This window comes from Serratia sp. CY43202, assembly GCF_052168755.1.
Classification (GTDB): domain Bacteria; phylum Pseudomonadota; class Gammaproteobacteria; order Enterobacterales; family Enterobacteriaceae; genus Serratia; species Serratia bockelmannii.
On sequence record NZ_JBJNMB010000010.1, the window covers coordinates 57,672 to 115,342 of the forward strand.

48 protein-coding genes and 3 tRNA genes (2 of these 51 cut by a window edge) are annotated in these 57,671 nt (G+C 59.5%); 25 read left to right on the top strand and 26 right to left on the bottom strand.

Annotation, left to right across the window (positions count from 1 at the left end; translation table 11 throughout):
• Positions 1-486 carry the 3' portion of an MFS transporter gene (locus ACJ8J5_RS20135; protein WP_025304044.1) on the top strand. 753 nt of this gene lie to the left of the window's left edge, so only the last 486 of its 1,239 coding nucleotides appear in the window; the start codon falls outside the window, past its left edge; the stop codon is at positions 484-486.
• A gap of 608 nt (positions 487-1,094) precedes the next feature.
• Here the strand turns inward: ACJ8J5_RS20135 and syd are convergent.
• Positions 1,095-1,643 (bottom strand): SecY-interacting protein, encoded by a 549-nt coding sequence (gene syd / locus ACJ8J5_RS20140; protein WP_089196212.1) that lies wholly within the window; start codon positions 1,641-1,643, stop codon positions 1,095-1,097.
• A gap of 63 nt (positions 1,644-1,706) precedes the next feature.
• On the opposite strand from syd, the gene queF reads away from it, so the two are divergent.
• The 3 genes from queF to xni all read left to right on the top strand — a co-directional run bounded on the left by queF (position 1,707) and on the right by xni (position 4,922).
• Positions 1,707-2,552, top strand: a complete 846-nt coding sequence (gene queF, locus ACJ8J5_RS20145) for an NADPH-dependent 7-cyano-7-deazaguanine reductase QueF (RefSeq protein ID WP_049296155.1) — start codon at positions 1,707-1,709, stop codon at positions 2,550-2,552.
• 192 nt (positions 2,553-2,744) lie between these two features.
• Positions 2,745-4,109 carry a nucleotide 5'-monophosphate nucleosidase PpnN gene (gene ppnN, locus ACJ8J5_RS20150; RefSeq protein ID WP_414104926.1) on the top strand — a complete coding sequence of 455 codons (1,365 nt, stop codon included), beginning with the start codon at positions 2,745-2,747 and terminating at the stop codon, positions 4,107-4,109.
• A gap of 54 nt (positions 4,110-4,163) precedes the next feature.
• Positions 4,164-4,922, top strand: a complete 759-nt coding sequence (xni, locus tag ACJ8J5_RS20155; RefSeq protein WP_414104927.1) for a flap endonuclease Xni — start codon at positions 4,164-4,166, stop codon at positions 4,920-4,922.
• Between the two features lie 39 nt (positions 4,923-4,961).
• Here xni and rlmM read toward each other — a convergent pair whose 3' ends face one another.
• The 4 genes from rlmM to ACJ8J5_RS20175 form a co-directional block, all read right to left on the bottom strand.
• Positions 4,962-6,065, bottom strand: coding sequence for a 23S rRNA (cytidine(2498)-2'-O)-methyltransferase RlmM (rlmM, locus tag ACJ8J5_RS20160; protein WP_019455735.1), 1,104 nt, complete (start codon positions 6,063-6,065; stop codon positions 4,962-4,964).
• The gene (locus ACJ8J5_RS20165; protein WP_004931896.1) at positions 6,058-6,453 is read right to left on the bottom strand and encodes a DUF423 domain-containing protein; all 396 of its coding nucleotides are present in this window, start codon (positions 6,451-6,453) and stop codon (positions 6,058-6,060) included. The genes rlmM and ACJ8J5_RS20165 overlap by 8 nt, the downstream gene beginning before the upstream one ends.
• A gap of 51 nt (positions 6,454-6,504) precedes the next feature.
• Positions 6,505-7,422, bottom strand: a complete 918-nt coding sequence (locus ACJ8J5_RS20170) for a transcriptional regulator GcvA (RefSeq protein WP_025304049.1) — start codon at positions 7,420-7,422, stop codon at positions 6,505-6,507.
• A 385-nt stretch (positions 7,423-7,807) separates the two neighbouring features.
• Positions 7,808-8,032, bottom strand: a complete 225-nt coding sequence (locus ACJ8J5_RS20175; RefSeq protein WP_025304050.1) for a YgdI/YgdR family lipoprotein — start codon at positions 8,030-8,032, stop codon at positions 7,808-7,810.
• Positions 8,033-8,228: 196 nt separating this feature from the next.
• Here ACJ8J5_RS20175 and csdA point away from each other — a divergent pair, with 196 nt between their 5' ends.
• Positions 8,229-9,434, top strand: coding sequence for a cysteine desulfurase CsdA (gene csdA / locus ACJ8J5_RS20180; protein ID WP_141998858.1), 1,206 nt, complete (start codon positions 8,229-8,231; stop codon positions 9,432-9,434).
• A gap of 19 nt (positions 9,435-9,453) precedes the next feature.
• Positions 9,454-9,888: a cysteine desulfurase sulfur acceptor subunit CsdE gene (gene csdE / locus ACJ8J5_RS20185; protein WP_049206161.1), complete on the top strand. Its 435-nt coding sequence runs from the start codon at positions 9,454-9,456 to the stop codon at positions 9,886-9,888.
• Here the strand turns inward: csdE and tcdA are convergent.
• Together tcdA and mltA are read right to left on the bottom strand one after the other, a co-directional pair.
• The gene (tcdA, locus tag ACJ8J5_RS20190) at positions 9,879-10,685 is read right to left on the bottom strand and encodes a tRNA cyclic N6-threonylcarbamoyladenosine(37) synthase TcdA (RefSeq protein WP_025304053.1); all 807 of its coding nucleotides are present in this window, start codon (positions 10,683-10,685) and stop codon (positions 9,879-9,881) included. The genes csdE and tcdA overlap by 10 nt on opposite strands.
• Before the next feature lie 84 nt (positions 10,686-10,769).
• Complete coding sequence (gene mltA, locus ACJ8J5_RS20195) at positions 10,770-11,906, bottom strand: murein transglycosylase A (protein WP_060435082.1); 1,137 nt, start codon at positions 11,904-11,906, stop codon at positions 10,770-10,772.
• A gap of 216 nt (positions 11,907-12,122) precedes the next feature.
• On the opposite strand from mltA, the gene ACJ8J5_RS20200 reads away from it, so the two are divergent.
• The 3 genes from ACJ8J5_RS20200 to ACJ8J5_RS20210 all read left to right on the top strand — a co-directional run bounded on the left by ACJ8J5_RS20200 (position 12,123) and on the right by ACJ8J5_RS20210 (position 12,475).
• A tRNA-Met gene (locus ACJ8J5_RS20200) sits at positions 12,123-12,199 on the top strand.
• 57 nt (positions 12,200-12,256) lie between these two features.
• Positions 12,257-12,333: transfer RNA gene (locus ACJ8J5_RS20205), tRNA-Met, on the top strand.
• 65 nt (positions 12,334-12,398) lie between these two features.
• A tRNA-Met gene (locus ACJ8J5_RS20210) sits at positions 12,399-12,475 on the top strand.
• A gap of 90 nt (positions 12,476-12,565) precedes the next feature.
• Here the strand turns inward: ACJ8J5_RS20210 and amiC are convergent.
• Positions 12,566-13,819 carry an N-acetylmuramoyl-L-alanine amidase AmiC gene (amiC, locus tag ACJ8J5_RS20215; RefSeq protein ID WP_004931882.1) on the bottom strand — a complete coding sequence of 418 codons (1,254 nt, stop codon included), beginning with the start codon at positions 13,817-13,819 and terminating at the stop codon, positions 12,566-12,568.
• Between the two features lie 241 nt (positions 13,820-14,060).
• Here amiC and argA point away from each other — a divergent pair, with 241 nt between their 5' ends.
• On the top strand, positions 14,061-15,386 hold the full coding sequence (gene argA, locus ACJ8J5_RS20220; RefSeq protein ID WP_025304056.1) for an amino-acid N-acetyltransferase: 1,326 nt from the start codon (positions 14,061-14,063) through the stop codon (positions 15,384-15,386).
• Positions 15,387-15,424: 38 nt separating this feature from the next.
• Here the strand turns inward: argA and recD are convergent, their stop codons facing one another.
• The 12 genes from recD to rppH form a co-directional block, all read right to left on the bottom strand.
• Entirely contained in the window at positions 15,425-17,275 is a 1,851-nt protein-coding gene (recD, locus tag ACJ8J5_RS20225; protein WP_414104928.1) for an exodeoxyribonuclease V subunit alpha, read from the bottom strand.
• On the bottom strand, positions 17,272-20,823 hold the full coding sequence (recB, locus tag ACJ8J5_RS20230; protein ID WP_414104929.1) for an exodeoxyribonuclease V subunit beta: 3,552 nt from the start codon (positions 20,821-20,823) through the stop codon (positions 17,272-17,274). Before recB ends, recD begins: the two co-directional genes overlap by 4 nt.
• Positions 20,820-23,708 (bottom strand): pitrilysin, encoded by a 2,889-nt coding sequence (gene ptrA, locus ACJ8J5_RS20235; protein ID WP_414104930.1) that lies wholly within the window; start codon positions 23,706-23,708, stop codon positions 20,820-20,822. Before ptrA ends, recB begins: the two co-directional genes overlap by 4 nt.
• 232 nt (positions 23,709-23,940) lie before the next feature.
• A complete protein-coding gene (gene recC / locus ACJ8J5_RS20240) occupies positions 23,941-27,312 on the bottom strand; it encodes an exodeoxyribonuclease V subunit gamma (RefSeq protein WP_406903676.1) in 3,372 nt (1,123 codons plus the stop codon).
• Between the two features lie 32 nt (positions 27,313-27,344).
• A complete protein-coding gene (locus ACJ8J5_RS20245; protein ID WP_060435075.1) occupies positions 27,345-27,698 on the bottom strand; it encodes a prepilin-type N-terminal cleavage/methylation domain-containing protein in 354 nt (117 codons plus the stop codon).
• Positions 27,691-28,137 (bottom strand): YgdB family protein, encoded by a 447-nt coding sequence (locus tag ACJ8J5_RS20250; protein WP_197781381.1) that lies wholly within the window; start codon positions 28,135-28,137, stop codon positions 27,691-27,693. Before ACJ8J5_RS20250 ends, ACJ8J5_RS20245 begins: the two co-directional genes overlap by 8 nt.
• The gene (locus ACJ8J5_RS20255; protein WP_197781382.1) at positions 28,134-28,712 is read right to left on the bottom strand and encodes a prepilin peptidase-dependent protein; all 579 of its coding nucleotides are present in this window, start codon (positions 28,710-28,712) and stop codon (positions 28,134-28,136) included. Before ACJ8J5_RS20255 ends, ACJ8J5_RS20250 begins: the two co-directional genes overlap by 4 nt.
• Positions 28,706-29,209 (bottom strand): prepilin peptidase-dependent protein, encoded by a 504-nt coding sequence (locus ACJ8J5_RS20260; RefSeq protein ID WP_197781384.1) that lies wholly within the window; start codon positions 29,207-29,209, stop codon positions 28,706-28,708. The genes ACJ8J5_RS20255 and ACJ8J5_RS20260 overlap by 7 nt, the downstream gene beginning before the upstream one ends.
• 174 nt (positions 29,210-29,383) lie before the next feature.
• Positions 29,384-30,178, bottom strand: coding sequence for a thymidylate synthase (gene thyA, locus ACJ8J5_RS20265; protein ID WP_025304065.1), 795 nt, complete (start codon positions 30,176-30,178; stop codon positions 29,384-29,386).
• A gap of 7 nt (positions 30,179-30,185) precedes the next feature.
• Positions 30,186-31,058 carry a prolipoprotein diacylglyceryl transferase gene (gene lgt, locus ACJ8J5_RS20270; RefSeq protein ID WP_016929919.1) on the bottom strand — a complete coding sequence of 291 codons (873 nt, stop codon included), beginning with the start codon at positions 31,056-31,058 and terminating at the stop codon, positions 30,186-30,188.
• 222 nt (positions 31,059-31,280) lie between these two features.
• The gene (ptsP, locus tag ACJ8J5_RS20275; protein ID WP_043139841.1) at positions 31,281-33,527 is read right to left on the bottom strand and encodes a phosphoenolpyruvate--protein phosphotransferase; all 2,247 of its coding nucleotides are present in this window, start codon (positions 33,525-33,527) and stop codon (positions 31,281-31,283) included.
• A 12-nt stretch (positions 33,528-33,539) separates the two neighbouring features.
• Positions 33,540-34,067 (bottom strand): RNA pyrophosphohydrolase, encoded by a 528-nt coding sequence (gene rppH / locus ACJ8J5_RS20280; RefSeq protein ID WP_275095129.1) that lies wholly within the window; start codon positions 34,065-34,067, stop codon positions 33,540-33,542.
• Between the two features lie 696 nt (positions 34,068-34,763).
• Here rppH and mutH point away from each other — a divergent pair.
• From mutH to ACJ8J5_RS20300, 4 genes are all read left to right on the top strand, one after another.
• Positions 34,764-35,450 (top strand): DNA mismatch repair endonuclease MutH, encoded by a 687-nt coding sequence (gene mutH / locus ACJ8J5_RS20285; RefSeq protein ID WP_149570136.1) that lies wholly within the window; start codon positions 34,764-34,766, stop codon positions 35,448-35,450.
• A gap of 100 nt (positions 35,451-35,550) precedes the next feature.
• Entirely contained in the window at positions 35,551-36,267 is a 717-nt protein-coding gene (locus ACJ8J5_RS20290; protein WP_025304068.1) for a TerC family protein, read from the top strand.
• Between the two features lie 155 nt (positions 36,268-36,422).
• The gene (locus ACJ8J5_RS20295) at positions 36,423-36,641 is read left to right on the top strand and encodes a YgdI/YgdR family lipoprotein (protein ID WP_016929923.1); all 219 of its coding nucleotides are present in this window, start codon (positions 36,423-36,425) and stop codon (positions 36,639-36,641) included.
• A gap of 205 nt (positions 36,642-36,846) precedes the next feature.
• Positions 36,847-37,887, top strand: coding sequence for an NADP(H)-dependent aldo-keto reductase (locus ACJ8J5_RS20300; RefSeq protein WP_060435062.1), 1,041 nt, complete (start codon positions 36,847-36,849; stop codon positions 37,885-37,887).
• A gap of 33 nt (positions 37,888-37,920) precedes the next feature.
• On the opposite strand, the gene lplT is transcribed toward ACJ8J5_RS20300, so the two are convergent.
• Both lplT and aas read right to left on the bottom strand, forming a co-directional pair.
• Positions 37,921-39,105 carry a lysophospholipid transporter LplT gene (gene lplT, locus ACJ8J5_RS20305; RefSeq protein WP_043139832.1) on the bottom strand — a complete coding sequence of 395 codons (1,185 nt, stop codon included), beginning with the start codon at positions 39,103-39,105 and terminating at the stop codon, positions 37,921-37,923.
• Positions 39,105-41,258 carry a bifunctional acyl-ACP--phospholipid O-acyltransferase/long-chain-fatty-acid--ACP ligase gene (aas, locus tag ACJ8J5_RS20310; RefSeq protein ID WP_049208164.1) on the bottom strand — a complete coding sequence of 718 codons (2,154 nt, stop codon included), beginning with the start codon at positions 41,256-41,258 and terminating at the stop codon, positions 39,105-39,107. The genes lplT and aas overlap by 1 nt, the downstream gene beginning before the upstream one ends.
• A gap of 929 nt (positions 41,259-42,187) precedes the next feature.
• On the opposite strand from aas, the gene ACJ8J5_RS20315 reads away from it, so the two are divergent.
• The 4 genes from ACJ8J5_RS20315 to ACJ8J5_RS20330 all read left to right on the top strand — a co-directional run bounded on the left by ACJ8J5_RS20315 (position 42,188) and on the right by ACJ8J5_RS20330 (position 46,700).
• Positions 42,188-42,877, top strand: coding sequence for a hypothetical protein (locus ACJ8J5_RS20315; RefSeq protein WP_141998876.1), 690 nt, complete (start codon positions 42,188-42,190; stop codon positions 42,875-42,877).
• 112 nt (positions 42,878-42,989) lie between these two features.
• Complete coding sequence (locus ACJ8J5_RS20320; RefSeq protein ID WP_025304073.1) at positions 42,990-43,700, top strand: fimbria/pilus periplasmic chaperone; 711 nt, start codon at positions 42,990-42,992, stop codon at positions 43,698-43,700.
• A gap of 8 nt (positions 43,701-43,708) precedes the next feature.
• Positions 43,709-46,120 carry a fimbria/pilus outer membrane usher protein gene (locus ACJ8J5_RS20325; protein WP_414104931.1) on the top strand — a complete coding sequence of 804 codons (2,412 nt, stop codon included), beginning with the start codon at positions 43,709-43,711 and terminating at the stop codon, positions 46,118-46,120.
• Positions 46,121-46,145: 25 nt separating this feature from the next.
• The gene (locus ACJ8J5_RS20330; RefSeq protein ID WP_025304075.1) at positions 46,146-46,700 is read left to right on the top strand and encodes a hypothetical protein; all 555 of its coding nucleotides are present in this window, start codon (positions 46,146-46,148) and stop codon (positions 46,698-46,700) included.
• Here ACJ8J5_RS20330 and ACJ8J5_RS20335 read toward each other — a convergent pair.
• Positions 46,672-48,954: a molybdopterin guanine dinucleotide-containing S/N-oxide reductase gene (locus ACJ8J5_RS20335; protein ID WP_404758736.1), complete on the bottom strand. Its 2,283-nt coding sequence runs from the start codon at positions 48,952-48,954 to the stop codon at positions 46,672-46,674. The genes ACJ8J5_RS20330 and ACJ8J5_RS20335 overlap by 29 nt on opposite strands.
• A 220-nt stretch (positions 48,955-49,174) precedes the next feature.
• On the opposite strand from ACJ8J5_RS20335, the gene galR reads away from it, so the two are divergent.
• The 3 genes from galR to ACJ8J5_RS20350 all read left to right on the top strand — a co-directional run bounded on the left by galR (position 49,175) and on the right by ACJ8J5_RS20350 (position 51,005).
• On the top strand, positions 49,175-50,194 hold the full coding sequence (galR, locus tag ACJ8J5_RS20340; RefSeq protein WP_028127674.1) for an HTH-type transcriptional regulator GalR: 1,020 nt from the start codon (positions 49,175-49,177) through the stop codon (positions 50,192-50,194).
• 158 nt (positions 50,195-50,352) lie between these two features.
• On the top strand, positions 50,353-50,697 hold the full coding sequence (locus ACJ8J5_RS20345; protein ID WP_147823276.1) for a type II toxin-antitoxin system RelE/ParE family toxin: 345 nt from the start codon (positions 50,353-50,355) through the stop codon (positions 50,695-50,697).
• Positions 50,698-50,702: 5 nt separating this feature from the next.
• Entirely contained in the window at positions 50,703-51,005 is a 303-nt protein-coding gene (locus ACJ8J5_RS20350) for a helix-turn-helix domain-containing protein (RefSeq protein ID WP_025304078.1), read from the top strand.
• Between the two features lie 27 nt (positions 51,006-51,032).
• Here the strand turns inward: ACJ8J5_RS20350 and lysA are convergent, their stop codons facing one another.
• Complete coding sequence (lysA, locus tag ACJ8J5_RS20355) at positions 51,033-52,295, bottom strand: diaminopimelate decarboxylase (RefSeq protein WP_141998881.1); 1,263 nt, start codon at positions 52,293-52,295, stop codon at positions 51,033-51,035.
• Positions 52,296-52,428: 133 nt separating this feature from the next.
• Between lysA and ACJ8J5_RS20360 the strand changes: the two genes are divergently transcribed.
• Positions 52,429-53,352 carry a LysR family transcriptional regulator gene (locus ACJ8J5_RS20360; RefSeq protein ID WP_060422988.1) on the top strand — a complete coding sequence of 308 codons (924 nt, stop codon included), beginning with the start codon at positions 52,429-52,431 and terminating at the stop codon, positions 53,350-53,352.
• Positions 53,353-53,379: 27 nt separating this feature from the next.
• Here the strand turns inward: ACJ8J5_RS20360 and ACJ8J5_RS20365 are convergent, their stop codons facing one another.
• Entirely contained in the window at positions 53,380-54,288 is a 909-nt protein-coding gene (locus ACJ8J5_RS20365; RefSeq protein WP_049206124.1) for a LysR family transcriptional regulator, read from the bottom strand.
• A 108-nt stretch (positions 54,289-54,396) separates the two neighbouring features.
• On the opposite strand from ACJ8J5_RS20365, the gene ACJ8J5_RS20370 reads away from it, so the two are divergent.
• Together ACJ8J5_RS20370 and ACJ8J5_RS20375 are read left to right on the top strand one after the other, a co-directional pair.
• Complete coding sequence (locus tag ACJ8J5_RS20370; protein ID WP_049296175.1) at positions 54,397-55,281, top strand: MBL fold metallo-hydrolase; 885 nt, start codon at positions 54,397-54,399, stop codon at positions 55,279-55,281.
• A 68-nt stretch (positions 55,282-55,349) separates the two neighbouring features.
• Positions 55,350-55,997, top strand: coding sequence for a DsbA family protein (locus ACJ8J5_RS20375; protein WP_025304083.1), 648 nt, complete (start codon positions 55,350-55,352; stop codon positions 55,995-55,997).
• A 28-nt stretch (positions 55,998-56,025) separates the two neighbouring features.
• On the opposite strand, the gene ACJ8J5_RS20380 is transcribed toward ACJ8J5_RS20375, so the two are convergent.
• Positions 56,026-56,733, bottom strand: coding sequence for a hypothetical protein (locus ACJ8J5_RS20380; RefSeq protein WP_060435046.1), 708 nt, complete (start codon positions 56,731-56,733; stop codon positions 56,026-56,028).
• Between the two features lie 205 nt (positions 56,734-56,938).
• Between ACJ8J5_RS20380 and ACJ8J5_RS20385 the strand changes: the two genes are divergently transcribed.
• Positions 56,939-57,671 carry the start of an ABC transporter ATP-binding protein/permease gene (locus ACJ8J5_RS20385; RefSeq protein ID WP_025304085.1) on the top strand. It continues 995 nt past the right edge of the window, so only the first 733 of its 1,728 coding nucleotides appear in the window; the start codon lies at positions 56,939-56,941; the stop codon falls past the right edge of the window.

Genomic DNA, 57,671 nt, shown 5'->3' on the forward strand with positions numbered 1-57,671 from the left:
AACTTCGGCTTCTCACTCACCAAGTCCGGCCTGTGGACGGCGGTGACGGTGGTCGGCATGACGTTCGGTATCTGGCTGTTTGGCGTGCTGGCCGATCGCTTCGCCCGCTGGAAGATTTTCGTGTTGTATCAGGTAGGCGCGGTAGTGATGGTGATCGGTTACGCTCAGTTGAGCGATCCGATGCTGATGCTGTTCGCCGGCGCCGTGATGGGCATGTTCGTCAACGGCATGATCGGCGGCTACGGCGCATTGATTTCCGATACCTACCCGGTACAGGCGCGCGCCACCGCGCAAAACATCCTGTTCAATCTGGGGCGCGGCGTCGGCGGCCTGGGGCCATTGGTAATCGGTGCGCTGGTGACGCAGGTGTCATTTACCGCCGCCATCAGCCTGCTGGCGGCGATTTACCTGCTGGATATCTACGCCACGCTGTTCCTGCTGCCGAAAAAACAGGGCGCAGGCGATACGCTGGGCGCGATTGGTTAACGCTGGCGATGGATTAAGCAGAGGAGCACGCACGGCGGGAGAGAACAAAAAGTTGGGGGCACTGCGTTAACAGTGCCCCCGGTTCGTTTTATAGCTATCCCGCTACACAGTGTGCTCCCTGCTCAATCCTTGAAAACTTTTCCTGCGGCCATCCTGACCAAGTGATCCTTGCATCATCCTGCAGCATCGTCCTGACGCGGTTCCTCAGCCTTCCTGACCCGCCGACAGTCCTGTGTCGGCTCTCAATCTCCGTCCTGGAGGTGTCCCTGGTTTCTATCCTGAAACATCCTGGGCATCTCCTGACGCCATCCTTCGCTCTACCTGAGCGCATCCCTTTCTTCTTCCTGAAGCTGCATCATCCTGATGCTTTCCTGCTCCGCCGGTTCCGTTCCGGTAACGATAAGATCGCTTAAATTCCCCGGAATCACAAGGGTTTGGGAGGTGTCTCACACTAAATTAAGACTAAGAGTTATCCTAAAGAAATTCTAACCAATTGATCTGGATAACAATAATCTCATAGCCTGGAAAAAGGTGGGAAAAATTAAGAGCGATATCTCACAGCCCGTGTGAGAGATCTCTCACACGGGCGACGGCGAATCCGCCGCGCTTCAGTCCAGCATAGGGCGCAGCGCATCGAGGAAATTCCCGAGCGTCGCCGCCAACAAGGTGCGCTTATCGCTGCCGAACTGCTCCAGTACCACGTTGCCGCTGACGTTGCACAGCGACACCATCGTCATCTCGGATTCGGTGGTCGCCAGGAAGAGGGTCGGCGACAATTTGAGGCGCTTTTGCGTCACTAAATGGCCGATGAGGTTTTCCTGCAGGCGGATAAAATCCTCTTCGCTCCAGACCTGCAGCAGGCTCAGGCGATGCTCGCCGAACTGCGCGCTCATGTCGCCGGCGTATTGCTGCGTGTAGAAGCGATGCGCATCCGGCTGCAAACGCAGCTCCAGCGCGGCCTCTACCTTCTCCAGCGTCGCCGCCGGTTCAAAAGGCTGCGGCAACCACAGCACGTCATCCTCGCGATTCTCCACGATGCAGGGCGACGGCACGCCGTACAGCGCCTCGCTGGCCGGCGCGTGGCCGCGCTCTTGCTGCCACAACTCGACATAGCGTTGAGTGAATTCACGCAGGGCGTGCGATACATCATGGTCCATATTCTTTCTCGCATACGTTAAACTGACGGCCATTGTACCTATCTCTGACCGAGGTGACAGCAGATGTCCTCATATCAAGACCACCAGGCCCTGTCGGGGCTGACGCTGGGCAAACCCACCGCCTACCGCGATCGCTACGACGCCACGCTGCTGCAGGCGGTGCCGCGCAGCATGAACCGCGAGCCGCTGGGGCTGTATCCCGACAACCTGCCCTTCCACGGCGCGGACATCTGGACGCTGTACGAACTCTCCTGGCTGAACGCCAACGGGCTGCCGCAGGTGGCGGTCGGCGAGATCAGCCTCAATGCCGACAGCCTGAACCTGATCGAATCGAAAAGCTTCAAGCTGTATCTCAACAGCTTCAACCAAACGCCGTTCGCCGATGGGGAAACGGTGCGCAGCACCCTGCAGCGCGATCTGTCCGCCTGCGCCCAGGGCGAAGTCAGCGTCACCCTGTTCAGCGTCGAGCAGTTGGAAGGCACGCCGATCGCCCGTCTGGCCGGCGACTGCATCGACCAACAGGATATCCGCATCGACAATTATGAGTTCAACGCCGACTACCTGTTAAACGCCGTCGGTGAAGAGGCAGTGGAAGAGCAATTGGTCAGCCACCTGCTGAAGTCCAACTGCCTGATCACCCATCAACCGGACTGGGGCTCGGTGCAGATAAGCTATCGCGGCGGCAAGATCGATCGCGAAGCGCTCCTGCGCTACCTGGTCTCCTTCCGCCACCACAACGAATTCCACGAACAGTGCGTCGAGCGCATCTTCAATGATTTGATGCGCTACTGCCGGCCGCAGAGCCTGACGGTTTACGCCCGCTACACCCGTCGCGGCGGGCTGGACATCAACCCGTGGCGCAGCAACGTCGCGTTCACTCCCGAGCACGGCCGCCTGGCGCGCCAATAAGTGCGAAACATTGCTCAACAACTGAGCTAACGAGCGGTTTGTGTTGGTAAAAGCGCAGGGACGGCGGTAAGGTTAAAACGAGGCTGCAGCCGGGCAGAACGCCCGTTGCACCGCAGTACACCAACCATAACGAGATGCTGTTTTGCTGCGTATGGATTACTACCGCCCCGCACCGGGTGCAAAGGAGTTACCTTGATTACACACATCAGCCCGCTTGGCTCTATGGATTTATTGTCGCAGCTGGAAGTAGACATGCTGAAACGCACTGCCAGCAGCGACCTGTACCGCCTGTTCCGCAACTGTTCGCTGGCCGTGTTGAACTCCGGCAGCCAAACCGACAACAGCAAACAGCTGCTGTCGCGCTATGAAACCTTCGATATCAACGTGCTGCGCCGCGAGCGTGGCGTGAAACTGGAGCTGGTCAACCCGCCGGAAGAGGCGTTCGTCGACGGCCGCATCATCCGTTCATTGCAGGCCAACCTGTTCGCCGTGTTGCGCGACATCCTGTTCGTGCACGGCCAAATCGCCAGCGCCGGCCGTTTCCAGCATCTGAACCTGGAAAACTCGGCCCACATCACCAACCTGGTGTTCTCGATCCTGCGCAATGCACGCACGCTGCATCTGGATGAAGATCCCAACATGGTGGTGTGCTGGGGCGGCCACTCAATCAACGAGAACGAATACCTGTACTCGCGCAAGGTCGGCAGCCAGCTGGGCCTGCGCGAGTTGAACATCTGCACCGGCTGCGGGCCGGGCGCCATGGAAGCGCCGATGAAAGGCGCAGCGGTCGGTCACGCACAGCAGCGTTACCACAACAGCCGCTTCATCGGCATGACCGAGCCGTCGATCATCGCCGCCGAGCCGCCTAACCCGCTGGTGAACGAGCTGGTGATCATGCCGGATATCGAAAAACGTCTGGAAGCGTTCGTGCGCATCGCGCATGGCATCATCATCTTCCCTGGCGGCGTCGGCACCGCCGAAGAGCTGCTGTACCTGCTGGGTATCCTGATGAATCCGGAGAACAGCGAACAGGTGCTGCCGCTGATCCTGACCGGGCCGAAAGAGAGCGCCGACTACTTCCGCGTGCTGGACGAGTTCATCATGAACACGCTGGGCGACGCGGCGCGCCGTCACTACACCATCATCATCGACGATCCGGCGGAAGTGGCGCGGCAGATGAAGAAAGCCATGCCGCTGGTGAAGGAAAACCGCCGCAACACCGGCGACGCCTACAGCTTTAACTGGTCGATCCGCATCGCGCCGGATCTGCAGCTGCCGTTCGAGCCGACCCACGAGAACATGGCGAACCTCAATCTGTATCCGAACCAGCCGCCGGAGCAATTGGCCGCCGCGCTGCGCCGCGCCTTCTCCGGCATCGTGGCCGGTAACGTGAAGGAAAACGGCATCCACGCCATTGAACAGTTCGGCCCGTACAAGCTGCACGGCGAACCGCAGATGATGAAGCAGATGGACAGCCTGCTGCAGGGCTTTGTCGCCCAGCACCGCATGAAGCTGCCGGGCAGCGCCTATGTGCCCTGCTACGAAATCGTCGCCTGATCCTCAATCCTGGGCGGCGTAACGGCCGCCCTGTTTTTTCTGACCTTGCCGCCCATGATGATACACCTACTGATTGTCGACGCCCTGAACCTCATCCGCCGCATTCACGCCGTACAGGGCTCTCCTTGCGTCAACGCCTGCCGCCACGCGCTGCAGCAGCTTCTCCAGCACAGCCGCCCGACCCACGCGGTAGCGGTATTCGACGAGGACGATCGCAGCGATAGCTGGCGTCACCAAATTCTGCCGGACTACAAGGCCGGGCGTTCGCCGATGCCGGAAAACCTGCAGCAGGAGATGCCGCAGTTGCGTGAGGCCTTCGCCGAGCTGAGCGTCGCCAGCTGGCATTCGCCCGGCAACGAAGCGGACGATCTGGCGGCCACGCTGGCGGCGAAGGTCGCCGGCGGCGGCCACCAGGTGACCATCGTCTCCACCGACAAAGGCTATTGCCAGCTGCTGGCGCCGAACGTACAGATCCGCGATTACTTCCAGAAACGCTGGTTGGATATGCCTTTCGTGCAGCAGGAATTCGGCGTGCAGCCGCAGCAACTGCCGGACTACTGGGGGTTAGCGGGGATCGGCAGCAGCAAGATCCCCGGCGTGGCCGGCATCGGGCCGAAAACCGCCGTGCTGCTGTTGCAGCAGTCGGGCAGTCTGGACGGGATCTATCAGCACCTGGAGCAGGTGCCGGAGAAATGGCGCGGCAAGCTGGAGCAGCACCGCGAGCTGGCCTACGTCAGCAAACACGTCGCCACGCTGCGCACCGATCTGTCGCTGGACGGCAACCTGCAGCAGCTGCGACTGCCGATACAATAAGGGCGCTGCAAGCAGCGCCCTTCATCAGGTTTAACGCGATTAATCGCGCTCGTCGCGCCGACCCGGCACCGCCGACCACATGCGGCGCACGTGTACGGTGATCTCTTCGCGGTCGTGATACAGCTGTTTGGCGTGCACTTCGACGCTGATGCCGGCAGCGCCCAGCGCTTCGCGGATGCTCATCAGGTTTTGCGACACTTCCTCATAGCGCTTTTTCATCGGCAGCTTGAGGTTAAAGATCGCTTCGCGGCACCAACCTTTCACCAGCCACTGAATCATCAGGCTGGTCACTTTCGCCGGTTTCTCCACCATGTCGCACACCAGCCAGTAGATTTTGCTGCTGTTCGGCTCGAACTTGAAGCCGTCGGCGCGGTGGTGCGTCACCTGGCCGGTTTCCATCAGGCTCGGCGCCATCGGGCCGTTATCCACCGAATGCACCATCATGCTGCGTTTCACCAGCTGATAGGTCCAGCCGCCCGGGCAGGCGCCCAGATCGACCGCGTGCATGCCGCTGGCCAGGCGTTCGTCCCACTCGTCGGCGGGGATGAACACGTGGAACGCTTCTTCCAGCTTCAGCGTCGAACGGCTCGGCGCATCGGCTGGGAAGCGCAGACGCGGAATGCCCATGTAGAACGGCGAGTTGTTGTTGCTGTAGGAGTAACCGACGTAGCAGCAGCCCGGCGCGATGAAGAACACGTGCACCACCGGGCGAGTCGGGTTCTCGCGCGCCATCAGCACCTTCTGCTCGCGCATCGCGGCGCGCAGCGGCACCGTCAATTTGCGGCAGAATTTCATCAGCTCTTTGCTTTCGTTGGTGTCCGGCACTTCCACCCGCAGCTCGCCGCCGCGATCAACCACGCCGATCAGCATGCCGACAATCGGCGATACCCGATCTTCCGGCGGCAGATCGCGCAGCAGCTCACCTACCACGATCATCTGGCGGGCGAAAATCAGTTCGCGGAACGGAATCTCCCGCGCCAGGCGATCGGCATCGTCCGGCTGATAGCATTCGAACAGCACGTAACCGCTGTGCTCTTTTACTCGTGCAAAGCCGTAAATCTCCAGCTGGGCGGCTTTGTCGGTGATCTCTGCCGCACACTCTTTTTCAAAGCCTGGGCGGCAGTACAACGCAATCTTATTCATGGCGCTCGGCCTTTTTCCTCAGACGCAAAGCGCCAATCAACATCAATATCCAGCCGATCAGGAAGCACACGCCGCCAACCGGCGTGATATATACCCAGACCTTCAGGTGCGACAGCGCCAGGCAATAGAGGCTGCCGCTGAACAACACGGTGCCGAACGCCAACAGCGCTCCGCTCCAGTAAAACCACAGGCTCACGCGGCGCTGCATCGCGACCGCCAGCGCCAGGATGGCCAGGGTGTGGAACCCCTGATACTCCAGCCCGGTACGGATCCAGGCCATTTCATTGGCGCCGAGCGTACCGCTTAACACATGCGCGCCGAATGCGCCCAACGCGACAAACACAAAGCCGCTGATAGCGGCGAAAACCAGCATGGAACGGCTGCTCATCGTGATCTATCCCATTAAAAATTACCGGCCGCGGCAAGGCGGCGGCCGGCCTTATTGTTCGTAGCGGAAGCGGAACTTCTCTTGTTCGCTGGCGGCGCGCGCCAGGATCCACTGCCGGAAGGCGGCTATTTTACCCAGTTCTGCCTGGCTGTCATGACATACCAGATAAAAAGCGTTTTTACTGACCAGCACATCGTTGAACGGGCACACCAGGCGACCGGCTTCAATCTCGGTTTGCGCCATCACGTTGTTCACCAGCGCCACGCCCTGACCGTGCACTGCCGCCTGCACCACCATGGCGCTGTGGCTGAAGATCGGCCCCTGCTGCACGTTGATGTGCTGCAACCCCAGCTGGCGCGTATAGGCCAGCCAGTCGCGGCGTGAAACGTCATGCAGCAACGTATGATAAGCCAGATCCTCTGCGGTTTTCAGCGGATGATCGCCGGTCAGCAGGCTCGGCGAACACACCGGCAGCAAATATTCCGCATACAGGCGCTCGGCGCGCAGTCCCGGCCAGTTGCCGCGGCCGTAGAAAATCGCCACGTCGACGTCGTCCGCCAGCTTGTCCTCTTCGCGGTCCACCGCCTGGATGCGCACGTCGATGCCCGGATAAGCTGAGTTAAAGCCGGACAGGCGCGGCACCAGCCACTGAATGGCGAAGCTCGGGGGTAGACTGACGGTCAATGCCCCCTTGGCGCTACGCGCCTGTAGCTTGCGCGTCGCCTCGTTGATCGAAGAGAAAATCTCCTTGATATCGAGGTAGTAACTTTGGCCCTCTTCGGTCAGCAGCAGCGAGCGATTGCGCCGGCGAAACAGCTTCAGTCCGAGAAAGTCCTCCAGCGACTTGATCTGGTGGCTCACCGCGGCCTGGGTCACGAACAACTCTTCCGCCGCCTTGGTGAAACTCAGGTGGCGAGCGGCCGCATCGAACACGCGCAGCGCATTGAGGGGAGGTAAGCGTTTAGACATTAAATTAGCTACTTTTGTGTAACATTAATCCGAATGATTCGGCGCCGAAAATCGGGCGGCTTTGTGTGGCAAGCCATCGGTAAACGCTAACGGCGTATTGCCATTAGTTTTTTTAATCCGAGCCATTATAATTTGTCCGTTGAGGATGCGCCAGCAAATACCTATAGTGGCGGCACTTCCCGGGCCGGAACGAAAAGGGAGTGGGTGTCGAGGACGCCGATGAACTTTTGGCTTGTGGTTGTGATGTTGTGTTTGCAAATTGTCCGGCGATTCCGGACATGGTAGCTAGGCTACTGTTTTTTCACTTCCTGTACATTTACCCTGTCTGTCCATAGTGATTTTATGCAGCACCGCAAAACTTGCGGTGCTTTTTTTTGCCTGACGGTTACTGGTTGCTTTCAACCATCTCTTTCACATCGGCGCGGTTGATCTGCTGCTCGACGCCGTTAGCGTCTTTATAGCTGATCATGCCGGTATCGTTGTCCACTTTTGGCTTGCCGTCAGCGACAATGGTGCGTCCGTCATTGGTATGCATCACGTAGTTGCTGGAACAGGCGGCCAGGGTGAACGTAAGCATCAGGGCAGAGAGAACTGCGGCTGTTTTCTTCATTGAGGACTCCTTTTTAGTTTTAAATGCTGATAAATACCTTTTATGTGTATAGATGCGATTAATAAGCGCACATTTAATAGCATAACAAACTTTTCCAATTTTGCCAGGCGATAAGTCCTAATAGGCAGGATCGCTTGTCTCCGGCGGCAAAATAGGACAGGATCACCCATCGACTCAAGCCAGTGACAATCAGGGTATGACGCCTTTTAACCCCAGCCTTTTTCGCCAACAGTTTCCCGCGCTCGCGCAGGATGGTATCTATCTGGACAGCGCCGCCACCGCGTTGAAACCGCAGGCGGTCATCGACGCCACGCAGCAATTTTATCGCGATGACGCCGCCACCGTGCACCGCAGCCAGCATCGGGCGGCGCAGGATCTGACTGCCCGCTTCGAGCAGGCACGCGGCCAGGTGGCGAAATTGATCAATGCGCCGTCGGCCGACGACATCGTCTGGACGCGCGGCACCACCGAGGCGATCAACCTGGTGGCGCAGAGCTACCTGCGCCCGCGTCTGCTGCCGGGCGATGAAATCCTGGTGAGCGAAGCGGAACACCACGCTAACCTGATCCCCTGGCTGATGGTGGCGGAACAAACCGGCGCGCGGGTGGTGAAACTGCCCATCGGCGCCGATCGGTTGCCGGATTTGACGCAGCTGCCCGCCCTGCTCAACGACAAAACCCGCCTTTTGGCGCTGGGGCAAATGTCCAACGTCACCGGCGGCTGCCCGGATCTGGCACCGGCAATCGCCATGGCGCATGCCGCCGGCGCGCACGTGATGATTGACGGCGCTCAGGGCGTGGTTCACGGCCCGGCCGACGTACAGCGGCTCGATATCGATTTCTACGCCTTCTCCGGCCACAAGCTGTATGGCCCGACCGGCATCGGCGCGCTGTACGGCAAAGCCGAGCTGCTGGCGCAGATGGCCCCCTGGCAAGGCGGCGGCAAGATGCTGACCCAGGCGTCGTTCGACGGTTTTACCCCACAAAAGCCGCCGCACTGTTTCGAAGCCGGCACGCCAAACATCGCCGGCGTGCTGGGGTTGGCCGCCGCACTCACCTGGCTCAGCGAACAGGACATGGCGGCGGCGGAGCGCTACAGCCGCGAGCTGGCGGATCAGGCCGAACAGCGGTTGGCGCAGCTGCCGGGCTTTCGCAGCTTCCGCAGCTCCGGCTCCAGCCTGCTGGCGTTCGATGTCGCCGGCATACACCACAGCGACATCGTCACGCTGCTGGCGGAGCAAGGCATTGCGCTGCGCGCCGGCCAGCACTGCGCGCAGCCGCTGATGGCGGCATTAGGCGTCAGCGGCACGCTGCGCGCGTCGTTCGCCCCCTACAATACACAACAGGATGTCGATACGCTGGTCAGCGCGTTGACTCACGCCCTCGATCTGCTGGCCGACTGACGTGATTTCCGGAGACACTATGCTCGCCCCCCATCCTTTTGGCCGAGAGATCACCGCCGAAGCCTTGATCGCCACCTTCAGCGCGCTGAAACAGTGGGAAGACCGCTACCGCCAGCTGATCATGCTCGCAAAACGGCTACCGCCGCTGCCGGAGGCCTTGCGCAGTGAAGAAATGGCGTTGAGCGGGTGTGAAAACCGTGTCTGGTTAGGGCACCAATTGCTGGAAGACGGCACGCTGCACTTCTATGGCGACAGCGAGGGCCGCATCGTGCGCGGCCTGCTGGCGGTGCTGCTGACCGAAGTGGAAGGAAAAACGCCGCAGCAGATCGCCGCATTGGATCCGCTGGCGCTGTTCGACCGTCTGGCATTGCGCGCGCAGCTGAGCGCCACCCGCGCCAGCGGCCTGGCGGCCTTGGGCTCCGCCGTCAAGGCGATCGCCGCCCGTTACGCCTGACGCGCCGCCTTCGCCACCATCTTTTTCAGCGCGTGCGATACGGCGACGAAACCGAAGGTGGCGGTAACCATGGTCGCCGCACCGAACCCCGCGCTGCAATCCATTCTTTTTGGCCCTTCCGCCGTGCTGCGCGAAGCGCACACCGAACCGTCCGGCTGCGGGTAAACCAGCGGTTCGCTGGAGAAGACGCAGTCGATGCCCAGCTTACCCTTACCGTTTTTCACCACGTTGAAATCGTGCTTCAACCGCTCGCGCAGCTTGGCGGCCAGCGGATCCTGGATGGTTTTGGCCAGATCGGCCACTTCGATTTTGGTCGGATCGACCTGACCGCCGGCGCCGCCGGTGGTCACCACCGGGATCTTGAAGCGGCGGCAGTATGACAGCAACGCCGCCTTCGGCCGCACGCTGTCGATCGCGTCGATGACGTAGCTGAAGTTATGGTCCAGCAGCTCGGCGACGTTGTCCGGGGTGATGAAATCGTCGATGCAGGTCACCCGGCATTCCGGGTTGATCGCCAGGATACGCTCCGCCATCACCTCGGTTTTCGATTGCCCGACATGCTGGCGCAACGCGTGGATCTGGCGGTTGGTATTGGTAACGCAGACATCATCCATGTCGATCAGGGTGATGGCGCCGATGCCGGTGCGCGCCAGCGCCTCAGCCGCCCAGGAACCCACGCCGCCGATACCGATCACGCAGACGTGCGCCTGCGCGAACACCGCCAGCGCCTGCTGGCCGTACAATCGCGCCGTGCCGCCGAAACGCTGCAGATAGGCTTCCGAATAAGCTGTGCTCATAACGCTTTAATTACCTTCGTAATGCAAATGATAAGGGCCGGAAAATCCGGCCCTTGCGGGTCAATCTTTTCACGTCGTATGCGTTTACCGAGTGGCCAGCAACGAACCGCCGCCAGTTGACTGATTGGCGCTGAACAACTGACCGCCACCGTTGTTCTTCAGCACCCAGACGCGGCCATAGTGGTTGTAGTATCCCGCCGAGTGGCCGGCATCCGGCCCGATGCCCTGATACATGTCAAAATGCTGGCCCTTGATGGCCCCGCCCACGTCGAGTGCGACCATCAGACGCATCTCGTATTTTCCCGTGAATTTACCCTTGTTGTCCAGCAGCGGCACTTCGGCCAGCAGCGTAGTGCCCGCCGGGATCAGCGAACGGTCGGAGGCCACCGAGGCTTTGGCGATCAGCGGCACCGCACTGGCGCCCTTCACCGGCGCAAAAGCTTCCGGACGGAAAAACACGAACGACGGGTTCTGCTCCAGCAGCTCACGCACCTCTGCGGCGCTGTGGGTATCCGCCCACTGACGGATCGCCTGCATCGACATGTCCGCCTTGGCCACTTCACCGCGATCGATTAGCACCTTGCCGATGCTGCGATAGGCGTGGCCGTTCTTGCCGCCGTAGCCGAAGAACACCAGCGGCTGGCCGTTGCCGTAGTCGACATAGCCACTGCCCTGGACTTCCATCATGAAGTTGTCCATCAGCGAGTTGGTGTAAGCGATGATATAGCGATCGTCAAGCGCGCCGGAATAGATGCCCGCGCGATCCGGCAAGCGGCCTCTGCCCTTCGGCGGCATGCGGTACAGCGGATAGCGGAACTCGCCCTGTTGGGTATAGCGCGCCTGCACCACCGGCGTATAGTAGCCGGTAAACTGCACGTTGCCGTAATTGTCGACACCTTCCATCTGGTAAGCGCTGAGGCCGTACTGGCTCAGCATGCGCGTGTCGGCGCCGGACGCCATCCAGCTTTGCACCGCCTGATAGGTGCTGTTGTTGCGGTTAAACAGCGAAGGCGACGCGTACTTGATCTCCATCAGCTGATCCGAATAATCCTTGGCGTTGACCGGCGAACCTTTGGCGTTGGGCTGATTGACCAGCTCCAGCGATTGATCCAGACGGCCGTCTTTATATTGCTGACCCCGATCGGTCGGCTTGGACGAACAGCCCGCCAACACCGCCACCAACAACCCGCCCAGCAGGTATTTGCCCCAACGTCCTTTCATCGCGCACACTCTCAAACTGATATGATCTACCGGCTGAACGATAACAAACGCTCATTGATAAAGGAATCGCTGCAAATAAAAAAAGCCGCACGGAGGATGGTGATGAAAAAGAAGGCAAATTGCGGGCAAATCCAGCAGAAAAACGGGTTTAGGCCAATAAAATGCAAAAAGGGTTTGCAACAAAACGCACGGAGAGTATAGTGCGCATCCATCGGACGCGGGGTGGAGCAGCCTGGTAGCTCGTCGGGCTCATAACCCGAAGGTCGTCGGTTCAAATCCGGCCCCCGCAACCAACCGATGCCGCATTGGCGGTATTTGCGTTTGGCTTCGATAACAAAGTATTATACGGACGCGGGGTGGAGCAGCCTGGTAGCTCGTCGGGCTCATAACCCGAAGGTCGTCGGTTCAAATCCGGCCCCCGCAACCAACCGAATGTCGTACCAGCGGCATAACATGAACGGTGGTTTCGTAGTAATACAGCATCAAGACGGACGCGGGGTGGAGCAGCCTGGTAGCTCGTCGGGCTCATAACCCGAAGGTCGTCGGTTCAAATCCGGCCTCCGCAACCAACTCTTGATGACAACAGATAAGCACCCTTCCGGGTGTTTTTTTGTATCTGCAATCCGCAAAAATAGCCGGACTCGCACCCGGCCCTGCTTTTATCGGCTCGCCAGCGCGCCGCCGTTGGCGAAATAAGCCTTGATCCCCGCCAGAATCGACTCCGCCACCTGCTGCTGGAAATGGCTGGTGCGCAGCTTGCGCTCCTCTTCGATGTTGCTGATAAATGCCGTCTCTACCAGGATCGACGGGATATCCGGCGCCTTCAACACCGCAAAACCGGCCTGATCGACGCGATTCTTGTGCAACCGGTTGATTTTCCCCATCCGATTCAATACTTCCTTGCCGAACTTCAGGCTGTCGTTGATGGTCGCGGTCTGGATCAGATCGAACATGGTATGGTCGAGATAGCGGTCGCCGCTCTTGCTGACGCCGCCGATTTGGTCCGACGCGTTCTGCGTCTGCGCCAGGAACTTGGCCGCCGAGCTGGTGGCGCCCTTGGTGGACAACGCGAACACCGATGAACCGCGCGCGGCGCGGCTGGTAAAGGCGTCAGCGTGAATCGAAACGAACAGATCGGCGCGCTGCTTGCGCGCCTTGGCGACACGCACCTTGAGCGGGATAAACACATCTTCGTTGCGCGTCATGAACACTTTCATGTTCGGCTCGCGCTTGATCATGGCGCTCAGCTTGCGGGCAATCTGCAGCACGATATCTTTCTCGCGCGTCTTGTACTTGCCGATAGCGCCGGGATCTTCGCCGCCGTGGCCAGGATCCAGCATGATGACGATCGGCCGATCGCGCCCCGCCTTGCCGGCCTGCGGCGCTTCCGGCGGCAGCGTGCGCTCCAGATCGCCCTTGTTGTAATCTTCCAGTAACGCCAGTAGCGGATCATACTCCTCACCGCCGCTGCCGCCCTTGGTCGGGTAGAGATCCATCACCAAACGGTTGCGATACTCCGGTACCGGCGCCAGCGTGAAAATATGCGGGCTGACGCTCTGCTTGAGCTCAAGCACCAGCCGCACGGTATTCTGATCAAACTGGCCGACGCGCGCCTGCTTGAGATACGGATCGTCGGCGCGCACCTGCCCGGCAATACCTTTCAGCACGCTGTTGAGGTGGACGCCTTCGATATCCACCACCACGCGATCGGGATTGGTCAGGGCAAACTGCTTGTATTTCAGCTCGACGTTGGATTCCAGCGTGACGCGGGTATAAGTGGAGGATGGCCAGACGCGCACGGCAATCACGTGCGACGACGCGGCGAAGCCCGTGCGACTCACACTCAGCAACCAGCTGGCGGCAACGCCCTGTAATAAACGACGGCGGCCCAGATTGTGATTAGCGTTTGGCATGCGGCTCCGGCAGTAATAGCTGTTTACAACAGATGAAAAAAACACCAATAAAATGGGGGTGCCGAAAAACTTTAACCAATCATGCCAGCCCTGTCATCAGAAAATCTTTTTATGGTTTTTCAATTTATTAACGATTTAGCGCCCTTAGCTCGCTCTTCATGACGATTTCCCACTTGCCATTAGCGCCATAAAAGAATAAAAATACAAAAATATCGTATAAATATTCACAAGAGGTTTGCCCGTGAAGGAACGTAGTACAGAGCTGGTGCAAGGATTCCGTCACTCAGTCCCTTATATCAATGCCCACCGTGGCAAGACGTTTGTCATCATGCTCGGCGGGGAAGCCATCGAACACGAGAATTTCTCCAACATCGTCAACGATATCGGGCTGTTGCATAGTCTGGGCATCCGCCTGGTAGTGGTTTACGGCGCACGGCCGCAGATCGACGCCAACCTGGCGCAGCATAACTCTGAGCCGATCTACCACAAGCACACGCGCGTAACCGACGCCCATACGCTCGAACTGGTCAAGCAGGCCGCCGGTTTGTTGCAGCTGGACATCACCGCCCGCCTGTCGATGAGCCTCAACAACACGCCGCTGCAGGGCGCGCACATTAACGTGGTCAGCGGCAATTTCATCATCGCTCAGCCGCTGGGTATCGATGACGGCATCGACTATTGCCACAGCGGCCGCATTCGCCGCATCGATGAAGAAGCGATCCATCGCCAACTCGACAGCAACGCCATCGTGCTGATCGGTCCGGTCGCGGTCTCAGTCACCGGCGAGAGTTTCAACCTGACTTCGGAAGAAGTGGCCACCCAGTTGGCGATCAAACTGAAAGCGGAAAAAATGATCGGTTTCTGCTCCTCACAGGGCGTGACCGATGCAGAAGGCAATATCCTTTCCGAACTGTTCCCCAACGACGCGCAAAAGCGCCTTGAAGAACTGGAGGAAGGCGGCGATTACCATTCCGGCACCGTGCGCTTCCTGCGCGGCGCGGTGAAAGGCTGCCGCAGCGGCGTGCGCCGCAGCCACTTGATCAGCTATCAGGAGGATGGCGCGCTGGTGCAAGAGCTGTTCTCGCGCGACGGCATCGGCACCCAAATCGTGATGGAAAGCGCCGAGCAGGTGCGCCGGGCGACGATCAACGACATCGGCGGCATCCTGGAACTGATCCGGCCGCTCGAACAACAGGGTATTCTGGTGCGCCGTTCACGTGAACAGCTGGAGATGGAGATAGACAAGTTCACCATTATCGAACGCGACAACCTGACCATCGCCTGTGCGGCGCTGTACCCGTTCCTGGAGGAAAAAATCGGTGAGATGGCCTGTGTCGCGGTACATCCCGATTACCGCAGTTCTTCGCGCGGCGAGATGCTGCTGCAGCGGGTAGAAAACCAGGCGCGCCAGATGGGGCTGAAGAAGCTGTTCGTGCTGACCACCCGTAGCATCCACTGGTTCCAGGAACGTGGCTTTACCCCGGCGGAGGTCGACGTGCTGCCGATGCAGAAACAGGCGTTGTACAACTACCAGCGCCGCTCCAAAATTCTGCTGGCGGATCTGTAATCACAGTGGGCGCGGCCGTTGCCGCGCCCGTTCATCGCTTATTCCGTTGCCTGCAACCGTTCAGCCAATCCGCTGCGGCGCTGGGTCGGCGTGCGAATAGCCCGCAGCAGTACCGTCTCCGTAGCGTACAGTGAGAGCTGCTTACGCGCACGAGTGATCGCGGTATAGACCAGCTCACGCGTCAGCACCGGCAGGAAATGGTTCGGCAACACCAGAACCGTATGGTCAAACTCCGATCCCTGTGATTTGTGCACCGTCATGGCATAAGCGGTTTCATGCGCCGGCAAACGGCTTGGCTGTACCGACTTGATACTGCCGTCGGGCAGTTGGAAATGCACGCGCAGATCGCCGTGCTCATCCGGCAATGTAATGCCGATATCCCCATTGAACAGCCCCAGTGCGCTGTCGTTGCGGCCGATCATCACCGGCCGCCCCCGGTACCAGCGGCCAAGCACGCCCGGTTTGCGGTCGATCAGGCCCGCACGCTGCAGCCCGAGCTCAATGCGCTCGTTCAGGCCGGCGACGCCGAACGGCCCTTCACGCAGCGCACACAGCACCTGGAAACGGCCAAAAGCCGCCAGCACCGTCGCCGCGTCCGCCCCTTCGGCCGTCAGCCGCAGATAATCGCGGTAGCCCGCCACGCAGGCATCCAACAGCGCCTGATACTCTTCGCTCGTCGCCAGCGCATAGCCCGCGACATCGCCGAAACTGCCGTTTAGTGCCGCCAGTGCGCGATCCCCCGCGCCGGCGTTGACCGCCAACGCCAGCTGGCCGATGCCGGAACGTGCATCGAAGCGATAGCTCTTGCGCAGCAGACACAGGCTATCGCGCACCGCCGCTTCCGCGTCGGCCTGCCGCCCTTCGATCGAACAGCCGGTCAGGCGGCTCAGCTCTGCGGCACGCGCATCGCTGTATCCCTGCTCGGCAAAACGGCAAATATCCCCCAGCACCGCGCCGGCCTCTACCGAAGCCAGCTGATCGCGGTCGCCAAGGAAAATCACCCGCGCCCGATCGGGCAGCGCGGCAATCAGGCGCGCCATCATCGGCAGATCGACCATCGAAGCCTCATCCACCACCAGCACATCCAAATGCAGCCGGTTGCCACGGTGATAGCGCATGCGCTGACTGTTCGGTTGCGCTCCCAACAGACGGTGCAACGTCGCCGCCTCCGTCGGGAACAACGCCTGCTGCGCCGGGGTCAACGCCAACTGACGGCTGGCGCTGCCAAGCGACTCCGTCAGGCGCGCCGCTGCCTTGCCGGTCGGCGCCGCCAGCTGAATTCGCAAGCGTTCGCCTTCATCCAGCTGCACCAGCGCCGCCAACAGCTTGGCGACGGTGGTGGTTTTACCGGTGCCCGGCCCGCCGGAAATCACCGCGATACGCCGCGTAGCCGCCACCGCGGCGGCGATCTTCTGCCAGTCGGGTTCGTCGCTCGCCGTGCCGAACAAGCGGTCGAGAATGGTGCGAAGCTCAGCCTCCGGCACCGCCAGCGTCTCACCTTCGCCGCCGATAAACGCCGCTACTTCACCTTCGTTTTGCCACATGCGCTGCAGGTATAAACGCGGCCCGCGCAGTACCAGCGGCGTTGCGCCGCTGCCATCCCCGACCGCCGCACTGGCCGCCAAACGCTGCTGCCAACGCGCGCTATCCGGTCGCCCGACCGCCTCCCACACCGCCAACGCCAGCGCCGGTTGGCGCCCTTCAAACAGCGTGTCCGCCTGCAGTTGCTCCAGCATCAGGCAGACATGACCCGCCCCCGCCTCTGCGCTCAGGCAGGCGGCGGCCAGCAAAATATCAGGCTCGTCTTCGTTCGCCACCACGCGGGCGAACTGCACGTCTAGCGGGCGCAGCGCGCCAAGCGCCACCGCCTGCTCCAGCAGTGCGATCATGATCCTTCCTCCGCCGCCGCAGCCTCGCCACTGAACAAGCGATCCATCCCCTCCACCAACTCAAACTCGGGGAGACAGGTGAAAATGCCATTGCCCGGGTGCGCCGCATCCACGCCGCGCAGGAACAGATAAATCACCCCGCCAAAATGGCGTCGGTAATCATAATCCGGCAACCGATGGCGCAGATAACGATGCAACGCCAGCGTGTACAGCTGGTATTGCAGATCGTAACGATGCTCCGCCATCGCCTGCTCCATCGCCGGCCGGGTATAGGCGCTGCTGTCCTCTCCTAGCCAGTTGGACTTGTAATCCAGCAGGTAGTATTTGCCCTGCCAGCAGAACACCAGGTCGATAAAGCCTTTCAGCATGCCCTGCACCTGGTGAAAATCCAGCGCCGGACAGCGGGCGGAAAGCGGATCGTAACGCTTCACCAGGGAATCGAGCTCCTTCGCCTGCAACAGCCGATTAATCGGTAAATAGAACTGCAGCTCTGCCTGCTTATGCTGCGGCGTCAGCGCCGCCAGCGTCACGCCGCTGTCGTCGAGCGACGTATTGAGCAGCACCTGCATCCACGCCAGCAGAATCGGTTGCCAGTGTTCGGCGAACCCTTGCTGCTGTAGCTGTTCCAGCAGCCACTGTTCGTCGAGCGGCTGGGTGAAGTCCAGCGTTTCAAACAGGCTGTGCAGGAAGGTGCCGGGCGTTGCGCCGCGCGGGAAGGTATGCGGTGTAAGCGCTGGCTCACTTTCTTCCCCGCGCTCACCGGCCGCGTCGACATCCAGACGCGGCAGCAGATCCTGCATCAGGCTCGCGCCGTGCTGTTGCAAACCGGTATAGCTGGTCACCCGCCAAAAATCCTGGATCCGCCGGGTAAAGCTTTTCGCCTCCAACGCCTCGGTTAGCGAAGCCTGGGGGTGCCAGGGTTCTTCATCCGGCGGTTCAACCAGCGACAGCGCGATACCGCCGCCCGCTAATTGCTGCAGCCGCTCCTGCAGATACACGGCGTCACCGGCTTGCCCGCCCTGCACCAGATAACCCAATGCGCTGCGGTGCAGATCGGTATCGCCCTGTTTCTTGCGCGTGCCCTGGAACAACGGTGCGATGCCGATGCTGCAGTGGTACACCGAGCGGGTCAGCGCCACATACAGCAGACGCAGGTCTTCCGCTAATCGCTCCTCCTCCGCCCAGGCCTGGCTCTCTTCATTGGCGTCGAGATCCAGCAACGCCTGGAAACTGTGGCGATCGTGATACAGCGCCTGTTGCTGCTGGCGGAAGTTGCCGACGAACGGCAGCCACACCAGATCGAACTCCAACCCCTTAGACTTGTGAATCGTGATCACCTGCACCAGATGCCGGTCGCTCTCCAGCCGCAGCTGCTGATTATCGGACTGACGATTAGGCTGGGCGATCTGCTGCGCCAGCCAGCGCACCAGCGCATGCTCGCTGTCGAGCTGCGCCGCCGCCTCTTGCAACAGCTCCCCCAGATGCAGCACGTCGGTCAAGCGACGCTCGCCGCCGGCGCTGGCCAGCAGGTTCTCCGCCAGCTGGCGCGCTTTCATCACCTCGCTCAGCATCGGCAACACGCCGCGGCGCAGCCAGAGCGTGCGGTAACTGTCGAATTCATTAACCAGCGAGTCCCAGGCGCGCTCATCGCGGCTCAGGCCGTCCAACGTCGGCGCGTCCAGCCCCATCAGCCCGGTGGCCATGGCGCTGCGCAGCGTGCGCTCTTGCTCCGGCGCCAACACCGCCTGCAACAACCACAGCAGGTCTTTGGCCTCCGGGGTGTCGAACACGCTATCGCGGTTGGACAGATACACCGACGGAATAGAAAGCGCACTCAGCGCATCGCGCACCAACGCCGCCTCATTGCGGCTGCGCACCAGCACCGTGATATCGGAGGCTTGTACCGGCCTTGGCATCTTGCCGCCCTGCAGCCACGCCTGCCCCTGCTGCCCGGCGCTGAGCCAGTCGCGAATTTGCGTGGCGCACAGGCGCGCCATCAGCTGTTGGTAATCACTTACACCGGCGCCTTCCCCCTGCTGCAGCCAGAACTGCATCGCCGGTTGCGGCTTGCCGTGCAGGTCAAACGCCAGCCCTTGGTTCTTTTCCGCCGCGCTGACCTCGATAAAGGGGATTTGGCCGAACAGGAAAGGCTTTTCTACCTGAGAAAACAGGTGATTAACGCTGGCGACCATCGACGGCGACGAGCGCCAGTTGGTCTCCAGCGTATAGTGGGCGCTCACCTCTGAGCGCGCCCGCATGTAGGTAAAGATGTCGGCACCGCGAAAGGCGTAAATCGCCTGCTTGGGATCGCCGATCAGCAGCAGGCCGCAATCGGGCCGGCCGACGTAAAGTCTTTGGAAAATGCGGTATTGCTGCGGATCGGTATCCTGGAATTCATCGATCATCGCCACCGGGTAACGCTGGCGGATCGCCTGTGCCAGCTGTTCGCCACCACCGCTTTGCAAGGCGCCGTCCAGCCGGCTGAGCAGGTCGTCAAACCCCAGCTCGGCGCGCTGGCGCTTTTCTTGCTGAATGGAAGTGCGGATCTCGCTGAGCGCGCGCGCCATGATCAGGTCGCGCAGCGTCAAGGGTTCATCAAACAGCTCGTCGATCGCCGTGAACAGCGCATGCCGCGGCGGCTCGCCTTTCTTGGTCTTCTCCAGCAGCACCGACTGGCGAAATTTATCCAGTTCCTTCGGCAGCTGGTAGTCCTGAGTCTCCTGCCCGCTCCATTCGCCGACCTTGTTCAGCCAGTTCGGCAGGTGTTTGCTGCTGTAGCTGCGCTTATCGACACCGGACTGGGCGATTAACGCCTCCAGATCGCCCGCCGCCGCCCGCCATTGCGCCTTGATGGCGTCGATGCGCGCGACGATCTGCTCGTGGCGCATCAGGACGGTTTCTTCGTCCTTCGGCGGCCGACGCAGCGCCGGCGCTTCACCGTGCAGATAACCGGAAAGGTCGGCCAGCAACGCTTCCGGGCCGCTCCACTCCTGGCTGACCGCACGCGCCACGCCCAGCGGCAACGGATAGCAGTGGCGACGCCAGAAATCGGCGCAGGCCTGCCGCCGCAGCGGCAGTTCATCCTGCACCAGCGTTTGTTCAAACAGCATGCCGGACTCAAAGGCGTTGTGCGTCAACATTCGTTGGCAAAAGCCGTGGATGGTGTAAATCGCCGCTTCGTCCATCTGCCGCTCCGCCGCCAGCAGCTGCGAGGCGGCGTCGGTCAAATCGTCAATTTCTTCCATCAGCGCCGAAAACAGCGGGTTGGCGCTGATACCGCGCACGCAGGCGATGCGCAGCCCGTGGATATTTTCGCGGATGCGCCCGCGCAGCTCCTCGGTGGCGGCCTCAGTAAAGGTCACCACCAGGATTTCTTCGACCGTCAGCGGGCGGGGAAACGCTGCTTCACCGCCCAACCCCAGCAGCAAACGCAGGTACAGCGCGCCGATGGTAAAGGTTTTGCCGGTGCCCGCCGACGCCTCGATCAGGCGTTCGCCGAACAACGGTAACGTCAGCGGCTCCAGCCTTTGCGGGGCAACTTCCGTCATGGCGTCGCCACTTTGCGCGGCAGGATCTGCTGCAATGCAGACGCGTTCGGATAGGTAACCCAATCCTTAGGCGCCGCGTAATCCGCCTTGTCTTGCCCGCTGCCGCTCACCTGCGACAGCACCGCCAACCCCTGCGGTTGGATCACCGCCTGGTGGAAATAATCCGCCAGCTTGGCCGGCGTCAGCTGTTGCACCTGCGCAATCAGCTTCTGACGGGTATCGAAGGCGAAATTGCCGCGATCGAAATCGTTGGCGAACCGGCTGGCTTCTTCGCTCAGGGTTTGCGGCCGCTGCTTCAGCTCATTGATGAGCGCCTGTTTGTACTGCTCAAAGTCCGCCTCGCTCATGTCGCGCAAGCGCTTCTCGGTTTTCGGGTAGAAATCCTGATAGCGCTGGTACAGGTAGGCCGGCTGCTTGCTGTTGCTCTGCAGCAGGAAGCCCACGCCCCACTGGCGCCCCACCGACATCGGGAAGGCGAAGACCGCATACCCCAATTGCTCCTGAGTGCGCAGCTGGCTGTAGAACCACGGCTGAATGATCTGCCCCAGCAGCGAGCTGTAGGCCATGCCGGTCACTTCGTCGTAGCCGGTCGGCACATAGACCGCCGCCAGCGCCGAGTCGGTGCTGCTGCCCACCTGTTGCAGGTTGGCCAGCTGATTCTTGTCCACCACCACGTCTTCGCCGTGCCACCATTCGATGCCGGTACAGCCCAGACGATGTTTCAACGTCGACGCCAACGTGTCGACCTGCTGCTTGCTCATGTTGCCCACCACCAACAGCTCCGGCGTGGCCTCGGCCAGCAGGCTGTCGCGATAGGCCAGCACGTCTTTCAGCGTCAGCGTCTTCAGCACTTCGCGGCGCTCGCTGCGTTCGGAATACGGCACGCGGGAAACCATCTGCACCGGCTGAATGGCCAGCTCAAACGCTTTGCCCTTCTCGGCGGCGTCCAACTGCTCCAGGTACCAGGATTTGGCCTGCGCCAGCTGATCTTCCGTCGGCGTGAAGCTGGAATAGCCCTCGATCAGCGCCGTCAACAACTGCGGCAAACGCTGGGTAAAGCCATTGGCGTTAAACATCAGGCCGTTGTTCGGCGACGTCGAGAAACTCAACCCGCCGACCGACGCCTGATAGCTCAGTTGATCCAGTGCGAGGCCGGCCAGATAATCCGTCAGCGAGAACAGCACCTGGTTGCGCGCGGAGTCCATAGTCTTGGCGTTGCGGAAAGCGACGGTGACGTCGGCCTTCGGCTCGTCGGCGAAATAACGGCTCGGCATATACAGCACGCGCAGGCCGGGTTTATCCACCACCATTTCCGGCTTTTTGAACTCGTGCGACGGTTTGGTCAGGGTGAAATCATCCGGAATGTACGGGTTGAGCGCCGGCAACGACAGAGAAATGCCGCTGCCCAGCTGCAGCCACTGCGTAAAGCGCTGTGGCGTGATTTTTTCGACCTGGTAAGGCGCGTTGACGAAATAGGCCGTCTTGTTGTGCGGCTCATCGGGGCTGACGAACCAGATGCGCGCATTTTGCGGCGTCATGGCATCCAGACGTTCAGCGATCGCCTTGGGATCATAACGATCGGCCAGGTAGGGTGCGTCCAGCGCATGCTCAACCGGCACACGCAGCATGGTGTCCACCAGCCATTCGATGTAGTCCATATCGCGCGTGATCGACGGATAACGGAAGTCCAGATTCAGAACGTGCGAGATTTCGTCGAAATAACTCTGCTTGATGCCTTCGCTGCGCAGCATTTTCAGGTAGTTGAAAATGGCGGCGACGACCTCGTCGCGTTTGGCCAGACCTTTGTCGGTCAGTGAAACGCTGATGGCGAAGACGCCGCCGTTGCGATCGACCATCGGATCCGCGCCGGCATTGATGGCGTCCGCCAGCCCCTGCTTCTGCAACCAGTCAGACAGGGTGTTTTTGCTGCGGTTGCCGATCAGGTAGCTGATGTAGGTATCGGTTTTGCTGCGAAACGCGGCGCTGTTGTTATCGATGCGGAACTCGACCTTCAGCTGCTTGCGCGGCTGTGCCGGCACATAGTGAATGATGATACCCTGCTGTTCCGGCGTCACGGCCGGCACGGTGATCGGCGGCACGCTGGCGTCGTGATTCGGCACGCGGCCAAAGGTTTTCGCCGCAATATCCGCCAACTGCGGCAGCGGCTGATTACCGTACAAAACGCCCATCATCAGGTTGGCGGAGTAGTAGCGTTTATAGAAGCCGGTCAGTTCATCATGCAACTTGCTGTCCGGCTTGTCTTTCAGCGTATCGAGATTGCCGCCGGAGAAACGCGCGCTCGGGTGCGCCGGGTTAAGGGTTTCCGCGCCGACCTGCGCCATGCGCATGCCGTCGCGCGAACGCGCCATCGTCAATTCGGCGTTCACCGCGTTGCGCTCACGATCGGCATTGCCCGGATCCAGCAGCGGCTCGGCAATGGCGTCGGCCATGCGATCGACCGCCGGCTCCAGCGCGTCATTCTCCACTTCCAGATAGAAGGCGGTGCGATAAGAGGCCGTGCTGGCGTTATGGCTGCCGCCGTGCTTTTTCAGGAATTCGGACAGGTTTTCCGGCTCTGGATAGCGTTTGGAGCCCATCAGCACCATATGTTCCAGATAGTGCGCCAAGCCCAGTTGGCTGTTCGGATCTTCGAGCGACCCGACCGGCAATGCCAGCGCCGCCAGCGATTTCGGCGCCTGGGCATCGGACACCAGCAACACCGTCATGCCGTTAGCCAACTTGATCGCCTCGTACTGACGCGGATCGTGTTCGCTCTTGTTGATCTTCTCCGCCAGCGGTTGCCATCCTTGCGCGGCCCAACTCAACGGTGCCCAACACATAGCCAATAATACCAGCCCGGCGATACGGGCCAACTGTCTGCGCATATCCAAAATAAACCCCTATTCTGACGTCGCTACGCCCACTCCCTGACGTTGGCGACGTGCATCAAAACCACATAACCAAATCGGTACTCGCCGGGTTCTTCGCCAATGTGGCGGTCCGAAACACGGCGGGTATATGCCTGTACGTTATGTCAGACCGGGAATTACCCCAATGGTTGAATATAACCTTCGTTATTTTTACCACCTCCCGCTGCACAGCACCACCGGGGGATTGTTACCCCAGGTTATGCCGCGCCACCGGCAGCAGATAACGCTCTGTTTCGGCCAGAATTTGCGCCAAGTATTCATTATCCAATTGGCGGAATACTCGCTGCACGTAGGGATCTTCCCCTTCTCCGGGAATGCGCTGATCGCCCTGCCAGGCCTGCAGCAATTTGGCGCGGGCCTTAATTTGCGCGTCTTCCTCCCAGTCGATTTGCTGCGTTTCCGGCAGATAGCACTGGCTCAGCCACGCCCAGCCGCTCTTGTTCAGCAACAGCAGCGGCTCACACAGACCGCGTTGATAGCCCGCCAGCAGCTCCGCCAACTGTGCCTGCGCCTCTTCTGGCGCCAGCGCGGCAAAGCGCCAGGCGGAGTTCTTGCGGCCATACATGCGGCTCTCGCCGGTGCCGCCGGCACAGCAATACACCAGGTGCTCCAGCCACAACAATATGCCGTCCACCGCCGACAGCGTAGCGGGCCGCCAGCGCAACAGGCCGTCATCCTGCACCTGGTGCAGCCAGCCACTGAGGCGCACGCCGGCGATATCGATATCCAGCTCCAGGCTATGGCTCTGCGCCCGTTCCGCACGCACCTGCTCGGCCAGTTCGCTCATTTCTTCCTGCTGCTTTTGCCAATAAATTTCGCCGAAGGCGCCATAGGGCAACCCACCGGCGGCGCGCACCCGCTGGAATAGCCGCTCGGGATCGTCGCCGTCGATAAGCGTATTCAGCAGTTGACTGTTGAACTGGTAACGGCTGAGGTTATCCAGCGTGAAGGGTTCTTCGTCCGGCAACTCGGTCTCTTCCAGGATAAAACTGACGCCCAAGCGCAGCTGGAAGAAGGCACGAATCGGATGGCGATAAAACCGCAGCAGCTCATCCAACGCTATTTGCTGCAGCGCTTCGGCGGGCAGCGGCTGGTTGAACGCCGGATGCGCCGCACCGCGACCATCGGCGGCGGGCAGCCACTCGGCGGCATAGCTTTGCGCCTCCGAGCCCGGCAAGAAATTCTCGGCGGCGAACGGCATGCGCGCATGCCACTTCAGCAAGTGCTCGCCCACTCGGCGGGCGCTGTCGTCTGCACTAAGTTCCTCGTCTCCCGGCAGACAATAGCTTTGCTCCAGGTACTCCAGCAGCTCGGTGACCAGCACCGAAGGATAGCGCGGGCTGTTGTCCTGAATGGAACGGCCGATGAAGCTGATATACAGCCGCTGCTGAGCGGACAAAATCGCTTCCAGGAACAGATAGCGGTCGTCATCGCGACGGCTACGGTCGCCACGTTTGACCTGCTGCGCCATCAGATCGAACCCCAGCGGCGGCAGCGTGCGCGGATACACGCCGTCGTTCATGCCCAGCAGGCACACCACCTTGAACGGAATGGAACGCATCGGCATCAGCGTACAGAAGTTGATTTGCCCGGCGAGGAAGCGCTGACTGATGCGTTCCTGATCGAGGCGCGCCGCCAGATCGTCACGCAGAATGGTCAACGGCACCTCGTCGGGATAGCGCGCCGCCAGGCCAAAATTGATGGCCTGCTGCCACTGCTGTTCGATCAGCGCCAGCACGACTTCAGTGTCACTATCCGCGGCGAAGAAGGCATCCAGCAGTTGCCGGCACAACGGCAGCCACGCCTCGAGCGGGCGCGCTTCGCTCAAGACTTGCCGCCAGTGGCTGAGCTGCGCCAGCAGGTCTGCCAACTGCCCCGCCAACTCGGCGGCCAACCCGCTCGATTCGTCGTAAGGTAAAATGCCCTGCCAATCGCCGGCATTGCTGTCCATCGCGTAGCCGAGCAGCATGCGCGTAATGCCGAAGCGCCAGGTATGCTGGCCAGTGGCGGGCAGATCCAGTTCGCGCACGTTATCGTCGTCCAGGCCCCAGCGAACGCCGGATTCACCAACCCAGTGACGCAGCAGGCGCAGCCCCTCTTCGCCGATGGCGAAACGGGTAGCCAGGGCAGGCACCTCCAGCAGCGCCAGCACCTGTTCCGAGGTAAAGCGGCTTTGCGGCAAATCGAGCAGTGAAATGAACGCCTGCAGCGCCGGATGCGCCTGCCGCGCTTTACGGTCAGAAATGGCGAACGGCAGGTAGCGCTCGGCGGGGGCGTTGCCGAACACAGCCTGAATATAAGGCGTGTAGCTGTCGATATCCGCTACCATCACGATGATGTCGCGCGGTGTCAACGACGGATCCTGCGCCAGCATGGTCAGCAGTTGATCGTGCAGCACCTCCACTTCCCGCTGTGGGCTGTGGCAGGCGTGCAGGCTGAGGGAGCGGTCATTCTCATCAAGCGGGCGTTTGCTGACGCTGCTTTCCAGCGTTTCCGCGGTAATACCGATCACCGCATGATCTTCCAACTCCAGCATGTCGCGCTGAACGGCGTGCAGCATGGTATCCGCCGGGATATCGACAAAGGCGTCGACCTCTTGCGCCCCTTCCATCTGCGACAGCAGATAGAGATGATCGCGCCCCAGCTTGCCCCAGGAGGCCAGCAGCGGGTTGCTGAGCTGCTGCTGACCTTCGGCGTCAAACAGGCGCGCCGCGTCGGCCGGCTCGCGAAACAGCCCTTGCTCACGCGCCTGATGGTAATGACGACGCTTGCGGCTCTGCAAGCGGGCCAGGAAAGCGTAATCCTGAATGTCGCCCCAGTAATAACGACAGGGGTTGGTGAACATCAGGTGGATATCGATATGCCGCCCCAGCGCCTGCAGCGCCTCCAAATAGACCGGCGGCAACGCCGAGATGCCGCAGATAAACACCCGCGGCGGCAAACCGGGCGGGCACGTTGTTGCCTGCTCCAGCGCGTGGATAAAGCGGCTGTACAGATTAGCGCGGTGCCATTCCGGCTGCCCCAGTTCGCGCGTGTACTCTACCAACCGCGCCCAGAGCGGCGCCTGCCATTGCTGAGCCTCCGCCAGACCGTCGATGCGCTCACCGCGCTGCCAACTCTCCAGCCACTGCGGGCGATAAACCAAGTATTGGTCGAACAGGTCGGCGACCCGGCCGGCCAACTGATGAATTTTTCGCTTGTCGCCGTCATCGGTCAGATAGTGCTGCAGCGGCGCAAACGCCGGTTGGGTCAGCATCTCCGGCAGCAACCACATCAGCTTCCAGGTCATGGCGTCCTTGCTGAAGGCGCTCTCTTTCGGGATATCCGGCAGCACCCGGGTGAACATGTCCCAAATAAAGGTCGCCGGCAGCGGAAACGCGACATTGGCGGCGATGCCGAACTGTTCCGCCAGCTGCATCTGCAGCCATTGCGCCATCCCGGGGCTCTGCACCAGCACCACTTCCTGTTGAAAAGGATCGGCCAACGGATCTCTGGCTATCAGCGCGCTGGTCAGCGTCTTCAATAAATCCAGCTGATTGGAATGATAAACCGTGAACATGAACGCTCCTTTAAAACAAAAAACATACCGGCTCAAAAACGGGTGCAATACCAACGGCTCAGCGTTGCCCACTGCCGCTGCGGCGTTTGAACCCTGACCGTCAATCGACGGCAATCACTCTCCGCATCGTCAAGCGCCGCCTCACGTCGCCAGCCTTCCGGCGGTGGTTCGGCATCGAGCCGCCCGGTGACAGCGAACGTTTCCAACTGCTGGTGCGCCAGCGCCCAGGCTTGCCGGTAGTGCCACTGGCGCTGAAACGACTGCAACAGCACCTGATGATACTGTAACAAGCCAAGCAGCGACACCGAGAACAGCAAGGCTGCCACCAATACCTCCGGTAGGCTGAAGCCGTTGCGGGATAGCCGCCCTGCGCGAGCGTTAGCCATCGCAGTCAGCCAGCCTTTTCTCGGGGCAAAAATCCAACCGCCCCCCTGGCTGCGCTTGCACCTTGCCAGCAGCCTCTGCATCGTCAAACACGCCCCATTGATACAGCCAAAGCGGCTCCCCCCCGCGCATCTCACCAAGGCCGCGTACCGTCACCACCCCCGCTCTGGCAGACAGCCGGGCGCAGGCCGTCAATTCCACGCGCTGCCTGCATAGCCAGGCCGCTGCACTCAGCTCGACGCGCGGCCAACGCTGGCTCATCCCCCAACTCAGCGCCGAAGCGGCCTGATTGTAAGCCTGAAGGTAACGCTGCTGATCGGCGGCCAGTAACAGCGCGTTATCCAATTGCCGATGCTGAGCATTGAGCAACATCAGCCCCAGCGCCAGCAGCAACATCACCGCCGCCAGGGTGCTACCGCCTCGCTGGGTGCGCCGCTTCATGGCAGCGCCGCCATTTCGACGCTCCCGCTCAGACTGCGTACGATACGCGCATCTGCGACAGAGCGCCCCACGAGCGTCAGGCGGGCCAAGGCCCCGCCATGCTCCCCCCGCTCTATCGCCACATGAAACCGCTCAATGCGCACTTCGTCATGATCGAGCAGCCGCTCCCAGCCGCCGCCATCGCATTGGCTTACGCCGCGCTGCCCTTCCAAGCCGCCATTGCGCAGCCGATAACCGAAATAGCCTGCATCCTCGCCCGAAGTGGGCCATTGCCCGCTGCGGGTGATGTCGTAAGCGACGATAACGCAGCTGCCCGCCGCTTCTCCCGATGCCTGGCCGATCAGCAACGGACGGCCTGCGCACTGTCCGGCGCAAAAACCGGCGCGGCGCAGATCTTTCTCAATGCCGAACGCCAGCTGTCGCAGCGTTGACTCCAGCCGAAAGTGCTGACCGACGGCCACGTTCTGCTGGCGTAACAGCGGGTAAGTTTTTGCCGCGCCAAGCGCGATCACGCTGCCGAACACTAGCGCCAACATGACCTCCGGCAGAGTAAAACCGCGTTCGACAGTCAGCATGGCGCGATCCCTCTTATCCGGAGCCCTTCGCTGCATAAACGCAGCCGCCCTCGGGCAGACAGCACTAGCTGCAGGCCGCCTGCCTCATTGCTGAGCTGGATATGCCCCGCCTGCGCAGTATTGCGCAAACCGTAAAACCCGATTTCTTTGTCGGTATAACCGCTCAGCGCAACGTCACGATAAAACGGCAAAAAAACGGAGCCTTCGGCTGAACCGCAATCCGGCGGCGGCACGCCACCGCCCAGACACCAGGGCGTGCCGTTCTTGAACCACAGCAGCGCCGGGCGGTTGTGCCAGTTGGCGTCCGCCTGCAGTCGCAGCAAAAACGCCAGCAGCTGTTGGGCCGTGTGTTCCAGCCGCAGCGCTTGCTGATGATAGCGCCATTGCCCGACGCCCCAGCCGGTAAGCATGCCGGCGATCAATATCGCCGCCAACAGCTCAATCAGCGTCATGCCACGCTGGCGGTCATCAATGTTCGAGAGAGTCTTGTCGTTCATGCCGCCAGTGTAATGGCCGTAACAACGCGGTAAAGGCGCATGCGCAAGCGCTGCGGCAAGTTGCGCAATGTTTTCTTTACGACGACAGGCGACGACAAAAAAATGCGGCGCAGTGCGCAATGAGGATAAAAAAAGGGGCGCAATCGCTGCGCCCCTGGTGTGATGCGGTTAAGGTCAGATCGCGACCGGCGCCTTGATGGCCGGATGCGGATCGTAACCTTCGATCTCGAAGTCTTCGAAACGGTAATCGAACAGCGAAGCCGGCTTGCGTTTGATCACCAGTTTCGGCAACGGACGTGGTTCACGCGTCAGCTGCAGCCGCGTCTGTTCCATGTGGTTGCTGTACAGGTGGGTATCACCACCGGTCCAGACGAAATCACCCACTTCCAGATCGCACTGCTGCGCCATCATGTGCACCAACAGCGCATAGCTGGCGATGTTGAACGGCAGGCCCAGGAACACGTCGCAGGAACGCTGGTACAGCTGGCAAGAGAGCTTGCCGTCCGCCACGTAGAACTGGAAGAACGCGTGGCACGGCGCCAGCGCCATCTGGTCCAGCTCACCGACGTTCCAGGCGGAAACGATGATGCGGCGCGAATCCGGATCCTGCTTCAGCTGTTGGAGCACGTTGCTCAGCTGATCGATCTGACGACCATCCGCCGCCCCCCAGGCGCGCCACTGCTTGCCGTACACCGGGCCGAGATCGCCGTTTTCATCGGCCCACTCGTCCCAAATGGTGACCTTGTTGTCACGCAGGTAGGCGGTGTTGGTATCGCCGTTCAGGAACCACAACAGCTCATGAATGATCGAACGCAGGTGACATTTTTTCGTGGTCACCAACGGAAAGCCATCCTGCAAATTGAAACGCATCTGGTGGCCGAAAATCGACAACGTGCCAGTGCCGGTACGGTCGGCTTTAGGAGTGCCCTCGGCGAGCACCTTGTTCATCAAATCCAGATACTGTTTCATTTGTCCCTCACGACAGTTGTTGCTGCGGGCGACGACGGTACGCCCAAATCATCATAATAATACCGGCCACCACCATCGGGATGGACAGGATCTGCCCCATGCTGATCACGCCGTCGAACAGGCCAAGCTGGGCATCCGGCTGGCGGAACGCTTCGACGATAATGCGGAATGCGCCATAACCGATCAGGAACAGGCCCGATACGGCACCCATCGGCCGCGGCTTGCGGATGAACAGGTTCAGAATGATAAACAGCACCACGCCTTCCAGCAGCAGTTCATACAGCTGGGACGGGTGACGCGGCAGCACGCCGTACTGGTTCAGCAGCGGCAGCAGAGAAGGATCGGCGGCGGCGAGGGCCACGTCTTCGCTGCGCGAGCTTGGGAAAAGCATCGCCCAAGGGGTGTCGGTAGTCACGCGGCCCCACAGTTCACCGTTGATGAAGTTGCCGAGGCGGCCGGCGCCCAAACCGAACGGGATCAATGGCGCGATAAAATCGGAAACCTGGAAGAAGGTGCGTTTGGTACGACGAGCGAACCAGAACATCACCAGAATCACCCCCATCAAACCGCCGTGGAACGACATGCCGCCATCCCAGACCTTGAACAGATAGAGCGGGTTATCCAGGAACAACGGCAGGTTGTAGAACAGCACATAGCCCACGCGGCCGCCGACGAATACGCCCAGGAAACCGGCGTAGAGCAGGTTTTCCACTTCGTCTTTGGTCCAGCCGCTGCCCGGCTTGTTGGCGCGGCGCACCGCCAGCCACATGGCAAAAACGAAGCCGACCAGATACATCAGGCCGTACCAATGCAAAGAAACCGGGCCAATGGAGAAAATGACCGGATCAAATTTAGGAAACGCCAGATAGCTATTGCTCATCTATCACCACAACATGTCTGTTATTTTTCCCCATGCGGGGGCGGCAGGTGCCAAACGGCGACGGACATTACCTCGCGCCTTGCAAACGGCAGCATTGGCCGCTGCGGTTTGCAAGACGACGAACATGCGTCGCGCTGAGGTTGCGCATCATAACATAGGCTTAGCGTGGTCCGGGCCGGCAGCGCGGGAAAAGTTCTGTAAAAAAATCACATCGCGCGGCGATTATCTGCCGCCGCGAATCAACCCGCCCATGCCGCGTCGCTCCATAAACGCCGCCACCAAATGGCGCACTTCCGTGGTCATTTGGGTGTTCAACACCCGGAGCGCCAACACTTCCGCGTCGGCAAGGTCGATATGTCGCAGCAGGTATTTGATGCGCGCCACGCTGCGGCCGTTCATGCTCAGATTGCGATAGCCCATGCCCACCAGCAACAGCGCGCCCATCGGATCGCCGGCCAGTTCACCGCACAGGCTAAGCTGCAGCCCGGCCGCTTTCCCCTGTTCGGCGATCAGCTTCAGCACCTGCAGCATCGCGGGATGCAGGCTGTCGTACAGCGAGGCTACCCGCGTGTTGTTGCGATCCACCGCCAGCAGGTACTGGGTCAAATCGTTGGTGCCTACCGAGATGAAGTCGACGCGCCCGGCCAAATGCGGGATCAGGAAAATCATCGACGGCACTTCCAGCATCACGCCGATTTTCGGTTTCGGGATCGCGTAGCCAAGCACCTCTTCCACCTCGCGCCCGGCGCGGTCAATCAGGCGCTTGGCCTCATCGACCTCTTCCAGGCTGGTGACCATCGGCAGCAAAATGCCCAGGTTGCCGGTGCCGGCATTGGCGCGCAGCATGGCGCGCACCTGTATCAAAAAGATCTCCGGCTGGTCCAGAGTGATGCGAATGCCGCGCCAGCCCAGGCAGGGATTTTCTTCGCTGATCGGCATGTAGGGCAGTTGCTTGTCGGCGCCGATGTCTAGCGTGCGCAACGTGACCGGTTTGTTGGGGTAAAGCTGCAACATACCTTGATACTGCGCGACCTGTTCTTCTTCGGAAGGGAAACCGCTTTGCAACATGAACGGAATTTCAGTGCGGTACAATCCCACGCCGTCCACCCGGCCGCCCAACAGCTGTTCATGTTCCGGGCTGAGGCCGGCGTTCAACATCACCTGAACGCGTTCGCCGCTTTTCAACTGCGCCGGCTGTTCGACGTCGTCTTCCGCCAGCTTGCTCAGTTCCTGTTCTTCGCTGATCAGCCGTTGGTATTCCTGCACCAGCACCGGCTCAGGATCGACCAGCAGTTCGCCGCGATACCCATCAACGATCAGCAGCCGCTGGCTGAGCAGAGAAGGCTGGATGTCGGCGCCCATCACCGTCGGCACGCCCATCGCCCGTACCAAAATCGCCGCATGCGAGTTGGCGGCGCCGTCGCGCACCACCACGCCGACCAGGCGATCCTGCGGCACTTCGGCCAGCAATGTCGCGGTCAGTTCATCCGCCACCAGCACAAAACGCGCCGGCCACTGGGTGGCGCCCTGAGTGGTGTCGTCGAGGTGGAACAGCAGGCGCTGGCCCAGCGCGCGCAGGTCGCTGCCGCGCTCGCGCATATAGGTGTCCTGCAGTTTGGCGAACTGTTCGGCAAAGGCTTCTATCACCTGCTTCACCGCCCATTCCGCCACCGAGCCGTTATCAATTTCGGCGAACAATTCGCGCTTGAGGCGGGCATCGTTTAGCAGGTGAGAATAAAGATCGAAGATCGCCGCGCTCTCTTTTTGCGAGCTGGCGGCAAAACGCTTGCTGAAGCGACGAAATTCCGCGCCGGCCTCTTCCAGCGCCAACGTCAGGCGCTCGCGCTCGCTGGCGGTGTCCAGCGTCGACGCGCGGTAAACCTGATCGAGCGAAGGCTGGCTGCTGTCCTGCCACCCTTCCGCCACCGCCACGCCGGGCGAGGCCGCCAGCGCGCGCACGCGCGTTTGGCGATACTGGCCGAAAATGGCGTTAAGCTGCGACTGTGACAGGATCCCGGCCATCTGCGTGGCCAGGGTGACCATGAAAGACTCTTCGCTTTCGTCGAACTGGCGCAGCTCACGCTGCTGCACCACCAGCACGCCCAACAGCTGGCGCCGGTGAATGATTGGCACCCCGAGGAAGGATCGGAAACGATCCTCTTTCACCTGAGGGACATATTTGAAACTGGGATGGCTTTGAGCATCGGCCAGGTTGATAGGCTCGGCCCGGCGGCCGACCAACCCGACGACGCCCTCGTCAAACGCCAATGCGATAGTGCGCCCGCGCGGCTTTTTCAGACCGCGCGTGGCCATCAGGTAGTAGCAGCGGCGATCGTTGTCCGCCAGGTAGATGGAACACACTTCGGTGTCCATCGCCAGACAGGTTTCATTGACCAGCAGATCCAGCGCATCCGTCAGACTGGCCGCCGCGGCCACCTTCTCTACAATTTCTCGCAAGCGCGTGAGCATAGTCGGCTTAACTTAACCTCTCTTTCGGCGATAAGCGGGGGCCTGCCGCGGCGGCGCCTGCTCTTGCATCGGCATCACGGTCACGGCGAATTCTTTCATCACCCGGCGGTAAACGTCGCGTTTGAACGACACCACCTGGCGCACCGGATACCAGAAGCTCACCCAGCGCCAACCGTCGAACTCCGGCGTGCTGCTGCGCTGCATATTGATATCAGCGTCATTGCACAGTAGCTGCAACAAAAACCATTTTTGCTTTTGGCCGATACAAACCGGCTTTGTGTCCCAACGCACCAAACGTTTCGGCAATTTATAGCGCAACCAGTTGCGGGTCGAAGCCAGGATGCGCACATCCTTTTTACTCAGCCCCACTTCTTCGAACAGCTCACGGTACATCGCCTGCTCCGCAGTTTCGCCAGGGTTAATCCCACCTTGGGGAAACTGCCAGGAGTGCTGACCGTAACGGCGGGCCCATAAGACCTGCCCCTGACGATTACAGATTACGATACCAACATTCGGGCGGTAGCCATCATCATCGATCACCGGACTACCTCGATAAGCTTAAATTCGCATAGATGTCCTGATTGTTTCACACAAGCTACAGGCGGTAAACCACTGCTTTACGGTGCTGCGGGCCGGATAACATTGGGATAACTCACAGATATAGGCAAAGTTATAAACATACCCCAGCCTTTTAAGCCGGTTTTATTCACTTTTTCTGTGGATAGGTGTGTGCAGAACTCGAGGGATAAGCCGGTAAAACTCTCACACCCTCAAATATCCCCTCATACCGAAAAACACATATTTACCTTAAAAACATATAATTAAACGACAACACGCAATGATGAACAGGTCAAAAATGTGATCTATGCACGGTAAGGATCTTACCCTGGCGAAAGATCCACCAACGCCGTTTTTATCCACAGATTATGCGGGCAAGTTACGCACAAAACGGACAAATTCGTAAAAAACCGCCTGAGTCAAGGCTGTAAATTGAACCAGTGATCGGCAAAAATTTGGGTTATCCCATAAATCTGTGGATAAATAGGTGTAAGATCCTGTTTATTGTCGGTGGCTTCAGGTGAACAAGCCCCGTGAGTGTATTGTCGACCACGTAAGGAAAGAAAAAAAGTCATGTAAAATCATGCTACTATTATTCTTTTCCCCAGGCGACAGCGGTTATCGCTCGCCGTGTATAATTACAGTACATTTTTCAACCAAATTCGACAGGCTTGATTTATGGCATTTTTATCCCCTTTGCCGCCCCCGCCGGAAAATGAACGGCAGCTGTTCGAGCGCGCTCAGGCGCTGGCCGGCGCCAGCTTTGGCGAGCTGGCCGCCCGCGCGCAGTTGCCGATCCCCAAGGATCTGAAACGCGATAAGGGCTGGGTGGGCATGCTGCTGGAGCTGTACCTCGGCGCCATGGCCGGCAGCAAACCGGAGCAGGACTTTCCCGAACTGGGCATTGAGCTGAAAACCATTCCTGTCGACGCCGCCGGCAAACCGCTGGAAACCACGTTTGTCTGCGTCGCCCCGCTCACCGGCAACAGCGGCGTCACCTGGGCCAGCAGCCACGTTCGCCACAAGTTGGCGCGCGTCTTGTGGATACCGGTAGAAGGCGAACGGCAGATCCCGCTGGCCGAACGCCGCGTCGGCTCGCCGCTGCTGTGGAGCCCGAGCGCGGCAGAAGAAGAGAGGTTGCGCCGCGATTGGGAAGAACTGATGGATCTGATCGTGCTCGGTCACGTAGAACGCATCACCGCGCGCCACGGCGAAGTGCTGCAACTGCGCCCCAAAGCGGCCAACAACAAGGCGCTCACCGAAGCCATCGGCGAACAGGGGCAACCTATCATGACGCTGCCGCGCGGTTTCTATCTGAAAAAGGGTTTTACCGGCGCGCTGCTGGCAAGACATTTCTCAATCTAGGCGATTTCGTTTAACTCTGGTTTAGCTAGCCCTGTCAGCGCCGCGATAAACGCGTATAATTCACACTTTGCATTTATTTAGTATTAAGGTGTGTCGGGCAATGTTCGAATGGATTATGGATCCCAATGCCTGGTTAGCGTTAGGTACGCTAACCATTCTTGAGATCGTACTGGGTATTGATAACATCATTTTTCTGTCGCTGGTGGTGGCCAAGCTGCCCAAAGCGCAACAGAACAAAGCTCGCCGGCTCGGGCTGGCCGCCGCCATGATTATGCGTCTGGCGCTGTTGGCCTCCATAGCCTGGGTGATCCGCTTGACGCACCCGCTGTTCACCGTGCTGGATCACTCTATTTCCGCCCGCGATTTGATCCTGCTGCTGGGGGGATTGTTCCTGATCTGGAAAGCCAGCAAAGAGATCCACGAAACCATCGAGGGGTCGGAAGAAGAGCACCACACCAAGGTGCACAGCTTCTTCGGCGCGATCGTGCAAATCATGCTGTTGGATATCATCTTCAGTCTGGACTCGGTGATTACCGCCGTGGGCCTCTCCGACCATCTGTTCATCATGATGGCGGCGGTGGTGATCGCCGTCGGCGTGATGATGTTCGCCGCCCGGCCGATCGGCGAATTCGTCAATCGCCATCCGTCGGTAAAAATGCTGGCGCTGGCGTTCCTGATCCTGGTGGGCTTCACGCTGATGCTGGAAAGCTTCCAGGTGCACGTGCCGAAAGGCTACATCTACTTCGCCATGTTCTTCTCCATGTCGGTAGAGGCGCTCAATCTGATGCGCAGCAAGAAAAACCGTTCGCCGGAATAACCCTACGCGGAGGCCGCCATAGGCGGCTTCCGCCGTTTCGTTGCCCCCTCATTTCACTTTTTCTTATCAGATAAAGACTTATCTGAGACGCCCCCGGCCAAGAGTTTGCTAATCTTGAAAGAACATTGTTTTCTGCATAATCGAGGATCCGCAGGATGAAAAAGTGGGTAATGGCAGTGTCTGCGCTGGTGATGGCCGCCGGTTTGGCGGGATGTTCCAGCGACTACGTCATGGCGACCAAAGACGGCAACATGATCCTGACGCAAGGCAAACCAGAGATCGACACAGACACCGGACTCATCAGTTATAAAGATGAGAAAGGCAACCACCGCCAGATCAACGGCGACCAGGTTTCCCAGGTTATCGAACGCTAATCACCGCTCGCCGGCTATCGCCCGCTCGAGCGCGGTAGCCCTCATTCGTGTCCGCACGGAATCCGCTTCCCCCATCTTCACCGCTTGGTTATAGTCAGGAAAGGCGACATCGCCGCCCGACGGACTTTGCGCCGTCTTCTGAATTGGGCTCCTGTTTCACCGGGCCGCACGGCCCGTCAGCGCTAACAAGAAAGGAAGGCCGTTAATGCAATACCACCGTATTCCCCACAGTTCTTTAGAAGTGAGCGTGCTGGGACTGGGCACCATGACCTTTGGCGAACAGAACAGCGAAGCCGACGCCCATGCGCAACTGGACTATGCATTGGCCGCAGGCGTGAACCTGATAGACACCGCCGAACTGTATCCGGTGCCGCCCCGCCCGGAAACCCAGGGCCTGACCGAGAGCTATATCGGCAGTTGGATCAAAGCGCGCGGCAATCGCGAAAAAATCGTCCTGGCCAGCAAAGTCTCGGGCCCGGTGCGCGGCACTGACAGCAGCATCCGCCCGCAGCAGGCGCTCGATCGCAAAAACATCCGCGCCGCGCTGGACGCCAGCCTCAAGCGGCTGAACACCGATTATCTCGATCTTTACCAATTGCACTGGCCGCAGCGCGCCACCAACTGCTTTGGCAAACTCAACTATCAATATACCGATGACAAAGCCACGGTCACGCTGCTGGAAACCCTGGAGGCGCTGACCGAGCAGGTGCGCGCCGGTAAAATTCGCTATATCGGGGTCTCCAACGAAACGCCCTGGGGCGTGATGCGCTATCTGCAGCTGGCGGAGAAACACGAGCTGCCGCGCATCGTGTCGATCCAAAACCCGTACAGCCTGCTGAACCGCAGCTTTGAGATTGGCCTGGCCGAAATCAGCCAGCACGAAGGGGTAGAACTGCTGGCCTATTCCAGCCTGGCGTTCGGTACGCTGAGCGGTAAATACCTCAACGGCGCTAAACCGGCCGGTGCGCGCAATACGCTGTTCACCCGCTTCAATCGTTATTCAGGGCAGCAAACCCAGCTGGCGATCGCCGAATACGTGGCGCTGGCCAAAAAACACGGGCTGGACCCTTCGCAGATGGCGCTGGCCTTCGTGCGTCAACAGCCGTTCGTCGCCAGCACCCTGTTGGGCGCCACCTCGGTGGAGCAGTTGAAAATCAACCTCGACAGCCTCGACGTGATTCTGGATGAGGACGTGCTGCAGGCGCTCGAAGAAATCCACACCCGGTTTACCATTCCGGCACCTTAATACCCTGAGGGCGCAGCCAGGCTGCGCCCCGTTTCACCGCCGCTGCGACCACCACAACGCGCAAATCGCCAGCGCAAACACCACGCCAAACCCTACGCCGACGCCCACTACCGGCACGCCCAGCTTCACGACCAAAGAATACAGGCCCAGCATCAGCAACATGGCGGCGTTTTCACCCAGGTTTTGCACCGCGATCGCATTGCCGGCGCCGACCGAATGTTTGCCCCGCTCCTGCAGCAACGCATTGAGCGGTACGACGAAGAAGCCTCCCAGCATGCCGATGATCGCCAGCAAGACGTAGGCATTGAGCATGGTCGTTTGCAGCGCAAATACCGCGACCGCGACGCCGATCAGGATCCCGGCCGGCATACAGCGTTTCACCGTCTTCAGCGTGACGAAGCGCGCGGCGGCACCCGCGCCCACCACGATGCCGACGGCCACCATGGCGTTCAGCAGCGTCGGCGTGGCGTTATCGGCGATACCCAGCGCCACCGGCACCCATAGCACCAGCAGAAAACGCAGCGTCACGCCGGCCCCCCAAAACAGGCTGGTGCCGATCAGGGAGAAACGCGTCTGCCCATCGCGCCACAGCGTAACGCAGGCGGTAAAGAAACTGTTCGTCATGGCCCGCGGCCGCCATGAAGCCCCCGGGCGCGCCGCCGCCAGACGCGGAATATACAGGTTGGCGACCACGGCCCCCGCGTAAACCAAGGCGCAGGCCGCCAGCGCCGCGACCACATGCCAGTCCGCCAGAATACCGCCGGCCACCGAACCGGTCAGAATGGCCGCGATGGTCGAGGCCTCGATCAGGCCGTTAGCCTTGACCAGTTTCTCGCCGCTGGTGATCTCGCCCAGAATGCCGTATTTGGCCGGTGAATATGCGGCGGCCCCCACGCCGACCAGGCTGTAACCCAGGAACGGGTTCCCCCCAAAACAGATCACCAACGCTCCCGCCAATTTTAGGGCGTTGGCGAACATCATCACCCGCCCTTTGGCAAAGCTGTCGGCGATCTGCCCGACGAATGGAGCCAGAATGATATAGGTGGCGACAAAGGCCATCTGCAGGATCGGCTGGCTCCAGTCTGGATACAGCTGCTGCTTGATCAACGCCAGCGTGGCGAACAGCAACGCATTGTCGCCGAACGCCGAGAGGAACTGTGCGCTGATCACCGCGATCATGCCGCGTGACAACAAAGGGGACTCGGTCGAAGGATTCATCAGGCACTCTCCGGCTGTTCGGCCATATGACGCAGGGTGACGAAATCGGGTTTGCCGCTGCCGAGCACCGGCAGCGTTTTCAGCAGGCGAATATCGCGCGGCACCGCCAGCTCCGGGCTGCCCAGTTCGCGCGCCACCCGCAGCAATGCCTCGCGGGTAATAGCGGGATCGGTGGTGAACAGCACCAACGCCTCCCCCTTGCTGCTGTCGCCTTTGACCGTGGCGGCATGCAGTTTTTCCGGCGACAGCCGTTGCGCCAGCAGTTCGACGCTCTCCAGCGACACCATCTCACCCGCCAGCTTGGCGAAGCGTTTCACGCGGCCGCGAATGGTGCAGTAACCCTGCTCATCCAGGCTGACGATATCACCGGTGTCATACCAGCCCGGCTGCAGTACACCATTCGCATCTTCCGCCGCCGGCGGCTCCAGTTCGCCGGGGCGCTCAACCCGCAGATAGCCTTTCATGATATTCGGCCCCCTCAGCTGCAGACGGCCCCCGTTATCAATACCCGGCACCGCGATCAGGCGCGCCTCCATCTGCGGCATGATGCGGCCGACGGTGCCCACCTTGGTCGCCAGCGGCACATTGATCGAGACCACCGGCGCGCACTCGGTCACGCCATAGCCTTCCAGAATGCGGATGCCGTATTTGTCCTGATAGATCTGTTTGGTGCTGTCCGCCAGTTTCTCCGCGCCGGCCACGACATAGCGCAGGCGGGCAAAATCATACGGATGCGCGAAGCGCGCATAGTTGTTAAGGAAGGTCGCCGTGCCGAACAGCACCGTGCAGTTACGGTCATACACCAGCTCCGGCACCACGCGATAGTGCAGCGGGCTGGGGTAGAGGAAAATGCGGCTGCCGGTGATCAGCGGCGTCAGCAGCCCCACCGTCAGGCCGAACGAGTGGAACAGCGGCAGCGACGACATGAAGCGGTCGCGCGGCGTGAAATCGGCGATGGTGCGGATTTGTTCTACGTTGGCCAGCAGACTGGCGTGCGAATGCACCACGCCCTTGGGGTGGCCTTCAGATCCAGACGTGAACAGGATCAGCGCCGCGTCCTCCGGGCGTTGCGGCAACGCCGCGCGTTGCGGCTGCAGCAAGTGACGCAGGATCCACAGCTTATCCGCCAGCGTGACAGTGTCTTTCAGATCTTCCAGATATACCCAGTTAGCCTGCGGCACCTGTTCCGGCAGGTGGGTCAGCTTGCCCTTCTCCAGAAACTGGCGCGAGGTGACGATGGTCTTGATACCGGCGGCCGTCATCGCGCTGTTCAGGCCCTTGGCGCCGGCGGTGTAGTTGAGCATCGCCGGAATGCGATTGCGCAGCGAAGCGCCGAAGATCGCCGCCGCGGTGATAGTGGCGTTCGGCAACAGCAGCCCGACGTGTTCCCCTTCGGCGGTAAAGCGTTGCAGAATGCGGCTGACACCCAGCGATTTTTTGATCAGCGTCTGGTAGCTGTCTTCTTTGAAAGCGATGTCTTCGATACACGGTTTTCGGCGCCCATAGCGGTGCTGCGCCGCCAGCAAGGCATGGAACAGCGTCTGCGGTTCGCGCGTGTCCATCCGCGCCCGCATCATAATCTGCATCAGCCGATCGCCCGCCAACGCCCGGCGATCGCGCGCACGCGGCGCCTCCGGCATCGGCAGCGTGGTCGGCGGCAAGATGCGAATGTTGATTTGCGGGAACCAGCGGATCTTGAACACCCCAGCCATACGGCCGAACGGGCTGAATTCGGGGCCGTCGATCCGCACCGGCACCACGGTGGCGCCCGATTTAGCGGCGATAAACGCCGCGCCGTCGTAGATTTTCATCAGCGCGCCGGTCACGGTGATGCGCCCTTCAGGGAACACCACGATCGGCCGTCCCTGTTCGACCATCCGCACCAGCTGCTTGATGGCCATCGGCTTGGTAGGATCGAGCGAGACAAAATCGATGTAAGGCCGCAGCCAGCGCATAAACCAGCTCTCGCCGATGCTGGCGTAAACCGCAAACACCGGTTTTATCGGCAGGAATAGCGCCAACAGCACGCCGTCGAGGAAAGAGACGTGGTTCGGCGTAATCAGTAATTTTTGCCGTTCGAAGTGCTGGACGTCCCCTTCGACCCGAACCCGAAACAACAGGCGAAACAGCGCGCGCAGCAGTGAAAAGATCATGCCCTTCTCCCTTGGCCATGGAGGCGTAAATCGTTGTAGGGAAAAGAATACTATATGGCAGGCAAAAAAAAACCTACGCATCCGCGTAGGTTGGTGCAATTGAAAATGGCTTCAACATACAGAGTATGCTGATTTCTCACCAATCAATACCTCTGGGATCACCTACTCTAGAGAGATGTCGTGCAGGAAACTACCGCCGAATCGCAAGAGTTCTGCTCCAAATGCAACCAGCTGTAAATTTCCCGCGTTCTATTGTAATAACTCAATGAAACTTAAATAATCCTCACGACGGAAAGATCAATAATGATGCGTCATCCGCAGGAAGCGAGTGAGGGGAGCAAAAAGACCATGCGCATATGCAGGTAAGTGCAGCACATGAGGGTTCGGCCTAATCGAGACTGAAGCAGATCCTTTAATCCCTCTTGTATCATCCACGCTAAAGAAATCAATTACGAAAACTATTCTCAAACGCAAGAGCCAAGTTAGACGTGCTATCCAACGTGTCATTTTGATCAACGTATGCAATGCGTTTTCTTGCTTTTCAAGCACGGTAACAATAAAAAGACAAAGTCAAAAAGCGCCAGCTAACAACAGAGCCACCTCCAGACCTTGCTGTTATCGTGATCTCACGGCAAAAGTGCGCGCCGAGGATAATTAATTATTAATAATTAAAAAAACCGCAAGCAATAAAACCTATACACTAACAACCAAACAGAATTAATAATTAAAATTGAATAATAAAAACCAATCAATCAGAATATAAATCTATTTTGATGTAAATTTTTAGCAGAATATTGCAAGAATTGAGATTGAAAAATAAAATAACCCTGCATTGAATCGCTAGTAAAAAATTGCGACATCCTTGCTTTATATTTTCAAGCAATACGACTTTTATTTATTTAGTGGCATATTCTCAGAAGGAAACCTGAATGAAGAAATATTTATTTTTAGCCCTACTACCTCTGTCGTGCACGAGCGTACTGGCCGCAAAAACAGCCAGTACGTCTGTAGATTTCTCCGGAGAAATTTACAATAACACCAGCTGCAGTATTGCTGCCAACACCAATAGCATTGATCTTGGCCGCCATTCCAGCGAAGCTTTTGATAAAGTAAATCCTGTCCAGTTGGAAGGCAACGGCATGGGCAGCATCCCGTTCACCGTAAACTGCACGGCACCGACCAGCATGGGCATTGAAGTTACCAGCGCCAGCGGCGATGCCGATTATCAATATATGGACAGAAGCTTCACCGCATCGCTGGCAAAAGACGCCAGCAATAAAGATATCGCCGTGCTGGGCCTTGCACTGTCAGATATCGCTATGGATGGTGAAACCGTGCGTGCGGCGCTGATTCCTGAAGGCGATGATATTTTTGATTTGACCAATGTAACTGACGGTGCAGATCACGAACAGGCTATTTTCTCTGTTGCCTCAGGTAATCGCTTTGCGGTCACATCAGATGCTAATTACGACAACATGGCGATCGGTCAGAACCTGAGCGGCACATTCAACTACCGTTCATTCCTTACCCCGCTTAGCTACATTGATGATAAAAGCATCCAAATGCAAGACAGCATTGCATTGCAAGCTTCTGTGAATCTTTCGGTTCACTACCTGTAATCACCAGGTGGGGACACTTCGCTGTCCCCACTTATTTCAGCCTCTTTGTTTGGCAAAATACCTTAACGTCCTTTGACTAGAGTTCGTTATTCTCCGCTATTCAGGAAATAAAATGAAAGGTCTCATCCATTATCTCACCGCAATATTTATATTGCTTACTCCATTTTATGGTCAAGCAACCATTAAACTGGAAAAAATAAGCCTTTTGGTCAATCAAGAGAAAGGAGAGACAACGGTAAGAGTCGATAATATCGGTAATTATCCTGTATTGCTATTCTCATCCGTTGTTAAAAATGCATTAAGCAAGCAAGGAGAAGATCCCTTATTCATTCTTTCTCCGCCAGCCGCGCGTATTGATCCGGGTAAATCTCAGCTGGTACGCGTCATGCTTGCCGATCCCTCGGGACTTGATAAAACCCGTCAGCAAATGCGCCATATCTATTTCCAGGAAATTCCCGATATGGGAGAAAAAAGCAACCAGCTTAAGGTGAATACTCGGCATAGGGTCGTCGCTATCGCCACACCCTCCGCGCTGGTGGAAAACAAATCTCCCTGGCAAACCTTACATTGGCAACAAAATGGGCATTCTATACAAGTCAAAAATCTCAGCCCTTACGTTATCAGGTTAGCCCCTTCCATCACCGTACAACCCAGTAACCAGCAGTTTGTTTTAGAACAACCTTATTTGCTGCCTGGGCAAACGATCGGTACACGTAAGAGCGATAGGCTTACCAGCCCCCCCTCCCGTTTGCACTTCACGCCAATCAGTAACACGGGGCGCGCCATACCCGATATCACGGTCAACCTTGCCCCAATCCAGTGAGGCAGCCTTTGAAATTGCATATACCGCTACGTCTGCTGGCGTTTTGTCTGCCTATAGGCTATGCCTCGACCAGCCTGGCTGACTACGATATTGAAATGATGCGCGCACTTGGATTACCCAGTGAGATTGCTGATTACTTTTCCTCTGGAGCGAAATTCCCCGCAGGAAAACAAGCGCTATTCATCAACGTCAACGGACAAAATCATGGACGACATGAAGTCAACATAGACAAACAAGGCGAATGGCAATACGACGCTGAACTCGTAGAAAGCCTAGGGTTATACCCCTGCAAGCTCAACACTCAGGCAGATATGCTGATGAGCCAATGTTATCAAGGCAGCCGCATCGACAATGAAACCGGTAATAATCAATTGATTTTGCTGTTGCCCGAGCGCTATATCCGTCGACAACCGGCGGACTATGAATTTGGCGGCCATGCCCTGATGCTGAATTATACCGCGAGCCGATTCGACAGCCAAAATCACAGCAGTGATTACGCGGCGTTGGAAACCGGCTTTAACAGCAATAATTGGCTGTTTCGCCATAATGGCACCTATAACAAGTCAGAACGACATCAGGGGTACACGCCTTATAATAGTTATCTGCAGCGGACATTGACGGATCACGACGCCATGATGCGTTTGGGACGAGCGACGTTATCAGATTCGCTTTACAGCGGCATTACCTTAGATGGCCTGCAATGGCTGCCTGACTCGTCGTTGTCATTGAGTCAACGCAGTGATGTGCCGGTAGTCGAAGGTATCGCCGAGAGCCAAGCCAAGGTTGAGATTTTTCAGAATGGCAGATTAGTTTACGCTACGCAGGTGCAGCCGGGCACTTTCCGCCTGACCGATATCCCTGCGCAGTTCGACGCAATCGATTTGTCCGTCACCGTCACGGAAAGTAACGGTAGCCGCAAACAATTCATCGTCCCTTATCTGACGACCTCAGGACGCTCTACTCCCCGCCAGGGCAGTTACTCCCTTGCTCTCGGGCGCACTCACAGCCTGGAAAAAAGTACAGAAATGCCTTTCATCACTGGCTCATTCTCTTTGCCATGGCTCAACCACCACCAGGTGAGAGGGGGAAGTTTCCTCAGCCGCGATTATCGCGGCATCGCCGCCGGTTATAGCATTGCCAATAGCGATTATCGTTTTACAGCCTTGAGCCACGTGGCGCAGTCGCCAAGTGGAAAGGGCACCAAGCTGCAGCTGAATAGTGCATTGCCCCTGATAAAAAACCTTAAGCTGAACGCCGGTTACAGCATCCAGTCAGAGCGATACCGTTCGCCCACACAGCTTCGTTCTCCACGTAAAGATGACGGCGAAGGAACTTATTGGCCTGTATCGCACGGTACATCATCTTCACACCAACGTCAAAGCTACAGCCTGGGCCTAGGCTGGCACCATAAATACATTGGAAATCTATCTTTAGGCGTTACACGCGTTGAAGGGGGAGATAAGCAACAAAATCAACGAGTCTACGCCTTCTGGAACCGTCAATTTGGCGCAGCCACCGTTGGCGTTAGCCTGGAAAAAGAGCGCAGCCGCGAGGTTCGCGATAACGATACCAGGGTGTTCGCCACCCTTTCATTGCCTCTGGGAAAAAACCGACGTTATAGCGCCAATATGATAAGCAACGGAAGACATCGTAGCATCAGCAATTCGCTTTCCGGCCAAGCGTTGAATGGCGATCTGGCTTATGGACTCAATGCAACACAGGGCACCCAATCCAACAACGGCACCTACTCAGGCAATGTGAACTATTTGAGTCCGTTCACAACGCTTTCCGGCAGCTATAGCCATCTGTCAGAAAATCAGCAGGCATTTTACTACAGTGCCTCTGGCTCCCTGGTGGCAGACAGCAGCGGGCTAACGCTCTCACCACAGAAAATCGGCGATACCTTCGGCGTCTTGACGATACCGGGCCTCGCCGGAATCAGCGTGTCTACGCCAGGCGGAAAGGTGAAAACCTATGGCAAGCAAGGTAAGGCGGTCATCCCAAGGCTGCGTGAGTATCAACCAAGTCTGATTAACGTAGACACCAGCACCTTACCCCCCGGCGCCGATATCGATAACGGCGTGCGCAAGATCAATCTGGCACGTGGCAGCGTTAAACGTATCAATATCGGTGCCATTAATACATTGCGGGCCATTGTCCAGATTAGCTATGCAGACGGCACAAAACCCGCTATCGGCAGCATGATTTTGGATGAACAACAACGAGTAGTCGCTTTTACCAATGATCAGGGCGCAGCCTTCATTGAACATCAGAAAGCGCACCACGCGAAGAACGATGCGTCTTCACAACGCTTCAGCATGAAACACTCGTCGGGACAGGCATGTTATTTCGCAATTGCTGCCGACACCTCTTCCCGCAATCGTGCCGGCATCAGCCACTCCGAAGCCGTGTGTCGCTAAACGTTCATCGATATCAGGAGAACACATGAAAGTGATTTATTATGGGTTGGCAGCCATAGCCATCAGTTTTGGGGCTAACGCTAACTGCACGCTAACGACCACACAAAACAGCATTTATCTGGGGGAGCACAATATTGGGACACTGTCTCAGCAATCCACTCTGCTGCACAGCGCCCCATTGCAGTATCGGTTGACTTGCGATGAGCCAGTGCAGTTGCAGGGGTTCACTCTGCGGGAGAATAGAAACCTGGCAGAAGGAGGCGGCGCAACCGATGCTTCTAGCTATCTCAGCCTCACGGTTGATGAATTACGCAACGATGATGGTGAGCCCCTTTCCTTTTCACTCGCCCCCGGGCAACCACGCCAAAGACATCTACCCAACTATCGTTTATCCGTCGATCGGGAAGCATTACACATCCTTGTACCGGATAACGAGGTTGGGCAACACTTCACACTGTCATTAACAGTCTCCAGTTTCGCCGCGGCCGCGACACAACTGCGTCAACAGCAACGCGATAACATCCCGCTGTCGACCCAATTGCTGGTCAGCGCTAACTATCTTGATCCCGACGTTCGGTGAATGCGCTGACCTCCACCAGACAGCTCATGGCGTTCGGCCCCTGCGTCAGCGGCGAGGTGCCGATATCGAGCGTCAGCACGTTCGGGTTGCCCGCCTGCTCGACCGGCCGGCGCTGCGCGTCGTAACCCGGCTCGAACCAGGCGCCGGTCGCCATCAGCACCACGCCGCGCGTCACGCCATCGGTGAGCGATACCCCCGCCAGACAGCTGCCGCGTGCGTTGCTAACCAGCACTTCGGCGCCGTCCGCCACGCCGCGCGGCGCCGCATCGTCCGGATGCATGTACAAGGTTTCGCGCCCGGCAGTCTTGTTGCTCTGCGCCAGCGGCGCCGGATCCATCTGGCTATGCAGGCGATCGCTCGGTTGAATGGAGATCAGGTGCAGCGGCCAGTTTTTGGCCTGCGGCGCGCCCAGCCACTCCACCGGCGGCCGCCACTGCGGATGCGGCGCGAAATCTTCGTAGCGATAGCCGGCGATCCGATCGCTGAACAGCTCTATCTTGCCGCTGGACGTTTGCAGCGGGTTAGCCTGCGGATCGGCGCGGAACGCCTCAAAAAAGACGAACTCTTTGGCCGGCGCGGGCAGTTCGACATAGCCCCGGCGCCAGAAATCCTCAAACTCGGGCCAGGCGACGCCGGCGCGCTGCTGCGCTGCGCCGCATTGCCGGTAGATAGCTTCGATCCAAGCCCGCTCGTCGCGATTCTCGGTAAAGCGCTCACGATAGCCGAGACGCTCCGCCAGATCGGCGAAAATATCGAAATCGTTGCGCGCCTGATGCTGCGGCGCAATGGCCTGATGCATCGCCAACACGTAGCGATCGCGCGACGAGCCGCCGATGTCGTTACGCTCCAGCGAACTGGTGACCGGCAGCACGATGTCCGCCATTTTGGCCGCCGCCGTCCACCAGATATCTTGAACGATCACCGTGTCCGGCTTCTGCCACCCCTCCACCAGCCGATTCAACTGCTGATGATGATGGAACGGGTTGCCGCCGGCCCAGTGCACCAAATGGATATCCGGATAATGCCGCGTCTCGCCGCAAAATTGATAGGCTTCGCCGGGGTGCAACAGCATGTCGCAGATGCGCGCCACCGGGATCGCCAGCCCGGCCGGGTTTTCTCCTACCGGCATGGTCGGCGCGGGGGTATCCACGCGCGGGTTGCCGACGCCGTTCATCGAGCCGTGGCCGAACGAGAAGCCGCCGCCCGGCAGCCCCACCTGGCCCAGCATCGCCGACAGCGCGATCATCATCCAGTACGGTTGTTCCCCCCGATGTGCGCGTTGCACGGAGTAGGAGCAGGTGATGAAACTGCGCACGCCGATCAGTTGCCGCGCCAGCAGCGCAATACGCGCCGCCGGAATGCCGGTAATGGCGCTGGCCCAGTCGGGGGTTTTCGCCACGCCGTCACCGGCGCCGTTCAGGTAATCCGCCAGCTGTTGATAGCCCACGCAGTGGCTGTGCAGGAAGGCTTCATCCTGCGCGCCCAGCCGCTGGATTTCATAAGCCAGCGCCAGCATCAGCGCCACGTCGGTATTCGGCCGGATCGGGATCCATTCCGCGTTGACGAACGCGGGGCAGTCGTCGCGCATCGGGCTAATGTTGATCACCGGCGTGCCCTTATGCGCCAGCTTTTGCAGCCAGGGTTTGAGCGCATGTTCCGCCGCGCCGCCGGAAGAAACCTGAGCGTTTTTCAGCGCCAGCCCGCCAAACGCCACAAACAACTCGCAATGCTCCACCACGCTCGGCCAACTGGTGACGCGCCCGGTCAAGGGCGAGAAAGTGCCGATCACATACGGCAGAAAGAACTGCGCCGCGCCCCAGCTGTAGTTGCCCTGCTGATCGACCCCGCCGCCGCCGCCGAAGTAGAACCGCCGCACCAGCGAGCGTGCATGGTGCAGCCGCCCGGCCGACGACCAGCCATAAGAACCGGTGAACAGCCCGGAGGCGCCGTAGCGATCGCGCACCCGGCGATTCTCTTCCGCCACCAAATCGAGCGCTAACTCCCAGCCCACCTCGACGAAATCTTCCCTGCCGCGCAGCGTACGGTCGCTGCCCTCGCGCTTTTGCAGCCACGAGCGGCGCACCGCCGGTTTGCGAATGCGTTTGTCGGAGTAGACCATCGGGACGATGGAATCGAGCAGCGGCGAAGGGTCGGGATCGTCGACGAAGGGTTCACAACGGATAAGCCGACCGTCTTCAACCACGGCGGTATAAGCGCCCCAATGGGCGAGCTGCGGATAGCGTTTAATGGACATGGCATTCTCGGCGCAAATCGGAATGCACAGACGTTACCTCAGCCCGGCGCCAGTGCCAACGTACAAATTGCGCTATCGTTCGGTCGTCGATGGTTATGCGTACAGACTCGAAGAGATTCTGCAACGGCCGCCACAAGTTGCGCACGAGACCGCTTGCAGCCCCGGTTTTTTTCCGCAAAACTGGGGGATGTAAGCGATTACCCAGGATGTGTTGACTGATATGGCTACGATAAAGGATGTTGCCAGGCTGGCGGGTGTTTCCGTGGCCACGGTATCCCGCGTGATAAACAATTCCCCCAAGGCCAGCGAAGGGTCGCGCACCGCGGTGCTGGCCGCCATGGAACAACTGCAGTATCACCCTAACGCCAACGCACGGGCGCTGGCGCAGCAATCCACCGAGACGCTGGGCCTGATCGTCTCCGACGTTTCCGATCCCTTCTTCGGCGCAATGGTCAAAGCGGTCGAGCAGGTGGCCTATGCCACCCACAATTTTCTGCTGATTGGCAACGGTTACCACGACGCCGAAAAAGAGCGCCAGGCGATTGAACAGCTGGTGCGGCACCGCTGCGAAGCGCTGGTGGTGCACGCCAAAAGGCTGAGCGATCAGGAACTTTGCGGCTGGATGCAACAGATCCCGGGCATGGTGCTGATCAACCGCACGCTGCCGGGCTTCGAAACACGCTGCGTGGCGCTCGACGATCGCTACGGCGCCTGGTTGGCGACCCGTCATCTGATCCAGCAAGGGCACCAGCGCATCGCCATCATCTGCTCCACTCACCAGATTTCCGACGCCACCGACCGGCTGCAGGGCTATCTCGACGCGCTGCGGGAACACGGTATCGCGGTGGATGAAAAGCTGATCGCCTATGGCGAACCGGACGAGATCGGCGGCGAACAGGCGATGACCGAGTTGCTCGGCCGCGGCCGTTCGTTCTCCGCCATTACCTGCTATAACGATCCGATGGCCGCCGGCGCGCTGTCGGTGTTGAGCGATAACAGCGTCGACGTACCGGGGGAAATTTCGCTGATCGGTTTCGACGACGTGTTGATTTCGCGCTACCTGCGCCCACGCCTGACCACCATTCGCTACCCTATCGTCGCGATGGCCACCCAGGCGGCAGAGCTGGCCCTGGCGCTGGCCAACCGGCAACCGCTGCCGGAAATCACCAACATGTTCAGCCCGACGCTGGTGCGCCGCCACTCGGTCGCCACCCTCAACAACGCGCACGAACAGCCGTAATGACATCGCTGCATGGGTGAGCAGTCACCCATGCGTTCATATTGCGTAGCCCGCCGCATTTCCCGCTTTTGGATTTTTTCCGCTCCCTGCGTTCGTGCATATTGTTCGAACAATAACCTTTACACTATATAGCATAAAAGCTATATTCTGAGCGCATCATGTGGCAAGTGGTGACCGTCGAACGGTTCGACGACTGGTTTTTAGCGCTGAACAACGCCCAGCAAACCAGCATCCTGGCGGCGATCTTCAAATTACAGACGTTCGGCCCGCAGTTGGCGCGGCCGCACGCCGATACGCTGCATTTTTCCGACGCGGCCCGGCAGTTGAAGGAGCTGCGCGTTCAACATCGCGGGCGCCCTTTCAGAGGGTTTTTCGCCTTTGACCCACAGCGGCAAGCGGTATTGCTGTGCGGCGGCGATAAAACTGGCGACCAACGCTTTTACCAGCGCATGTTGCCCATCGCCGCCATGGAGTTTTCACATTATCTGGCAACCCGGAGGTAGTGCAGATGGCCAAACCTTTATCCCAACTGATCGATAAACTCGATCCCGCCGTCGTTGCCGCAGCCAGGCAAAAAGCGGACAAGGAAATTTTCGAGCTGCGGCTGGCAATGCTGAGGGAAGAGCTGGCGGTCTCTCAGGTTGAATTGGCGAAGCGGCTCGGCATCAGCCAACCCTCCGTCGCCAATTTGGAAAAGCGCGGCAGCGAAATAAAGCTGTCGTCGCTCAAACGCTATATCGAGGCGATGGGCGGCACGCTGTCGCTGGATGTGCAATTGCCCAATGGCCAGCACCGCCGCATGACGCTGTGAAGCGGGCGCCAGGCGCCCGCCCGCTGATCAGATAAGTTCCAGCGCGATCAGTTCTTCGATGGTTTGGCGGCGGCGGATCAAACGCGGCTCGCCGTTTTCGAACAGCACTTCAGGCAACAGCGGGCGGCTGTTGTAGTTGGAGGACATCGACGCGCCGTAGGCACCGGTGTCGTGAAACACCAGATAATCGCCGATCTGGACCGGCGGCAGTTCGCGGGTTTCCACGCCGCCGCCCGCCTGCTGGGTGAAGACGTCGCCGGATTCGCACAGCGGCCCGGCGATCACCGTTTCGCGCAGCGGTTGCCCCGAGGTAGCGCGCCCATCGGCCGGCAACAGTGAAATATGGTGATAGCTGCCGTACATTGCCGGGCGCATCAGATCGTTAAAACCGGCGTCCACCAGCACGAAGTGGCGGCTGCCCATGTCTTTCACCGCCCGCACCTCGGCCACCAAGACGCCCGCTTCAGCCATCAGGAAACGCCCGGGTTCAATCTCCAGCTGCACCGGATGCCCCAGATGCGCGGCGATGCGTTCACGCGCCCGGTTCCACAAACCGAAATAGTGTTCGGTATCGATCGCCTCTTCGCCGTACTGATACGGGATAGACAGGCCGCCGCCGGCGGAAATGGCGCTGATGTCATGACCGAGATCGATCACCTGCTGCACCATCGCATCGCAGACCCGCTCCAGATGCTGATAATCGACGCCAGAACCGATGTGCATGTGCACGCCGATCAGCTTCAGGCCGTAGCGGCGGATCTTCTCCACCGCCTGCGGCAGGTCGGCATACCAGATACCGTGCTTGCTGTTCTCGCCGCCGGTGTTGGTTTTCTGGCTATGGCCGTGGCCAAACCCCGGGTTAATGCGCAGCCACACCGGGTGCCCTGCGGAAACCTGGCCGAGCTGATCCAGCATGTCGATGGAACCGGCGTTGACCGGAATCTTCAATTCGCTGACGCGCGCCAGCGTGGCGTGATCCAACACGTCCGCAGTAAACACGATCTCGCTCGGTTCGCCGCCCGGCTGAAAACCGGCCCGCAGTGCCCGCTCAATCTCGCCCAGCGACACCGAATCCACCTTCACGCCCTGCTCACGCATCAAGCGCAAAATATGAATGTTCGAACAGGCCTTCTGCGCGAAACGGACGGTATCGAAATGGCGCAGCTGAGCGATGCGCTGGCTGATGATGTCAGCATCATAGGCCCAGACCGGGCAGCCGAAACGCTGCGGCAAGGCCAACAGGTTAGCGGCGTTCAACGCGGTGGAGGTGTCGTGCAACGGGCGTGGCATGGCGATATTCCCAATTCGAAAATGACGGCAGATAGAGCCATAGTGCCGCACGCTGAATCGGGTGGAAAATATCTATTTAGCCATAGTCTATTCATTTATGATATGGCTTTCCCCTTAATCGAGCGGCCTCACCATGCACAGCATCTCTTTGCGGCAGATCGAAATTTTTCGGGCGGTGATGACCACCGGCAACCTGACCGAGGCGGCGGCCCTGCTGCAGACCTCGCAACCGACCGTCAGCCGCGAGCTGGCGCGCTTTGAGAAGCTGATCCGGCTGCAGCTGTTCGACCGGGTGCGCGGTCGCTTGTCCCCCACGGTGCAGGGCCTACGGTTGTTCGAAGAAGTGCAGCGCTCCTATTACGGCCTCGATCGCATCGTCAACGCCGCCGCCGGCATTCGCCAGTTTCAGCAGGCGCAGCTGTCGATCGTGTGCCTGCCGGTATTTTCTCAATCGCTGCTGCCGGCGGTGTGTCGGCCCTTTATCGAACGTTACCCGGAAGTCAGCTTCAGCGTCATCCCGCAAGAGTCGCCGCTGCTGGAAGAGTGGCTGTCTGCCCAGCGTCACGATCTCGGGCTGACGGAAACCACCCTGACGCCGGCGGGCACCGAGCGGGTGACGTTGATGACGTTGAACGAAGTCTGCGTGCTGCCGACGGGCCACCCGCTGCTGGTGAAAGATCGGCTGACGCCGCAGGACTTCGCCGGGCAGAACTTTATCAGCCTGTCGAGCACCGACAGCTATCGCCACCTGCTGGATGCGCTGTTCGGCGAACAGGGCGTCGAGCGCCGCATGGTGATGGAAACGCACAGCGCGGCGTCGGTGTGCGCCATGGTGAGGGCCGGCGTGGGGGTGTCGATCGTCAACCCGCTGACGGCGCTCGACTATGCCGGCAACGGTGTGCACGTGCGGCCGTTCAGCATCGACGTGCCGTTCACCGTCAGCCTGATCCGGCCGCTGCACCGCCCTTCGTCGGCGCTGGTGACGGCCTTTATCGACCACCTTCATCAGCAGGCCGCCGCCTTTGCCGCCCGACTGGCCGCCGCCGTCAGGCGCTGAAAGCGGCGTGGGAATATTGCCGAAGTATCAGCGCAGCGTCGCCTGCCACTGCGGATCGGTGGCGAACCACTCCACCAGAAAGTCCAGCATGGTGCGCAAGGTGGCGGGCATCTGGCGGCGTGAGGTATAGATGCCGTAGATGCCCATCGACTGCGGCCGATAACCCGGCAGCAACTCAACCAGTTCGCCGCTGGCCAGCAGCGGCGCCGCCGAATAATAGGGTTGCATGGAAATGCCCGCCCCCTGCACCGTGCCGGCCATCAGCACCACCGATTCGTTGGCGCTCAGGTTGCCGCTGACCGCCACCGCCGATTTCACGCCCTGAGCATCGAAGTGCCACAGGCTTTTGCCGAAATAGGAGTAGGTCAGGCAGTTGTGCAACGCCAGATCCTGCGGCTGGCGCGGGGTGCCGTGCGCCGCCAGATATGCCGGCGCGGCGCACACCACCGATGCGCAGGTGGACAGCGGCCGGGCGATCAGGTTGGGATCCAGTTCGTTGGTGATGCGCAGCGCCAGATCGATGCGCTCCTCCACCAGGTTCACCGCCCGGTTGTTCATCTGCAGATCGACCGCCACCTGCGGGTGACGTTTCAGATACTGAGCGACGGCCCCCACCAGCGCCGTTTGCCCGAGCGACTGCGAACAGGTGATGCGCAGCAGGCCGCGCAGCTCGTCGCTCTGCCCTTCCTCCACCAGATCGATCTCCCCCGCCAGCGCCAGCATTTGCCGGCAACGTTCCAGAGTACGCTCCCCGGCGTCGGTCAGACTAAGCTTACGGGTAGTGCGGTGCAGTAAACGCGCCCCGGCCCATTGCTCCATCTGCGCCAGGTAGCGCGTCACCATCGCGCGCGACATCTCCAGCGTTTCCGCGGCGGCGATCATGCTGCCGCGATCGACGATGGTGACAAAAACCTCAGCGGCGGTAATGCGATCCATGATTAGTCCGATTTATGCAACGAATAATTGCTTATTATCCGGTTTTTCTATCGCTTTATGCAACCTAACATCATTACAACATTAACTGATACCTAAGGACCTCTGCCCATGTTTAAAAAATCACTGTTAACTCTGGCCTTCACCGGCGTCGCCACCCTGAGCACTTACGCCACCGCTGCCGATACCCTGACCATGGAAGTGTATAACCCGGGCGAGAAAAGCGTGTTCCCGGTGTCTTCCGAAATCGTCAGCGGCAAACACGAAGTGGCGCTGATCGACGCTCAGTTCCAGCGTAACGATGCCGAAGAGCTGGTGAAAAAGATCAAGGCGACCGGCAAGAAACTGACCACCGTTTATATCAGCCACTCAGACCCGGATTTCTATTTCGGTCTGGACGTGATCAAGGCAGCCTTCCCGGAGGCGAAAATCATCGCTTCGCCTGGCACCATCAAAGACATCAATGCGACCAAAGACGGTAAAGTTGCCTACTGGGGCCCGATCCTGAAAGACAACGCGCCAAAAACCGTGATCGTGCCGCAGCCGCTGCAAGGCGATAGCTTCACCATCGACGGCCAGAAAGTGGAAGTGAAAGGCTTGAACGGCCCGACCCCCGATCGCACCTTCGTGTGGATCCCGGCGCTGAAAGCGGTCGTGGGCGGCGTCGCGGTCGCCGGTGACAATATCCATCCGTGGATCGCCGACAACCAGACCGTGGAATCGCGCCAGCACTGGCAGCAGACGCTGAAAAATATCGAAGCGCTGAAGCCGCAGGTCGTCGTGCCGGGCCACTTCCTGCCGGGCGCCGCGCAAACGCTGGCATCGGTGCACTTTACCCAAAAATACCTGACCACGCTGGAAGCCGAACTGCCGAAGGCCAAGGATTCCGCCGCGCTGATTGAAGCGATGAAAAAGCATTACCCGACGCTGAAAGACGAATCGAGCCTGGAACTGAGCGCAAAAGTGCTGAAAGGCGAGATGAAGTGGCCGCAATAAGCGCCCCTGCGTGATTGAACCAGCCCTGGCGCCGCGGTGAACTGCCGCGCGCCAAGCGAGGAGTAAAAATGACCGAAACCACTCTGCATTATATTTTCGATCCGCTGTGCGGCTGGTGCTACGGCGCCGCGCCGCTGGTGAAAGCGGCTCAGAGCCTCCCCGGGCTGAAGGTGGTGCCGCACGCCGGCGGCATGATGACCGGTAACAACCGCCGCCAAATCACCGACGAATGGCGCAACTACGTCATTCCGCACGACAAACGCATCGCGGAGATGACGGGCCAGCCTTTCGGCGAAGCCTATTTCAACGGCCTGCTGCGCGACACCACGGCAGTGATGGATTCCGAGCCGCCGATCACCGCTATCCTGGCGGCGGAGAAACTGGCGGGACGCGGGCTGGACATGCTGCACCGCATTCAGCGGGCGCACTACCAGGAAGGCCGGCGCATCGCCGACACGCCGGTGCTGGAAGCGTTGGCGAAAGAGCTGGGGTTGCCTTCGGCGGCGTTTATCGCCGAAATGCGCTTTAGCAGCGGCGCGCCAACCGCGCAACACATCGCGGAAAGCCGGGCGCTGCTGGCCAAAGTGCAAGGCCAGGGCTTCCCGACCTTTGCGCTGCAGGACAGCGAAGGCCGCCTGCATCTGCTGCCGGCCGGCAACTATCTGGGCAATGTGGAAGCTTGGAAAAACCTGCTGGGCGCCGCCGCGCTGGCGTAACCCTTCTCGCCCCGATCGCCGGGGCGGGTCATTCGACCCGCACGAACCGCCCTTCGGCCCGCACGTTGTGACCGAACCCGCAATCCCCCCGCGTGTGCATCTCCAGCGCTTGTTTGCCAAACGCCATTGTCACGTCGCAGACCTGCGCGCTTTCCGCTTCATGCTGGTGGTAGACAGCCTTGCCGTGTTCGATCGGCAGCTCGGCGGTGAAGTCGCCCATGTTCGGCCCGTAATACAGCCCCATCTGCGGCATGGCGTAGCCGGAAAACGCGATCAACCAGCGCTCGCCCTGCGGCTTCACCGTCACTTCGCTCCACACGCCGCGCCCGGCGTATTGCCAATACACGCCGGCCAGCCCCTGCGGCTGTGGCCACTGCGCCAGGCGTTGGCGCAACAGGCTCATGTTGTGCTGCGATTTGTCATCGTGCGGCGCCAGCGCCAGATAGGCCTGCGCCTTGAGCAATTCGCCGGCGTGCATCAGCGACAACGCCACGTTGTTGTAGGCCGTAGCGACAGCCTGCTCGCTCAGGCCGCAAAACTCGCTCCAGGCCGCCTGATCGCGAAAGATGTCGGCGGCTTTAGCGTAATCCTGCCGCTGATAGGCCTTTTTTCCCAGTTCGGCGTAGCTCGCCACCTTTTGGCAGTCGGCGGCGATGTCCGGCTCGTCAATGTGCGCCCAGGCCCGGACGCTGGCGAAGACGCCGCAGGTCAGCAACAGAGGAAACCAAGCCTTCATCGTTTATCCTTTCTGCAAAAATTCGGCGCCAGTATAACCGCCCGGCGCCGGAGTGTATGCCGCAATTGCGCCCAGCTGCACGCTGCCGGCAATTCAGCCGCTTTATTTCAAACGGTTAGCGGAGTTAAAACTGCTTACAGTCACGGTTTGTTTGTTACCGGCCCGCAGCCCATGCTGAACGAAATACCGCAATTATCGAGCCGTTATGAACGCAACCCCCTTGCAGAAACACGCCGTGTGGCAGCTGATCAAACCCTTTTGGGTGTCGGAGGAACGATGGCGCGCCTGGATGATGCTGATCGCCATCGTCATCCTGTCACTCGGCCTGGTCTATATCAGCGTGCTGATCAACCAGTGGAACCAGGTGTTCTACGATGCGTTGCAGAACAAAAACTACCCGGTGTTCAAGGCGCAGCTGTGGCGCTTTACCTATCTGGCGCTGATTTTTATCGTGTTGGCGGTCTACAAGATCTACCTCACCCAGGGGCTCCAGATGCGCTGGCGGCGCTGGATGACGGAAAAGTTCATGGGGAAGTGGTTGGCGCACCAGGCGTATTATCACACCGAGCAGCAACAGATCGTCGATAACCCCGATCAGCGTATCGCGGAAGATCTCAACGTATTGACCCAATATACCCTGTCGCTGTCACTCGGGCTGCTCTCCAGCCTGGTGACGCTGTTTTCCTTTATCGACATTTTATGGCACGTCAGCGGGCCGATGACCTTCGCGCTCGGTCAGCACGCCATCACGCTGTCCGGCTATATGGTGTGGTTCGCGCTGCTGTATGCGGTGCTGGGATCGCTGCTGATCTGGTGGGTCGGCAAACCGCTGGTCATGCTGGGCTTCAACCAGGAACGGTACGAGGCGAACTTCCGTTTCGGCCTGATCCGCATCCGCGAAAACAACGACGCCATCGCGCTGTACCACGGCGAACCGC

Coding starts and splice junctions, on each gene's coding strand:
- ACJ8J5_RS20380 (WP_060435046.1), bottom strand. CDS start 56,733: ATGAAGGCTTGGTTTCCTCTGTTGCTGACCTGCGGCGTCTTCGCCAGC.
- recB (WP_414104929.1), bottom strand. CDS start 20,823: ATGACGGAAGTTGCCCCGCAAAGGCTGGAGCCGCTGACGTTACCGTTG.
- csdA (WP_141998858.1), top strand. CDS start 8,229: ATGACGCCTTTTAACCCCAGCCTTTTTCGCCAACAGTTTCCCGCGCTC.
- ACJ8J5_RS20360 (WP_060422988.1), top strand. CDS start 52,429: ATGCACAGCATCTCTTTGCGGCAGATCGAAATTTTTCGGGCGGTGATG.
- lysA (WP_141998881.1), bottom strand. CDS start 52,295: ATGCCACGCCCGTTGCACGACACCTCCACCGCGTTGAACGCCGCTAAC.
- ACJ8J5_RS20365 (WP_049206124.1), bottom strand. CDS start 54,288: ATGGATCGCATTACCGCCGCTGAGGTTTTTGTCACCATCGTCGATCGC.
- ACJ8J5_RS20370 (WP_049296175.1), top strand. CDS start 54,397: ATGTTTAAAAAATCACTGTTAACTCTGGCCTTCACCGGCGTCGCCACC.
- ACJ8J5_RS20170 (WP_025304049.1), bottom strand. CDS start 7,422: ATGTCTAAACGCTTACCTCCCCTCAATGCGCTGCGCGTGTTCGATGCG.
- ACJ8J5_RS20175 (WP_025304050.1), bottom strand. CDS start 8,032: ATGAAGAAAACAGCCGCAGTTCTCTCTGCCCTGATGCTTACGTTCACC.
- ACJ8J5_RS20245 (WP_060435075.1), bottom strand. CDS start 27,698: ATGGCTAACGCTCGCGCAGGGCGGCTATCCCGCAACGGCTTCAGCCTA.
- mutH (WP_149570136.1), top strand. CDS start 34,764: ATGGCATTTTTATCCCCTTTGCCGCCCCCGCCGGAAAATGAACGGCAG.
- rlmM (WP_019455735.1), bottom strand. CDS start 6,065: ATGAATAAGATTGCGTTGTACTGCCGCCCAGGCTTTGAAAAAGAGTGT.
- ACJ8J5_RS20290 (WP_025304068.1), top strand. CDS start 35,551: ATGTTCGAATGGATTATGGATCCCAATGCCTGGTTAGCGTTAGGTACG.
- galR (WP_028127674.1), top strand. CDS start 49,175: ATGGCTACGATAAAGGATGTTGCCAGGCTGGCGGGTGTTTCCGTGGCC.
- ACJ8J5_RS20250 (WP_197781381.1), bottom strand. CDS start 28,137: ATGAAGCGGCGCACCCAGCGAGGCGGTAGCACCCTGGCGGCGGTGATG.
- ACJ8J5_RS20260 (WP_197781384.1), bottom strand. CDS start 29,209: ATGAACGACAAGACTCTCTCGAACATTGATGACCGCCAGCGTGGCATG.
- ACJ8J5_RS20165 (WP_004931896.1), bottom strand. CDS start 6,453: ATGAGCAGCCGTTCCATGCTGGTTTTCGCCGCTATCAGCGGCTTTGTG.
- ACJ8J5_RS20375 (WP_025304083.1), top strand. CDS start 55,350: ATGACCGAAACCACTCTGCATTATATTTTCGATCCGCTGTGCGGCTGG.
- xni (WP_414104927.1), top strand. CDS start 4,164: ATGATGATACACCTACTGATTGTCGACGCCCTGAACCTCATCCGCCGC.
- ACJ8J5_RS20300 (WP_060435062.1), top strand. CDS start 36,847: ATGCAATACCACCGTATTCCCCACAGTTCTTTAGAAGTGAGCGTGCTG.
- lgt (WP_016929919.1), bottom strand. CDS start 31,058: ATGAGCAATAGCTATCTGGCGTTTCCTAAATTTGATCCGGTCATTTTC.
- ACJ8J5_RS20330 (WP_025304075.1), top strand. CDS start 46,146: ATGAAAGTGATTTATTATGGGTTGGCAGCCATAGCCATCAGTTTTGGG.
- ACJ8J5_RS20345 (WP_147823276.1), top strand. CDS start 50,353: ATGTGGCAAGTGGTGACCGTCGAACGGTTCGACGACTGGTTTTTAGCG.
- ACJ8J5_RS20320 (WP_025304073.1), top strand. CDS start 42,990: ATGAAAGGTCTCATCCATTATCTCACCGCAATATTTATATTGCTTACT.
- syd (WP_089196212.1), bottom strand. CDS start 1,643: ATGGACCATGATGTATCGCACGCCCTGCGTGAATTCACTCAACGCTAT.
- lplT (WP_043139832.1), bottom strand. CDS start 39,105: ATGAATCCTTCGACCGAGTCCCCTTTGTTGTCACGCGGCATGATCGCG.
- tcdA (WP_025304053.1), bottom strand. CDS start 10,685: ATGAGCACAGCTTATTCGGAAGCCTATCTGCAGCGTTTCGGCGGCACG.
- queF (WP_049296155.1), top strand. CDS start 1,707: ATGTCCTCATATCAAGACCACCAGGCCCTGTCGGGGCTGACGCTGGGC.
- recD (WP_414104928.1), bottom strand. CDS start 17,275: ATGATCGCACTGCTGGAGCAGGCGGTGGCGCTTGGCGCGCTGCGCCCG.
- ptsP (WP_043139841.1), bottom strand. CDS start 33,527: ATGCTCACGCGCTTGCGAGAAATTGTAGAGAAGGTGGCCGCGGCGGCC.
- aas (WP_049208164.1), bottom strand. CDS start 41,258: ATGATCTTTTCACTGCTGCGCGCGCTGTTTCGCCTGTTGTTTCGGGTT.
- ptrA (WP_414104930.1), bottom strand. CDS start 23,708: ATGCGCAGACAGTTGGCCCGTATCGCCGGGCTGGTATTATTGGCTATG.
- ACJ8J5_RS20350 (WP_025304078.1), top strand. CDS start 50,703: ATGGCCAAACCTTTATCCCAACTGATCGATAAACTCGATCCCGCCGTC.
- mltA (WP_060435082.1), bottom strand. CDS start 11,906: ATGAAAGGACGTTGGGGCAAATACCTGCTGGGCGGGTTGTTGGTGGCG.
- ACJ8J5_RS20295 (WP_016929923.1), top strand. CDS start 36,423: ATGAAAAAGTGGGTAATGGCAGTGTCTGCGCTGGTGATGGCCGCCGGT.
- recC (WP_406903676.1), bottom strand. CDS start 27,312: ATGTTCACGGTTTATCATTCCAATCAGCTGGATTTATTGAAGACGCTG.
- ACJ8J5_RS20315 (WP_141998876.1), top strand. CDS start 42,188: ATGAAGAAATATTTATTTTTAGCCCTACTACCTCTGTCGTGCACGAGC.
- ACJ8J5_RS20255 (WP_197781382.1), bottom strand. CDS start 28,712: ATGCTGACTGTCGAACGCGGTTTTACTCTGCCGGAGGTCATGTTGGCG.
- amiC (WP_004931882.1), bottom strand. CDS start 13,819: ATGCCAAACGCTAATCACAATCTGGGCCGCCGTCGTTTATTACAGGGC.
- thyA (WP_025304065.1), bottom strand. CDS start 30,178: ATGAAACAGTATCTGGATTTGATGAACAAGGTGCTCGCCGAGGGCACT.
- ACJ8J5_RS20335 (WP_404758736.1), bottom strand. CDS start 48,954: ATGTCCATTAAACGCTATCCGCAGCTCGCCCATTGGGGCGCTTATACC.
- csdE (WP_049206161.1), top strand. CDS start 9,454: ATGCTCGCCCCCCATCCTTTTGGCCGAGAGATCACCGCCGAAGCCTTG.